The following is a 57,671-nucleotide window of genomic DNA, read 5'->3' on the forward strand; positions in this document are numbered from 1 at the left end:
AAACAGTCTTCATGCGTATTCGCAAAAAAAATATCCGCTCTTTGAAAGCCGCTGAAAAGCTCCCTTATGCCGTCAATGCTAACGAAACAAGAAAGTCCCTTTATGACCAAATTAATCATGGTGAAGATATCTTTGATTTGTATGAAATTCCTAAAGATTTATACACCTTTCACATCCTTAGACAGAACGATGATGACGAACAGCAGTTACTTGAAGCATAAAAGAAATAACGCAAGTTAATATCCTTGGATAAGATAGGGTACTTATTATTCATATAAGATAGGAGCTTCCTAAATTGGAACGCTCCTTTTTCAATTTTTACAGGAAGTTATAAAAGAATGTTGCAATACCCTATTATTTTTAGGATTATTTTTTTATAATGGATACACTTGACCCATTCACAAATATATTCAAACCGTTTTTGAAAGGAACTAATCATGAAAAAATCATTTACTTTTATCATGCAACTTTTAATGTTGCTTATCCTTTGCAAGCTTGGCTATTATTTATCTGATCACCTTCAATTGCCTATTCCAGGTAATGTAATCGGCATGATTCTTTTATTCATTTTGTTACAGACAAGAATTCTAAAAGTCGAGTGGATTGAACTTACTTCAGGATTTCTGGTGAAGCACCTTGCCTTTTTCTTTATCCCTATTTCTATTAGCTTAATGACCATGGGGTGGCTTTTTATAAAATTTGGTCTGCCGTTAGCACTCACATTGGGCGTCAGTTTAATTTTCGGATTTATCGTTTCAGCCTGGACGGTTCAGAAGTTATCCCATAGAGGAGAGGTTAAACAGCATGACAACGCTCATTACCATTTATAGCATATTAATAACAATCCTTGCCTATTTTATTGGAAGGAAAATATATGCTAAACATCCATCACCCTTTACGACTCCCGTATTTTTTAGTACGGTAACAATTATTCTTGTGCTTTTGATCAGCGGTTTAGATTTTAATGATTATTCAACAGGTAAAGACATCATTACCTATTTCCTAGGCCCAGCTACCGTTGCCTTGGCCGTACCACTTTATAAAAATAGGACCATAATTGTTAAATACGGAATTCCTGCTATTAGCGGCATGATTTTAGGGCTTACGGTAACATTAATTCTTGCCTTCGTCATCGCCAATGCCTTTTCTCTTCCACAGTTCATTCTTCAAGGATTAGCGGTTAAGTCAATTACAGTACCAATCGCTGTAGAAATCACCGAACTTTATGGAGGTAACCCTAATGTTTCAGCTGCCTTCGTTATTTTGACCGGAGTATTAGGTACGATGATTGCCCCTAGAATGATGGATAAACTTAACATTACTATGCCATTCGCTCGCGGCATTGCTTATGGTACTATTGCTCATGGTCTCGGTACTGCGCAAGCTGCACAGGAAAGTGAATTTACTGGTGCTGTCGCAGGAGCAGCCATGGCTATCGCCGGTATCCTTATTTCCTGCTTCTTTCCTCTAATAGATAATTTTTTATAAAATAAAAGAACCGCAACGTCAAGAGACGTTGCGGTTCTTTTGAAACTGCAAGGCTTATCTCATCATCAATCTCATGACCCATATTATTACAAATACGCATTAAATTGTCGGTTGATTTCTGTTTTCTACATGAATAAAAATTCAGACAAAAGAAGGGTCTTCCTACTAAATTTTTGCTCTGATGAAATCAACAGGTTTTATATGATTGTATTAGTGCGATACCCTAAAAGTCCTGCAACAGAGCAACTTGTGAAAACGTTGTGTATATAGAGAAAATAATGTTTATTTTTTTATCCCTGTTTTTTTTATGCTGAACTTAGTTATTAGGCAGTTTTTCATTTTTAAACGGATTGTATTCGAGAGTACCAGCATTGGCAAGGTTAACATTTATGTTAATTTGTTCGAAAGAATTTGCATGCAAATAATCCTTCGGTTCGTTAATATTGTTGTTCTTCCAAAATCGCAAGTCTTTTCGGTACAATTTTTGGCCAAGACCAAGTGGATCTCCATTGCGTTTTAAGCCAATTTCAAAGGTTTGTTCAATGTCTTTTTTTATATAATCTTGAACAAATTTTTCAAGGTTTTTCAAGCTATCGTTTGTTGATAATTCTAAAATACTCCCCTTGATGTCAACATCTAAGGTGAATTTAGCTTCATTATTCTTCACAATCGGTTTAATTTTTACATGAGGGTGAGTTAACGAAATATAAGTTGTACCATTCGCTTTTGTGAATTCGATTGGTGTTCTATTCGTTTTCTTTGTAATCCAGCGCGATCCCTTCAAGTCTTCAACTGAATACCAATTCATGGATTTTTTATAATAAATTACATAAGCCCCGTCAATTGTAAAGGTCTTCCGCTTTTTTTTATCTTCAGCCCAATCATTTCCACTCCATGAAATAGTTGGGAGTGTTGTTGTGATAGATACATCCCTGTAAGTGGAAATAAAAGTTCTCAATGTAATCGGTTCAATATAGGAAAGGTTTTCATAGATAGGTTTTGGAAAATGCAACTCAGAGTATAAAGGGGTTAAATTGAAAAACCCTTTTATAGAAAACAATTCATCCAAAGGTTTTTTTGTCGCAAAAATATTACTTGAATACCTGATTAAATTAAATCTGAAAGCGGCATCCACTATATCATTAATATTATGCTCTATTGCTTTATCTGTGAGCACAAATGTTGAAACTTGTCCAAGATATAATCGCTGTTGAGCTGTTTGATATAAGTGATTAATGGCTTCTGATATGGATTTCCCACTATGTTTGCCTATATAAACTTTTGTTGGTTCCGAACTTTTAGCTTCAGTTTTGGCAACAGCAGACAAATCAACAAGTTGCACATACACAACATACTTACCGTCTTCATAATCTACTCCTAAAGCAGTTACATAATGGATATCCTGAATGTCTTTATAATCCCAGCAACCTGTTAAAATGAACAAGACCGAAAAGATAAGGAAAAGCTTCGACAAACGTCGTGTCATTGTTACTCCCCCTTTTGCGTGCGATCAAGAGCACCTTCATTTTTTTTCTTTGAATACCACGGTCTTTTGAAAATAGCATCTGTAAGTTTTCGGAAATCAGGCGGTGAAAATTCATTCATATATGGAACTCCAAATGACTCAAGACAAGAGACCCAACAAGTAACAATTAAGAAACCAACAAGAAGACCATAGATGCCTAGGACAGAACCTAATATTAAGATAAATAAACGAAGCACAGAGACAGTCCCCGTTAAAGATTGATTAACTAATGTATAAGATGCGACTGATGTGACCGAAGCGATAACAAGCATCGTTGGGGACGTCAAACCGGCACGGATAGCTGCATCACCGACAATTAAACCACCTACAACCGCCACAGTTTGACCAACTGCTTGTGGCAGCCTTACTCCAGATTCTCGAAATAGCTCAAATAAACCGAGCATAAGGAACATTTCAATGGCAACAGAAACAGGTAGGCCCAACCTTGAGATGCTGACTGTTGCAAGTAAAGGAAAAGGCATCTGGTCAATGTTATATGCTGATAAAGCTACCCAAAACCCTGGAAGTAAAATAGAAAAAATCAAACCAAATACACGAAGAAACCGTTCAAATGAAACGAATAGAAAAGGAAGACTCGAATCTTCAGCTGCTTTAATCTGAAGCAATAAAGTGGTCGGGGCTATGATAACAGTAGGTGCACCGTTCATAAGTACTATAAACCTGCCTTGGGTTAATGATCCGACACAAAAATCGGGTCTGCTTGTATAATGAGTCAAAGGAAATAATTTGAATTTCCCTTTAGAGATGAGTTCCTCAAGCTGATGGCTACTAATTAACACATCAACATCTAGAGTATTCAGTCTTTCACGGACGAGCCTAACAAGTTCGGGATTGATGATGTCATCTATATACATCAGTGCTACTGTAGTTTGACTGCGCTTTCCAATAATAAACTCTTCGTAAGAGAGGGAACCTGTTCTCAGCCGTTTACGAATGAGAGCAACGTTTGTCGAAAGGTCTTCAACAAATCCATCACGTGGCCCACGAAGGGATACTTCAAATGAAGATTCCTCTGGCTTCCGGTTGGGAACATCAGGCAAAGGTAATGAAAATAGCTGTTGTGATTGTTGAAAGAAAATTAACACTTCGCCGCTAAAAATCCGTCTATTTATATCGTCGTTGTCAATTGGACTGCAAGAAATTTCTGTCAATGCTAATGAAGGATGAAATGCTGTTATCATATTTCGAATATTATCTTTCTTATCTAACATTGATTTGAGGTTTCGTAATACATTGCCATTCAACTCAAGAGTATCTACCATTCCAGGATAAAAAAATAAAGTGATTTTAGCTGTTTCATCATTTTCACCTAATATCACCTTAAATGATACATCCGGACTATTACTGAAAAGCTGCCGGAAGAACTCTTCGTTATAAAATGACTGTTCAATTTGTTTATTTTTGAATAGTTTCATCAGAAACCTCCTTCCGTTTAGGTTGTATAACTGCGGTAACTGTAAACAAAAGAATTAGGGTTACAAGGAAAAAGAACGTTCCTTGAAAATAATAGTTCTTTAAAAAATCATAAAAAATGATATTACTAAGAGGAATAATAGTGATGATAACCATCATAATGGCAAGACTCATGAGTATCCCCTTTTTAATGAGCGGTGATTTGACTCTTAATAAATCAGGAATTAAAAACATAGCTATAGAAATTCGAATAAATGCGCCTGAAAGCCATTGATATATGGAAAAGAAGTCAGTATGAGCAATATATTTTCCAATTGTCAACAGTCGCCATTGTTCATAAGCCGGATAGCGCATTTCATTAGACAGGACGGGTCCAAACTCAACAATGGCACCAGTAAGCGGCCCGAGAATTAATATAGTTACAATAACCATCATTCCAATAACTGTTTTCAGCTTAATGGAATCCCCATTAGATAGGTGATGCTGGAACAATATCATGATAATCAACTCCAAATATCCATTTGCTATGTAGTACATTGACTTAATGCCATGAAAATAGCCTTGTTCGAATAGAGGAAATAAAAAATCATAATTTTTTTCGGGAATATTACCAGTGGCTACAAAGATACCAAGGATAATGACAAAAGGTAATAAAATAGCTGAATTAATAGCAATTGATCTAAGATTCGAGTAAGAAAGTGCAGCACATATCAACGCAAAAGGAATAATAATGGCAAATGGTGGTGTTTGATTTAAAGAAGTTGTATTGATCCAGTCAACCATATCTTTAGCTGTCGTCAAGATGATCATAATCAAATAAATTACGAGGAAAAAGAAAATCAGCTTGGTAAATCGTTTACCAATCCGATTTTCCAGCCAGGGAAAGAGATGTTCTGTTTTTTTCTTTTTTAATATCCAATATAAAAGGAACCCCCAAGCTATTGATAAAAGTCCTGTAAGAGCGGCAAATAACCAAGCATCTCTTCCCGCTACCTCTAGTACGAGAGGAATAATCATAACGTGATTCAGCAATCCTACTGAAAGGACAAGAATATTTAGTGAGGATTTGGAATTAATCTTTGTCATGTTTTAAACTCCGAACTTAAAGTATTTGAACCCGCAAACTGCTGTTTACTGTTTATTATTGAGGTTTATCTTTTGCTGAATATAGGGTTTATATCCAAGGATTATTTTTCATACAAAAAAGAAGCCGATCCTCTAGTTAGAAATTCCCAAAAAGAGTCGGCTTCTTTATTATTTATTCTAGTTTCGTACTATTCTTCTATTATAGACTTTTCACAAATTTTTTTAGGTTTACTAATCTCCTCACAAAAAGTTAACGATGTTTAGAAAAAATAACCACAACGTACTAGCAGTTACGGTTCTTTTATGGTTTCTCTTTTTGCAAGTCTTCGTATAAACGTCTCAAAATATGGGTTTTATAAAGCTCCAGCTTTCTTCGCTCAATTGGATGGTATCTTATTTCTGCATCTTTTAATTGTTTAACGAACCATCCTTTGGAATATTTATAAGCCATTCTACCCCCTCCTCTGTTCGAAAAAGATATGCTTTGAAGAGGGAATTGATACTTATTTTTTTGCTGTCATTACATCAATTAATAATTCATACATTTCAGCCGCCGTTTTGAATGGGCGCTTTTGACGCATTTTCGCTTGATACTCATCTGATTTATTCACTAAATCAGCTAATGTGCTATTAAAGATTTGATCATTTAAATCTTCTTCTTGAATGACTTTACAAAAACCTTGTTTTTCAAAGCTTGAAGCATTTAAAATTTGATCCCCACGAGATGCATTGGCACTTAGTGGAATGAGCAACATTGGCTTTTGCAGACCAAGGAATTCAAAGATTGAATTTGAACCAGCCCTTGAAACAACTACATCAGCCGCTGCTAAAAGGTCAAATAATTCTTCGTGGACATATTCAAAAGGAGTATACCCTCTTTGTTTCAATTCCGCTTGGACATTCCCTTTTCCACAAATATGAATAATCTGGTAGTCATTTAATAATGCTTCAAGGTTTTCAGTAATCAATTTATTGATTTTTACAGCTCCAAGGCTGCCACCCATCACGAGTAACACTGGCTTGTTGTTCGTAAAACCACAAAATGCTTTTCCACTCGAAGCGTTTCCAGAAAAAATCCCATCCCGTAATACTGCTCCAAGATACATGGCCTTCTCTTTTGGCAAGTCCTTTTCTGTCTCCTGGAACGTGGTGAAAATTTTCGATGCAAGCGGCATTGCAATTTTATTAGCTAGGCCAGGTGTATAGTCCGATTCATGTATGGCAATCGGGATTTTCAGCATCCTTCCCGCCAATACGACTGGTACGGATACGAACCCGCCTTTTGAAAATATGAAATCAGGCTTTGTCTTTTTTAAAATTTTTCGTGCATCAAAAATCCCTTTAATGACTCGGAAAGGATCTTTTAGGTTCTCCGCTGATAGATATCGTCTGAATTTACCAACTGAAATCGTTTCATAACGGATTTCAGGAAATTCCTTTTCGATAATATTTTTTTCTATACCTTTTTTTGAACCAATATAAGTAATATCCCAATCATGCTCTAAAAATTCCGGGATAATGGCTGCATTAACAGACACGTGGCCGGCTGAGCCGCCTCCGGTAAACACTATTTTCTTAGTCAATATTTCCACCTTCCAAACTTAAAAAATCACTTTGCATCCATATTACCATATATCCCTAACATTAATAACTTGAAAAAGTATTCAGTGAACCGTAATGTAACGTAATAAATGTAATTATCGAATAATTTTCCTTTTTCATTATGAATATATTATAATCTTAGTATTCTACAATACTACAAGATACATTGGAGGAGTAATACATTGCAAGAAGTTTCTCAATCTCTCCATCAATTTGATGGAATAGAGGCATGGACCAAACTAGGAATTTCAATAGGTATTTTTCTAATCGTCCTTTTGCTTCGGAAAGTATTTACCACCTATATATTCAAGTTCTTTCTACGAGTTGCAAAAAAACGCAAAGTTGAATTTGCAGCCAACTTAATGCTTGCCTTAGAACAGCCGATGAGATGGCTTATCGTTTTGCTCGGTGTGATTCTATCGTTGTATTATTTTCCGATTGACATACCTTCGGATGAATTAAAATCGAAGATATACCGTTCATTTTTTGCTTTCTTATTCTTTTGGACGATGATCAATATCAGTTCGATCTTAACCATCCTTTTTCCGAAATTGGTCAGTAAATTCGGTCTTGAGGTAGATCTAATTGTCATGCCATTCTTTACAAAAATCATTAAAATAATCATCATGGCTTTGGGCTTCTCTATCATTGCGGAAGAGTGGGGATTTAACGTCAATGGATTTGTTGCCGGACTTGGCTTAGGAGGATTAGCCTTTGCACTTGCCGCTAAGGATACCGTTAGCAATTTCTTTGGAGGAATTGTCATCGTTACAGAAAAACCCTTTACCATTGGTGATTGGATCAAAACACCAAGCGTGGAAGGAACCATTGAAGATATCACATTTCGAAGTACCAAAGTACGGACTTTTGCCCAAGCTTTAGTTACGGTCCCGAATGCTACCCTTTCGAATGAACCTATCATCAACTGGTCAAAAATGGGTAAAAGACAGATTGCTTTTCATCTAGGTATAAATTTCACAACACCAAAAGATAAGTTGGAAAACGTCATTAAGAGAATAGAAAATATGCTCATTGAACACCCAGAAATACATCCAGAAACGATTCTTGTGAAATTTGACGAGTTTAGTCATTCCGGTTTTAATCTCTACCTTTATTTCTTCTCAAATGCAACAGACTTTGGGGGATATCTATCAATCAAAGAAGATGTTAACTTTAATATAATGGAGATACTTGAAAAAGAAGACGTTCAAATCGCCATCCCTTCACAAGCATTCATCCTTCAAAAAGACTCAACCGCGGACATGAATGAATTTGAATCCATGCGCGACTGACAAAAAGACTTGCCGTTTTTACGGTAAGTCTTTTTTAGTATCAAATAAAAACTTAAACCATCACAAGCTTATGTGATATAATTCTTTCATTGTGTGGAAAATTTCAAATATTGATATTGAGGTACATCGATGAATCAGACTTATACAAAATCACAAAAGATCCGCCTATTATTTTATATATTAATCCCCATTCTGATCACTCAAATTGGCCTTTATGCCATGACATTTTTTGATGTGATGATGTCTGGACAGTACAGTACGGAGGACGTTGCTGGCGTTTCAATCGGCAGTTCACTTTGGACACCTGTTTATACGGGGTTGAGCGGGATTTTGATTGCCTTAACGCCGGTGGTCTCACAGCTCGTCGGTTCCAAGCAGTCGAAATCCGTTTCCTATTCAGTAATGCAGGCAGTTTATTTAGCCGTCACTTTAGCTTTAGTCATTTTAATCATTGGAGCGTTTGCATTAAACCCCATATTAAATGCCATGAATCTTGAAGATACTGTCCACCGGGTAGCCCATGACTATTTGATCGCTCTTTCAATCGGGATTATTCCCCTATTCGTTTATAATGCGTTGAGAGCCTTCATTGATGCGCTTGGCCAAACTAGAATTTCTATGATAATAACCTTATGTGCACTGCCAATTAACGTCATATTTAATTACCTGTTAATATACGGAAAGTTTGGATTCCCCGAACTTGGCGGCGTTGGTTCAGGGTATGCAACAGCAATTACCTATTGGTTAATTGCCCTGGTTGCCATCCTTGTTGTGGTGAAAATCAGCCCATTTTCGACCTATAAAGTTTTCCGTGAGTTTTTCCGGATTTCTTGGAAAGAGTGGCGTGCACTATTAATAATTGGGGTGCCTATCGGGCTGGCTATCTTTTTTGAAACAAGTATTTTCTCAGCCGTTACCCTTTTGATGAGTAAATATGATACCGTGACAATTGCTTCGCACCAGATTGCAATGAATTTTGCATCATTGCTTTATATGATGCCGCTAAGTATATCAATGGCATTGACAATTGTAATTGGATTTGAAATTGGGGCAGCTCGATACAAAGATGCCAAAGAATACAGCTGGATTGGGATTTCCATGGCATTAACGATGTCGCTTGTTTTGTCGGCCATTCTATTTCTTTTCCGTGAACCCGTCGCGTCGGCTTACACAAAAGACTATAATGTAATGATGCTGACATCACATTTTTTAATATATGCAATCTTCTTTCAGATTTCTGATGCACTCCAGGCACCAATACAAGGAATACTACGAGGATATAAAGATGTAAATGTTACCTTTGCTATGTCTCTAGTATCCTATTGGATTCTAGGGCTACCCATCGGTTTTATATTTGCAAAATATACAGATATGGGAGCCTTCGGATATTGGATTGGCTTAATTTCTGGTTTGGCTCTTGGAGCTATAGGTTTGGCAGCACGTTTAAGGTATATACAGCAAGTAAAATATAAAAAAATGGTTTAAAAAAAGGTGAGGCCGAATTAACGGACTCACCTTTTTCCATTTTAATAACCAAATTAAACAAACTAAGCTTTGTGAATTTTCCCCAAAACATCTTTTCCACCTGTGACCGGAATGATGCTTCCGGTAATAAAATCGGATTGTTCATCACATAAGAACGTGATGACTCGAGCTAAATCTTCTCCCGTCCCCGGTCTGCCAATTGGAACAGTTACATCCTTTTGTCCTTTAGCAACTATTATCTCTTCTTCCTTCCATTCACCAATAATATCGCCGGGACAGACCATATTCACGGTGATTCCATTTGTTGCTTCTTCAACCGCTAAAGTTCTAGTTAAGGAAGTCAATCCGCTTTTGGCTGCGGCAAAAGCGGAACGATAAATCCAACCTGGTGCCGTCTCACAGCGGTCAAACCCTAAAGTAATGATCCTACCCCAACTTCTTCTGCGCATATGAGGAATAATTTCCTTAGCAAAATAGAAAAAACCATTTAAATTACCGTTCATAATGTAATTCCACTCATCACTGCTATATTCGGTCATAGGCCTACGTTCATGCATATATGGCCCAGCATTATGAATGAACATGTCAACATGTCCAAAGGCTTCTATGACCAATTCTGTTACCTGTTTGCAATCTTTCTCACTTGAAGCATCACCTTCAAGAGCGAGTGCCTTAATATGGTACCTTTCCTGCAATTCAGTCACCAATGCTAAAGCTGCTTTTTTACTTTTTCGATACGTAATGATAATAGACACTCCATTATTTGCGAGTGAATAGGCGATTCTCTTGCCGATTCCCGTTGCTCCTCCAGTTATAAAAGCTACTTTATCATCCACAGGCTTTCCCTCTTTATCTAATGGATTTTACTTAATTATACATAAGTTTGATTCATTTTCTATAATTTAGCAAATATACAAATGAACATCTAGGCTTCAGCCTGCATAAAATAACAGAAATAACCCTGTCAGTTGATTGCAGGAGAGAGGAATTCAACATGTTTCCTTGGAATTCACTTTTTTCTTTAAAAAATAACTCAAACCAAAAGGATTTCATGAAAAGTATGCAGCAAAGTGATGTACAATCGTTCATTGAAAAGGTATTTTCGCAGATGATCCCTGAAAATATGCAAGGAATGATGCAACAAAACGATACTAGCTCACAAAAAGAAAATACCAGAATTGAACACCCTTTACATGCCGAGGTATTTGAAACCCATTTATTTGTCTTTGTAAGAATTCCCATAGAAGATGAAGCATGGCTAAAAAAAATGAAACTTTACCATACATCTAATCAATCCATCGTTGAGGGAATCCCAGAAGAGTCGGACCGGCATGTAATTACATTGCCAGCTCTTGTAAAGAAGAAAGGAGCATCCGCACAATTTAAAGAATCAACATTGGAAATCCGTCTGCAGAAAAGTTTCAATGCCCAGTATTCAGAAATTGATGTATCCGATATTTAATTTGGCGTTACTGGAGCCTCACTAATGAATAAGTGCGGTTCCTGCTTTTGTGTTGATGCGAGTATTTGTAAAAACGATGCTATTTATAACAGTATCGACTAAAATTATACGCGGATTTGATGAAATTCATTCTATTTAGAATCAATTCTCTTATCTATCCTATATATTTCAATGACTTAATAAAAAAAAGAGTGCACCCATATGATTCCCAGGGTACACTCTTCTATTAATCTATCATTCTTATTATTTTCCGATGAACTGTTGAGTCCAGTAGTTACCAGATTCTACGTAGCCTACTCCGATATGAGTAAAGCTTGAGTTCATGATGTTTTCACGATGTCCTTGGCTGTTCATCCAAGCTTCAACTACTTCTTCAGGTGTTTTTTGACCTTGTGCGATATTTTCCCCAGCTGATGTGTAGCTGATTCCGAATTTTTTCATCATATCAAATGGAGAGCCGTAAGTTGGGCTATTGTGATCAAAGTAATTTTTGTCTTTCATATCTTGAGATTTCAAACGAGCAACCTTGCTCAATTCTGTATCTATTTTAAGAGCTGCCAAACCTTGTTTTGCACGCTCTGCGTTAGTTAATTTAACCACTTGTTGTTCAAAAGCGCTTAATTCAGAGCTTGTCTCTGTTTTTTCATCAGTATTTTTTTCAGGTTGTGAATTCGTAGTTCCAGCTGGTTTTTGAACTGGTTGTTGAGCTTGTTCTTGAGCTGGTTGTTGAACTGGTTTTTGAACTGGTTTTTGAACTGGTTGTTGAGCTGGTTGTTGAACTGGTTGTTGAACTTGTAAGGATTGTGAAGCAGGTAATGTTATGTTGTATTTAGTTAAATATTGGTTAAGGACTTTTTGCATATCTTCTTGATTAATAGATTTATATGTTACTTGTTTAACAGTATCACAGTTTGCTGCTTCTGCTTGGTTTGCTCCCACTCCAGTGAAAATTATAGCTGCCGCTGCTGCTGCTGACATAAACATTTTCTTTTTCATTCGTAATTCCTCCTGTAAAGTTCATTGGTGTTTTGTTTCTGAAATCATCATAACATGCGTTTTTTGTAATATAGGAACCATCTATTTCCATATGTTTTACAGGTAACGAATGTGAAAAAATTATAATCCAAGTTTCAGCGAAAGCAATCAAGAAAGCTATCTATATCTATGTTTTGCTATCTAGTACATATACTCATATTTTTCCAGACAATCCTTGTCAATGGTAGTTACATAGAACCATTTCCATGGAATACTAATAACTTTTAGTTGACATCTCGTTGTCAAACGCTCAAGTATGACTTTCTTTACTTTTATGTTACAAATTTATCGATTTAAAGTTGATTTTCGTCATTTTTATGTGTACTTTTTTCTTAAGTAATAGAATTCAAAATTCATATACTCTAAAACTAGTTTAAAATCCTTAATTTTTACAAAAATAAAAAACAATCCGGGTTAACCCCGAATTGTTTTAGTTTTATCAGTAAAATTATTATTTCTTTTCTTCATCATTCATCTCGTCCATTTCCTTTTTGCCTCCGTTTTCTTCAGGCTGACTTGGTTTGCCTATGACGAATTCCTCTTTAGGCATGTTGTGCATATTCCTTGCCGTTACATGAGCATAAACATAATAGGTTCCTTCTTTATCAAAGGTTTTTTCCAATTCATAGATACCTTTTCCTTTATGTTTTACAGCCGTTTTGTCATGGTCATCACTATTTGCAAGCCATATTTCAAAACTGACATCATCCGCATCCGTCACTTCTTCATCCCCATAAGTCACTTTTGCCTGAAACTTTACCGGCTCATTTATTGCTCCTTGAACAGGATCGACAGTTAACTCGACATTTAGCATTTTCGGAATTTCCTCTTCCTTGCCACATCCTGCCAACAAGATTAAAGCTGTACATACTAACATTATCTTTTTTATCATTGAACGTTTCCCCTTTTTTATGAAGTCCAATCTTCTTTTATGGTCGGAAGCACAATGCTGACTTTTGTACCTGTATGTTCCCTGCTTTCTATTTCAATTTTACCATTTTGTAGCTCCACCAATTTTTTCACGATGGAAAGACCCAGCCCCGATCCGCCATCAAAGCGGCTTCGTGCTTTGTTTACTCTATAAAAGCGATTCATGACATATGGTAAATCAGCTGCAGGAATCCCGTTGCCCGTGTCAGTGACTATGAGCTCGCAATCTCCTTTATGCTGTCTTAAAGTAATTTTGATGAATCCATCTGGATTCGTATACTTAACGGCGTTATCAAAGACATTATGAAGGATTTGCTCTATCCTTCCTTCATCTCCTAGTATAATTGGATCCGGATCTAGTTCGAGCTGTAAACCAAGCTGCTTTTCTTTTAATATCGGTTCATATTTGGCAAGTACATCTTCAATGAATTGCGCATAGGCAATCGGAGTTTTATTTAAAGTGAATTGATCACTGTCCAATTTAGATAGGTCCATCAAATCACCTACAAGCCGCTGTAGCCTAAATGCTTCCCTTGAAATAAGTTGAAGATATTTTTGCTCTTCTTCCTCATTTTTCACAACACCATCCAATATAGCCTGCGTGTAACCTTTCACGTAACTCAGCGGCGTCCGGAGTTCATGGGCAACATTTTCGAGAAACTCTTTTTTTCTTTCTTCCTCTAAATGAATGGATTTGGCCATTTCATTAAAGGCATGTGCTAGATTCCCTATTTCATCATGGCTCTTTACCTGAATCTGTATGTCATAATCTCCCTCTGAGACACGATGGGCAGCTGTCTCGATTTCCTTAATCGGACTGACTAGCTTTTTCAACCATTTTGTTGTCAATAAAATGGAAACAATTAAGAATAAAAGAACGGCTGCCATCCATTTTGCAGCAAATTCCTTAAGTAAATCTGTAATCGAGTCTACAGGAATATATGTATAGATGATACCTTCGAGGCGGTCTTCATCAATCAAGGGAATGATAGCCGCTACGATGTTCTTTTCAAATCTTTTCTCATATCCCTCTTTTTCAACAACCTTTCCATCTAAGAGCATTTGCCGTTCTTCTGCAGAAATAAGGGTGTCATAATTGATTTCAAAGGGAAGGCAGGCACTTAATTCCCTTGGATTATTGACGACAAAGACCTCGCTGTCACTTTTACTGTTAAACCATTCAACTTGTTGTTTGAATTCATCACTGATCTCACCTCCGAAATAGTCCGCTCCAAGCAAGGAAGCTTCATTAACTAGATCGGTTTTCAACTTTTCCACATACAAATTTTTATAATAATATTGAGAAAGAGAATAAGCGAACAACACTGAAAGAATGATTGCTGTAATGATAGTTAGCCATAGTTTAAAAGAGAGTGATGACCACTTATTACTCATTTTTTTCCTCAATCTTATAACCAATTCCCCAGACAGTTTGAATATAATCGGCCGCCCTCAATTTCATCCTAAGCGTTTTGATATGGGTATCGACCGTCCGTAAAGATCCTCCATATTCTCCGCTCCAAACATTTTCAAGTAGTTGTTCACGACTGAGTGCCTGATTTTTATGACGCATAAGAAATAGAAGCAATTCAAACTCTTTCAAGGTCAAATTGATTGGCTTCCCATCTAGCAGAACCGTTCTTGATTGGAGGTTTAAATTGATTTTACCGAATCGGACGGAATTTTGATTTTCTTCATTCAATGACATTTTCCCTGTTCTTCTTAATACCGCTTCCACCCTTGCTACGAGTTCACCCGGATTAAATGGCTTTACAATGTAATCGTCCCCACCGAGCTTCAACCCTTTTACCTTATCCCATTCTTCACCTTTCGCACTAACAAAAATTACAGGAACATCCGAACTTGAACGGATTTTTTCACAGACGCAAAAACCGTCCATTTCTGGCATCATGATATCCAAAAGGATTAAATCGACTTCATATGTTTCAACCAGACTTATAGCCTCTTTACCATTTGCAGCTTGAAGGCATCGATACCCTGAGTTAAGCAAATACATTTCAACTAAATTACGCATATCTTCTTCATCATCAACGACTAAAATGGTGTAAACGTGCATGTTATCTACTCCCTCAACATCAATTGAAATGGACCCTGACCGACTTTGATGGTTTTTTTAACCTCGACTGTTTCAGCATCCATTACATACACTTCATCACTATCATATCCCGCCACAATCACGTCTTGTTTAAAGTTCGCCATTTCAAAAGGATTGACGCCGACCACTTTGCTTTTCACTTCTTCATACTGATCATTCAATTTATATAAGGAGCTAGTGCCATGACTGAGGATAAAAATCCCTTCAGCATTCTCAATGAACTTAATCGGCATAGTTGGGGCCTTCAACTTTTCCTTCAACTCTCCCGTTTTTGCAGAATAAATATAGAGATTTTCTTCTACTTGGTCTCCATCACCATGGCCGCCTATCCAAACTTCATCCTTTTCTTCCCTTAATAAGGTGCCTGTAGAAGAACTATGTATCGGAAATTCCATATCCACCTTTTTCGTCTCCAGATTGATTACCGAACATTTGGTATCGCCAAAGTTAATGACATACAAGCGATTCGCTTTCTCTCCTTGAAGAACGGTCAAGGGGCTTTTCCCAACCTTGACTATATCCTGCTCCTCACCTTTATCATTTAAAAAATAGATGGAATGATTCGACTGATTGACTGCCACGATGCTTTTTCCATCATGAAGCAACAGCATATTGACAATCCCTTTCCCTATTTCCCAGCTGTCTATCTGTTTTCCTGCTGATAATGAAAACACCTGGATTTTCTCCATCTCTTTTCCATAAAGGAGTATAGTATCTTTATCTGCTAGGAGCAATGCTCCGGTAAATGGCTCTGAAATATCCCAATTGGCAAAGGGTTGATAGTTTTCATCTATAAATGTAAGGGACGTATCCTTGATATTGACAGTCGCCAAAAAAGATTTATCTTTGTTAATTTTTGTATATGTATCACTTCTGTTACACCCACAAAGTAGTATGACGGCAAACAGAAGCGCAACACCCCACTTCATATTTTAGGCTCCTTATTCATTAATATCTATTTTTTTAAAATTTTAACAATGAGTTGTGAAAAAAGTATGAAGCAGAAAAGAATATTAACTAACATTCACTTGTGATATTTACTTCGAGGATGAGAGCCTTTCCAGTTCCGTGACATAGGCCATAACGATTGCGTTCTTTTTCTCATCAGAAAGCGAAGATTCCATAACTCTCTTAATACTGAGGTAAAACTTTTCAAGTATTGGTTTTCGGGCACGAGGATGGGTGTTTTCATCTAAAAGTTCACGTCGGATAAGCTCTGATAACACTTTTCCCCCTTCTCCATTCGTTATTTTCCGATTATTCCAGATACTTATATAAGCTTCCAATAATGCTTCATTCATGACAATTTCTTTCATAAAATTATCCCTTCCATCCATTACTAATTTATACATATTAAGAATCAATTTCGTAAAGACTACCTTTATAATACGATTACACTTTTAAATATTCAAAAAAAGGAGTGAGTATAATGTCTCAAGTATACCGCTGTCCGAATTGCCGGACAAATAAATCTCGCTTCAATCTCATTCAGCAAATACCAACACCTGTTAAAAAGGATCCGCAATCCGGTGAGATTGTTGAACAATACTCGAACGATTCTCTTCAGCCCTTCCATCTTGCCTATAATGGTCCTGAGATTCGTGTGCAATGTGCAGCATGCGGATTAATTGAAGATGAGAAAACATTTGCAGCCTTTGGTGGGTTGCAGCAATAAAAATGGTCAGACCCGTTTAATGGGGTCTGACTTTTTTTCAATCTCTTCCAAGAGCCATATTTTGGCCCAGTCAATGGCAATTGGAATAGCTTTATCGTCCTTATAGCCTTCATCAAGTAAGGCATTCGCAATCTCAATTGCTTTTTCTCGGACATCTTTATCAAGATTTTTCATTGAATCAGGGTAATCGTTTTTATAATCCTTGGCACAAATACCGCCTCCTTGAAAAGAAAGTTACCTTTTCTGTTCCCGTCTTTAATCGGATGACAAACGTTTAATGGGCTGTTTTTGCTTCCAAAGCTTTTAACTGACTGATCATCATTTCTTTATCCAATTTCTCACCGATAATAACGATATTTAGTGGCATTTTTATCATTTCATTCATATACATTGGCATCCCGTAAGAGTATTGAAATAAATGAGGGTATTGTGAATGTGTGAAGGAAATGTATCCTTTCATTCGATAGACCGTTTCCGGAAGGGCCCTAAGCCAATCTTCAAAATCGGTTTGTGCCACTGCCCCTTCAAATGTATGAACAACGGCTGTTAAATGCAAATGGCTGTGAACATCTAATTTTTGATGGACTCTATGCTGTTTCCTATGCATCTGTTGCAGAGATATCAAGGAAACAGATGCATACTCTGTCAATAAGCATACAGCTTCAGGATTCAGCCCTTGAATGGAATAAATAAGTTGAGCTGCCTCCATTTCGCTTACTAGATCTGCTTTATTTAATAAAATGATATCCGCATGATGAATTTGCTCAGCAAGCAACTGGCGAAGCTGTGGAGAAAGCTCATCTCGGTCGCGCCACCTTAACAAGTCAACAACTGTAATAATCCCTTTATATTCCAGGTTTTTCGCAAATAGTGGAGACATAATGCCATCCAGCACTTCAACTGGATGCGCAGCACCTGTTGTTTCAATATAAACGGCGTCTAAATCATTTTCCGTCAACAATTCATGCAGCTGAACCTCGAGCTTATCCTGAATTGTACAACAGATACAACCGTCAAACAGCTCCTTCAGAGGTACGTCATCACCAATCAAACCGCTGTCCACCGATACACTGCCGAGCTCATTTAATAGCACGGCCACTTTTCTACCCACTTCACTTTCCTGCTTTAATATATTTCGAAGAAGCGTCGTTTTCCCGCTGCCGAGAAAACCACCTAATATGTAAACTTCAGTTGTTTTCATTCGTATCTGCTCCTATAATCCAGCTAAATTTAATTCCGTTAAATTTTATCATACTTGCCCTTCTAAAGCATCCGCGAAGGCCATATAAAAAAACCAGCCCGAAAGCTGGTTTTTCTCGATTGATTTATGCTTGAACTTCGTCTTTTTCGTAAATTGGAACCCAACCTGCTGCTGTTACGAAGATACGGATAGATACAGTTTTTCTATCTTCTGCTAACGTGAAATAATGACGGGTAGATTCTGGTACGCTGATTAAATCACCAGGATTCAGTCGTACGTCAAACCATTTTTGCTCACTACCTTCAATAGCAAAGATACTGGTCCCACCGGCTATAAAACGTACTTCATCATCTTCATGATGATGTTCCTGTTTAAAGTTTTCAAGCATTTGATCCAAATTTGGGTTTGCATCGGATAGTGTGATGATATCATGTGCTTTATATCCGCGTCTTTCAGAAATCTCTGCAATTTCTGATTTGAACGTAACAAGGATTTCATTTTTATCGTCATCCGTTAGATCATATTTTTCTACCAGATGGGACGGTAATTTCGATATATCCCATTGTTCGTATATTACGCCTTGTGTTTCTAAAAATTTTTTTACCTGCTCACTGTTTTCAATAACCTCATTTGTTTCATGGAATCTAATTGTAGCCATTACCTATTCCTCCTCTATGAGTTTTTATCTTATAGAACCTGTAAATACCTGTTGCTGATTAAGCAACAGTTGGTATTGAAACAAAAATTCACATGCTTCTAGAATTCTTTTTGCTTCGAGTCCACTTTTCCCCCAAACCGTGATTCCGTGATTTCGTATAAGCACGGCTCCTGAGTCTTCTTCGACATGAGGCGTGAACTTTTCAGTTAACAGAGGAATGTCAGCGTGATTGTAGATTATTGGAATCCTCAACTCTGCATCTTCATTCCATCGCCCTGTCGCTTTAATAATTTCATGATTCCGGAAAGTCACTTCCCCTTCATCTCCATATAATTCAGAAATCACATTATTTTCTACTGTATGAACATGGAGTACACAGTTCGCATTAGTTTTCTCGTAAATCACTGTATGAAGCAGAGTTTCCGCAGATGGCCTCAGCTCTGTTTTCTCAACTGGAATTCCTTTTAAATCCACTAGTAAAAAGTCCGCATTCGTTTGCTTCCGTTTATCCTTACCGCTTGCCGTAATATAAAAGGAACTGCTTTTAGACTCGCGAATGGATAAATTCCCACTCGTCCCCATAAACCAATCCCGTTCGGCAAGTTCAGCCTTAATTTCCGCTAATTCTTGCCACTCTTTAGTATGGTTCTTCACGCTTTTACACCTCCATCTGCTGTTTTAAAATGTGCATCACATCATAAAACGTTTCGAACCCTTGATGGGGAATCTCTTCTGTTCTACATCTCTCAAGCAGTATGTCACGAGCGATAACAAAATCAGCCTGTTTTGCCGCTTCAAAATCAGTAACCGAATCTCCAATAACAATTTTATAATGATCTGCTCCTGTAATTTCCCTCATTATAGATGGCTTACAGCAACCACAATCATTGTTACATTGTTTATCACAAGTATGCGGCCACTCAATTAAGATCTTTTCCTGATTGAAATAAGCTCTGTTGCAATAAACACAATCTGAAGGCAAGATATCATTTAAAAGCGGTTCAATAAAAAAGTCCATACCGCCACTTACAATATACAAAGGTATGTTTGCTTGTTTTGTAAAATCCACAAATTCGTTGAACCCTGGGCGAATGCCGGCTGTATCCTTCACAAATTGAATAATGTCGTCCTTTAGGCTACTGTCAAGCAGGGAAAACATTTTCCCAACTCCTGTAGATATACTGATTTTTTGCTGAAGAACACCGTCTTTTAGCTCTTCCCATCCCGAAGGTGCAAATTTTTTCATGATAGCGATGATATTATCTGAGTTAGTAATTGTTCCGTCAAAATCACAAAAAATAATCGGTTTCATTATTCCTTACAAGCCTCCCCATAACTCAAGTGCTTTGCTTAGTGCTTCATCTTCATCAGCCGCATCAGATAACGCCTTGCCTGTAAGAACAGCCTCTACAGCAGAACGGAAAGCCTTTGCCCCGCCCTTTGCTCCGTCGGGATGTCCGTGGATTCCACCGCCTGCATTAATTACGCTGTCCGTCCCAAAATCCTTTATTAGATTAGGAACCATTCCCGGATGAATACCTGCTGAAGGCACCGGGAAGGCTTTTTTCCATGACGGCTCATCTTTCGTCAAAGCTTCAGCAATCGCTAATGTTTCCTCTTTCTCAAGTGCCACATTTCCATATGGAGAAGGGAATAGAGATAAATCCGCACCTGATAGTCTTACTAATTTTCCAAGCAATAGCGCGTAGCTGACACCATAAAATGACGATGAAGCTACTGCTCCGCTATATGCGGGGTGAGCCATGATCGGAAGATTAATACGATCGTGTTCACGCAAAGCTTGAAGTACATCCAATCCATATGTATGAACGTTAAATAATAAGGCATCGGCACCTGCTTCTGCTGCACGCTCTGCCTTTTCTAATAATTCAAATGTTTTACCTGATAGATTGACAGCATATAAAGTTCGATGGCCCGTTGTTTCATAGACTTCTTTCAAAATTTGTCTGCCCGTTCTTATTCTATCAATGAATGGGGTCTGCTCCTGATCGAAGAGAATCTCATCATCTTTTACCAGGTCGACTCCTCCTATTGCTTGTTGTTTCAGCTGCTCATTATGGAATGAAAGATCCCGTCCTAATACCCCTTTAAAAATACTCATCACCAGAGGCCGGTCCAATACGTTAATCTTTTCTCTTATACCTGTAATCCCAAATTGAGGTCCTGGAAAAGCTTTGTGTATATCGCCAACAAAATCCAAGTCAATCAGTTTGATTTCCCCATCCAATGACAATTTACCGAATACTGTCGTGAGAATAGCCGGTAAATCATTAGAAAAATTTCCCGACGGATAGGCAATTTTTATCATCGAACGGTACACCTTACGATTGAAATAACGGTTTGCTCTATCTTCTTCAGATAGAGGGGTGACGGAAACAACACGTCCTTTATGTTTCTCCAACTGCTTCTGGACCAAATGAGGCAGGTCCGTCCATGTTCCTACTGTCAAACCTAAGGCAATACTCTCGGCTTTTTTCTCATGTTCGCCATTGAAATCATGAATTAAATAAGTAGCGATTATCTCGCTCATCTGATCACTCCTAATAAACGTTAGTAAAGTCTTGAAGTCAGTATTCTAATATCTGGCTCATACGGTTTCTATCCATTTTCCTGTTACCTCGATATATGGAGAATGGAATCTTCGATTGTTAATCCATGTTAAAACAATAAAAGCCCCTTCATAAAGAAGAGGCTTTAAAAAAGCCATCTTCTTATCTCCCAGCTTATAGCTGCAAGAATTAGCACCGTGCCTTGTGGATTCCAAAAAAATCCGGCGAAGAATTCCGCCCCATTTTGCAATGGAATTACGGTCGGTTGCTGGGCTTCATAGGGCTAGTCCCTCCACCTGCTCAAAATAAGAAAACGCTGATATATTTAAACTTCAAGTATCAAAAGATTAAGAATTTATTTTGTATTCTGACAGGTAATCCATACTTTGTCAATAAGTTTTCACCAATTTAACGGTAGCTAACTTGTGATATTCCACTATTATCCAAATAAATTCAATGCGCGAATCCGTTCAACCGCTTCTTGCAGCCGTTCTTCAGAAGTAAGTAACCCCACCCTAACATATCCCTCTCCAAATTCACCGAATCCATTTCCAGCAGCAACAGCTACGTGAGCATGCGTTAATAAATAATCAGCAAAACTCTCGGACGTGAAACCTTCAGGAATCTTGAGCCATGCAAAGAAAGATGCTTTAGGAGCTTGGACATCCCAGCCGATGGAACGTAATCCATCAATAAAAACATTTCTGCGCCCTTCATATTTGTTCACTAATTCTTCTACGCAACTCTGTGAATCTAGTAACGCACTTGCGGCTGCTTCTTGAATTGCTGGGAAAAGACTTACATAAAGATGATCTTGCAACAGTTCGAGAGCTTCGATGACACTTTTATTTCCAACAGCGAAGCCCACTCTCCACCCTGCCATATTATATGTTTTAGATAAAGTATATATTTCGATACCTACATCTTTTGCCCCCTCTGCTTGAAGGAAACTAATCGGTTTTTTTCCATCAAATCCAATCGCTCCATAAGCAAAATCGTGAACCACACAAATTGAATGTTCATTCGCAAACGAGACGGTTTCCTCAAAAAATTCCTCAGTTGCTGATGCTCCAGTTGGATTATTCGGATAGTTCAAGAACATCATTTTGGCTCTTTCAAGGGTTTCTTTATGTATTTCTCCATAATGCGGAAGATAATCATTTTCTTCTGTCAAAGGCATGAACTCTGTTTTTGCTTGGGCTAAAACGACACCAGATAGATAATCAGGATAGCCTGGATCAGGTACCAGAATCGTATCCCCGGGATTTAATAAACACTGTGGAAGTTCGACAAGTCCTGCCTTTCCACCAAATAGAATAGCCACTTCACTATTAGGATCTAACTTGACACCATATTCACGTTCATAAAAGTCAGTCGCGGCTTCTTTTAAGTATTGATGTCCTCGGAAAGGAGAATATTTATGATTTATTGTATTTTCTGCAGCAGTCTGCAAACTTTTCACAATATGCTCTGGCGTCGGCTGGTCAGGATTTCCCTGCCCTAAATTAATGACATCATGACCTTGCTCTGTAATTGCCTTAACTTTTGCAACTAAAGAAGCAAAAAACTGCTTTGGTAGTTCCTGAAGCTGTCTGGATTTTTCGAATTGCATCATTTAAACACCTTCTCTGAAATTTCTTGAAATTCTAGTCACAAATGATATATGTTTATCATAGTCTTGTAAAGTGCTTTTTTACATATAGTGGTTTAAAAAAATGAAATGGAAAATCTCCTTCCACCAAATGGATATTGCCTTTGGATAACCATATATTAATTTTCATTTCGCAGAACAAAAGGATAGAAAAAGCCGGCTAATCTCAACCAGATATAGTTATTTTACCTGAACTTTGAACAGTTGGATACGACTTAACTAGATTGAATGAGATTGCGGATGAAGAAGCAGAAAAAACGATTACATTCATTTGTTATAACATACGTTTACAAGGATGGCAGTGAGTCCATACCGTTCAAAAGGTGCGGAAGTTCTATTCGTATCCGCCGAGTGGCCCAAACCGAGGCTCGATCATTAGGGACCGATAAAGGGTCAGCCGTGCCATGGAGAACCAAGCCTACGTTTTAGCATTAAATCGTTCAGGGTCCAATTTTAATAAAATATTTGCCGAACAATCCCTGATTATAGATCCATGGGGGAATATCGTAAGTGAAGCCGGCGAAGAAAGAACGCCTAACAGGTACCCTGGACCTCTCAAAAGTAACGGAAGTATGTAACAAAACTGAATTCGAAGAACTTCGTGCGGATTATTATTAAATTACCCATTGACAAACTATTTAAAAAGTTGATATTATTTTCCCGAAGATTAAAATTTCAGAAAACATTTACATTTAACTCTTATCAAGAGCAGGCTGAGGGATAAAGGCCCTATGAAGCCCAGCAACCGACTGTAATACCATTGTGAAATGGGGCGGAGTTTCCGCCGGATTATAAATCCACAGGGCACGGTGCTAATTCCACCAGAAAGCAATATTTCTGGAAGATAAGAGGTCCGAAGCTAAAACTTCTGCCTCTTTCTATATGAAAGAGGCTTTTTCATTTTTATTTTAAATATTTGGAGGGGAAAATAATGACTTTAAACCATTCGAACTTTGAATTACTGTCAAATGAAACTGCAATAACCCTTGCAAAAAAACTAGGGTTGGTCAAAACAGATGCCACTTTAAACTGTAGAGAGATTGGCGATGGAAACTTAAATTATGTTTTTCATATTACAGACACAGCCACAAAAAAAGGAATTATAATCAAACAAGCGATTCCTTATGCAAAGGTACTTGGTGAAAGTTGGCCGCTGACCTTAAAAAGGGCTGCAATTGAAGCAAATGCACTTATCCATTTCAAGAGCTATTGTCCAGAATTTGTACCGCAAGTCTATTATTCTGATGAACAGCTTGCTATCACAATCATGGAAGACCTCTCACACTTAAAAATTGCGAGAACAGGCTTAATCGATGGCGATCAATTTCCATTACTATCTCAACATATTGGTGAGTATGTTGCGAAAACGGCATTTTACACATCTGATTTGCATTTAGAACCGTCTGCGAAAAAAGAAGTGGCCCGAAACTTCACGAATCCTGAACTCTGCAAAATTACTGAAGTTTTTGTTTTCACGGATCCTTTTTTTGAAGAACTACCGGGTGAGTATGAAGTAGAATTGACGGATGCTGCCAAAAGCATTTGGAATGATCAAGAAGTAATACTTGAAGTCGCTAAGCTGAAACAAAGCTTTGAAACCGAACAGGAAGCCTTACTTCATGGAGATTTACATACGGGAAGTATATTTGCAAGTGATACCGAAACGAAGATTATTGATCCTGAATTCGCTTTTTATGGACCAGTTGGGTTTGATCTTGGCCAATACACAGCAAACCTTCTATTCCAGGCAGTTACACGTAATCCCGCTGGAAAAGAGGAAATTTTCACACACCTCCAAGAATTTTGGGATACTTTTGAAGAGACATATACTAGTCTTTGGAATACCCAAAACAAAAGTCCGTTTCGTCAAGTAAATGGTTATCTATCATATGTGCTCACTAAATTCAGAAAAGATGCATATGGTTTTGCTGGCTGTGAGCTGATTCGGAGAACAATAGGCTTATCTCATGTTGCAGATTTAAATGTTATTGAAGATAAAGAAACAAGAATCGCTGCCAAAACGGCTACATTGAAAATTGGTGCTTTTTTAATTAAAAAAAGGGAAGAATTAGATGTTCCAGCTGTGATTGAAGCATTGAAGCAACATACACTGCCTACTTATTCAACCCTTTAAAAGGAGAACTACATATGACGACGACAACAGCCTTACCTTATTCCGTTCAATGGGATGATACTCATATAACTTTATTAAATCAACAGGCCTTACCTACAATTACAGAATTCATTAAACTTTATTCCGTTGAGGATGTATTTAACAGCATTTTGACATTAAAGGTCCGCGGTGCCCCAGCAATTGGTCTAACTGCAGCATTCGGTGTCGCACTTGGAGCGAATCAGGATGGTTCAACTGATTTAGGGGAATTCAAACAAAATGTAACTAAACATATTAAAAAACTAGCTTCTTCACGCCCTACTGCAGTCAACCTTTTTTGGGCGTTAAAAAGGATGGAAAACATTTTGCAAGCAGCCAAGAGTATTCCAACTGCCAAAGAGGCACTTATACTGGAAGCAAAAGCAATCTTTACAGAAGATGAAGAAATGTGCCGAAAAATCGGGGAACATGGTTTATCCTTATTTGCTGAAGGAGATTCCATATTAACGCATTGCAACGCTGGGGGAATTGCCACTGCTCGCTATGGTACAGCCTTGGCTCCCTTCCATCTAGCGAAAGAAAGATCCTTTCCGATAAAGGTATATGCATGTGAAACAAGACCTGTCCTGCAAGGGGCACGTTTGACTGCTTGGGAACTAATGCAATCTGGAGTGGACGTCACTTTAATCTCTGACAATATGGCTGCTCATACCATTCATCATAAACAAATCAATGGCATTATAGTTGGTGCTGATAGGATTGCGGCAAACGGAGATACTGCTAATAAAATCGGGACCTTGGGATTGGCAATATTAGCTAATCATTACGGTATCCCATTCTATGTGGCCGCTCCTTCAAGCACTTTCGACCTTTCCCTTGAATCTGGCACATCCATCCCGATTGAGGAGCGGAATGGGGACGAGATTACCTTCATTCAGGGAGTAAAGATAGCCCCAGATAATGTAAAGACATTCAATCCAGCCTTTGACGTCACACCGAATCATCTAATCACGAGCATCATAACAGAAAACGGTATTATTTCACCAGACTATGTGAAAAACATTCCGCTTTTTGTCAATTGAGCCAGGTTTCATCTTTTAGATGAAACTAATCATAACGAGGCGGAATCGCATATGTGATTTCGCCTCGTTCATTTTACTATGATATTTATATTTATTCTTGCGAGGTTCTTTATAAAAGATTCTATATTATTAAATCAAGCTTAATTTTTCAAAAAATTGATTAAATATTAACAAATAGTGATCAGCACTTCTTACCTTGAAAAAAATTCTTGAAGTGCCTCCTTATTTTTAGTGTAGTCCATTTTCAAAACCGCTCCAGATTGGGGATATATTTCATCTTTATAGCTTCCTTCAACTGGAATCCTTAAGGTTTCTACAGAATCTGGGGATTGGAAGACAACTTGAGAGCCCATTTCCATAATCGTTTTCATCCCAATATCCGTATCTAGGTAGGACATCCCTTTTTCAATAATACTAGGTAGGGCGACCATCCCTTCAAAGGATGAGATTTGATTAATAAATCCCGTTTTTAATTGAACTAATACTTCCTGTTGACGCGCAACCCGTCCAAAATCACTTTCATCATCATGTCGGAAACGGACATATTTCAATATTTCCTCACCATGTAATACATTTTTACCGGTGCTGGCTTCAATGCTCATATCATCAATAATTTCCTGATTCACATCTACCATCACACCATCTGGGGCAAGTAGGTCAACCATCTTTACGAATCCCTTAAAATCAATTACTGCAACATGATCGACTTTAACATCAAAATTTTCTTGTATTGTTTTCTTAAGTAGTTCACTGCCACCATAATAATAAGCAGCATTTATTTTGTTATATCCGTATTTATAACCCGGTATTTTCACATAACTATCACGCATAATAGAAGCCAGTTTTAGCTTCTGCTGCTGAGGAAAGTAGCGTGCTAGTATCACAGCATCTGCCCGAGAATCCTCCTCTCCACGAGAATCGACACCAATCAATAGAAATGTTTTCATATTTTCTTGGCTCTCTTCTTTGGAAAGGTTTTTTTCCGTATTTTTATTCTTATTTAGTTGGGGAACAGGCGAATATGAACAACCAGCCAGCATTAAGATAATTAAACATATGAACAGTACCTTCTCTTTCATATCCTCACCTCATCGGTAAAAGTAACCATATTTTCCCCTTATATTGAAGTATTATGCAATTAACGATAAACAGCCTGTCAACGGTAATCGCTGACAGGCTGTTTATACTCAAATTATTTGATTTCCTTCTTTAAAACTTCCACTGCTTTTTTCACTTGTGTATCATTTTCAAGGATTTTCTCCCGGATGACCTGCATTAATTTCACGGTTGTATCGTCTTTGATAATACCTGTTTCTTTAACCTTTTGTTCTTTTTGGAATTCTTTAACGGCATTTGTTGTTTCTTCATCAAAGAATCCATCTATCTTACCTGGATTATAGCCTGCTGCTTTCAGCATTTCTTCAGCTGCCTTTACTTCACTGGAAGAATCAGATGCTTTCAATTCCTTATCCGGCGAAATATATGGAAGGCTGGCATAATCAGGAAGATTCACTTTAATATCCGGCTTGATTCCTTTTTTATGAATCCAATTACCTTCAGGAGTCAGCCATTTTGCAGCCGTGTATTTAAAGTTAGATCCATCATCGAAGTCTTCGGCTGTTTGCACAGTTCCTTTCCCAAATGATTTAACACCTATTAAAGGAATATCCGCCGATTCACTGACAGCCGCTGCGACAATTTCAGATGCACTTGCACTGCCATCATCAATCAATACGACTACTGGAATCTTTATCTCTCCATTATTCTTCGATTTAAAGACTTCTTTTTTCCCGCTGCGATCCTCAACTTGAAGAACTACTTCCCCATTTGGAATAAACAAGCTTGCCATATCTATAGCTTGGTCGAGTAATCCACCAGGGTTACCACGCAAGTCTAAGATAAGGCCTTTCATATCTTTCTTGGACATATCATTAAGCGCTGTTTCCAGCTCTTGAACAGTATGCTCAGAAAAACTAGTTACCTGGATTTTGGCAACTCCATCATCAAGCATTTCGGAATAAACTGTTTCAATTGGAATGGTATCACGCTTAATCGTAAGATCAATCGGTTCCGATTCACCAGCTCTTGAGATAGATAGTTCCACTTTCGTTCCTTTTTCACCTCTGATTTTCAGGACAGCTTCAGAAGAGCTTAATCCTTCAACGCTTTTACCGTCAACACTTAAAATAATGTCATTAGGTTTTATCCCTGCTTTTTCTGCTGGAGACCCTTTTATCGGTGAGACGACCATAATTTTTCCATCCTGCTCCTGTATCTCAGCACCGATTCCTTCAAAAGATGAAGAGATGCTCTCATGGAAACTCGATGCTTCCTTTTTATCCATATAAGCAGAGTATGGGTCATCCAATGATTTGATCATTCCATTAATTGCCCCGTCAACCAGCTTGTCTTGATCAATCTCTTCATAGTAGTTATCTTTTATCGTATCGTATGTAGAATACAGCTTTTCAAATTCCGAATGTTTATTCGATGCTAATGGATCTACTTTTTCATCTCCAAAGGTCAAGGCTATTGTAGTAATCCCTGCGGTTAGAAATATGAGTAAGAAAATCCCCATAATGAACGTAAACTTCTTTATTTTTATGAATTTCCCTGCCTCTTTAGGCTGTTTTTGATTTTCTTCTTCCACTGAAGCCTCACCACTTTCATTCTTCATGACGATATAAACTTTTTCTCTATTTTATCAGCTTTCAAGCTAATCGGAAAATATTAGTTATCAAAAAATCTTTTTTCACCATTTCGCGTAGGTAAAATCAGAAATAAAATTCTTAACCAAACCCATAATATTTCCCTGCCAATAATCTGTTAAATTACAAAAATGCGGATACCATGGAATAAATGAGTCTGTATCATAACTATCATCGTACAGCTTCATTTATTCCTGGTACCCGCAAATAAATTTACATCTTGATATCAGTCCTGTATAGCTGCTTCTAATGCTACCTCAATCATTTCGTTAAATGTTGACTGGCGCTCCGCCGACGTCGTTTCCTCACCAGTTAATATGTGATCGGAAATGGTTAAAACAGAAAGAGCTTGACGTCCAAATTTAGCAGCAAGCGTGTATAGAGCTGCTGATTCCATTTCTATAGCTAGAATCTGATATTTCGCCCATTTTTCTAATTCACTATTATCGTTATAAAAGTGATCGGCCGTAAACACGTTACCCACCTTTAATTGCAAACCTTTGGCAATACCTGCCTCATAAGCTTTTCTTAGCAAATCGAAATTCGCTGTTGGAGCAAAATCGACTCCTCCGAATGTCAGGCGGTTCATTTGTGAATCCGTAGAAGCGCTCATTGCCAGGATTACATCTCTAACTTTTACATCTTTCTGAATGGCACCAGCAGTCCCAACACGAATAAGCTTCTGCACATTATAGCTATTCATTAATTCATTTATGTAGATGGAAATGGATGGAACACCCATCCCTGTACCTTGGACAGAAATGCGTTTCCCTTTATATGTCCCTGTATATCCAAACATGTTACGTACTTCATTGTATAGTTTAGCATCTTCTAAAAATGTTTCTGCTATGTATTTTGCTCGTAACGGATCCCCAGGAAGTAAAACCGTTTCCGCAATTTCATGTTCTTTAGCACCAATATGTACGCTCATACAACTATGTCCTCCTTAACTTTTGATTGAAAAGATATTCAAAAACTACTATACCATATCAACCTCAAGATAGGAAAACAGAACCTTAATTTCAAGAGCCTGTAAGGGATTGAAATCTGGAATCTATTAAGAGGTCTAGAATAAGGCTCTTACATATAAAAATACAAACAAAACGGCGGTGGTCCGCCGTCTTTTAAAATATTTTTAGAATTAAGGGAAAGGAAGCTGCTAACCGTCTAATGACAGGTTACTCATCGACTTCTTCATCAATTATGCATTTTTCAAGAAGATATTCGAATGTGATGTCAGCAAGATCTTCAACTTCAGCTTCTGTTGGAAGATAGCCCCGTCTTATCAATTCTTGAAAGAAGAATTCCGCTATCTCTTCTGTATCAATAAAAACCTCAATTTCTCGCAAATCATCGCCCCCTTAATTAAAGGTGTATGAATGTATAGAGACAAATATTCCAGTAAGGCATTTCATTATAGAAAAACATATGAAAGTGTTTACTTTTCCATGAAAATTGCCTCCACTTATTATTATCTACTCCTGCCATTATTGAACAGAAGCTTTTGTATAGTAATTAGTTAAATGGCTTATTAGAAGGGTGGAATACCTTTCACTTTGTTTGCTTTTTTTTATGATCTGGGTAAATTTCCTCTGCCGCTTTTTCAATTTTAGCAAGGGCGATTTTCATGATATGGTGATATTCATCATCGCCAAAATGTTCATAGAGCTTACAGTAATCATTATATAAATCTAACAGTCCATCGATCATTTCCTTTTTTTCATTTTTTGTCATTGTCATTTCTCGCTCACCTTTACCAGGGTTGTTTTGTTTAGCAATGATAGCAAGCTCATTATTCTTTTTAGAAAGGAGCAGCCCTAATTTTCGAATAATTGCATCTGCACGTTTGGCATCGGCTATTAAGGTCAATTCTTCTTCATGCGCTTCAAGCCATTCCCCGTCGGAGATTCGTGATAACTCATAGATCACATCCTCCCAGGCATTTTCCTTATAGCGCCATATTTCTGTTCGATAGCCGATAATCTTGAAATAATCCTGTTCATATCCATCTACCTGGACTAAGTCACCTAATAAATATTTATACTCAATATCGATCTGTTCTCTTTGATAAAGGATTTCTCCTTCGTATTCATTTATGGATTGCAATGTTTTTTCAATATAAAGACCTTCACTATAATTCACTTCATACACATAAGCACCATCGAGAAATTTTACATCGGTTATTTTCCCGACTGTCCCATACATTATTATTACGACTGTATCGCCTATTTTAAATTTCGGCTGTTTTTTCTTGCCCATAAGAGACATCCCCCAATATGGTCCTTATCGTTTGATTAGTAAATTATATGCACAAACAAACATGGAGGTTAATAGAAAGAGGGGGGCATTTTGCTCATTTAGATACAAAAGTACTCTCATTTAATAAAGGGTCATTTCAATGCTAAAGTTATGTGGTGTTACTATTCATTCTCTACATAAAAAAACCGTCTCATCGAATGAGACGGTTCGTTGTAGGAATAGTCAGGATTACGTCTGTTCCTTGGCCATATGTACTTTCAATTTGAAATTTCCCTTTTAGTTCCTCCATAATTTGGATGCATGTCGCAACTCCCAGACCATTCCCTTCCAATTTTGTTGTATAAAAGGGCATACCGATATTTTTTATATTCTCGGGGCTAATTCCTATTCCATCATCACGAATGATTAATTTTATATATTGAGGAACGATTGTAAGATTTAATTCAATCTTCCCCTTAGAATCGAATGCTTCACAAGAATTATTCAAGACATTCAAGAGAACTTGCCTCAATCGGTTTCGATCAGTATAAATATATATAGATTGTGTCACTGAATTAATGAATGTTACATGAGAACTAGGATTTGAAGAAGAATAGACATCTATAATTTCATCGAGGAAATCTTTTAGATCAAGTTTCTCCCATTCAAGCTGATGAGGCTTTGCTAAATCAAGAAGTTGAGTTACAAATACATTAACCCGATTGACTTCCTCAAGCATGACATCACTATACTTTACTATTAAAGTTTTATCATAATCCTGGCTCTTCAATAGTTGGAAGAACCCCTTTATTGTAGTCAATGGGTTCCTAATTTCATGGGCAACCCCTGCAGCTAGCTGACCTACATATTTCAACTTTTCCGTACGAACGATTTCCTTTTCACGATCCTCTATCGTTTCCATCATTCTCTGAAAAGCAAGGTTCAGTTTTACCATTTCTTCAAAGCTTCTTTTATTAGAAACGACGAATTCTTTTCCTTCAATAAATTCCTCTGTTGCTTCAACAAGATCTTGAACAGGTCGCACAAGAGTCTTTGTAAATAAATAGACCACTATAATGATTGATACAAATAAAATCGTGTAAATGGTTAGATAACGTGACAAAAGATCATTCAAAGGCTGAAACACTTGTTTCTTATCAGCTCCCACAACTACAAACCATTTATTTTCCGTTTGTGCTAGCGTATGAACAGCCTGAATAGAATATATTTTCTCTCCATTCTCTGCACTGTACAAGTTATCCGTTTCAGAAGCTTCTATCAGTTTTGCTTTTGTTAATCCCATTTCCTCTAAGGTAGAATTCTGTTGGATGCCATGGGGATCTTTTTTGGAAACCATGATACCTTCTTGATTAATCATGAAAATGTTCACAGGATACTTATCACTAATATCAACAGCTTTTCTCTCGATCATCTCCCAAAGGTTTTCTAAGCGGAAGGCCGAGGAGACAACACCAACCATTTGCCCTGTACGACCATATACCGGTGCACTTAAAGTTATTATGGGTTCAGAATAAGCTCGTGTTTTATACACGTCAGAAAGAAATTCATTACCTTCTAGTGCTTCTTCAAACCATATTCTCTCAGCTAAGTTAGCTCCGATCATTTTATTAGATGTATCTGCAATAACTTTACCTTCCAAATCCAAATACAAAGCTCCGTAATATTCCCCTTTTGCTCCAATGAACTTTTTTAGTTCATCAGACTTCTCTTCTTTTGATGAGCCAGGATTTATGATTACCGAATTTGCACTTAATAACTTCACATCACTATTCCGTTCGTTCAAATAACTATATGTTTCATTGACGAAATTAAGTGAACCTGCATTCAAGGCATTTTTTGCTTCTTTTTCAAGCAAAGAGCGTTGTGATCCATAGGAAATTATCCCCAATATCAGAACAGGTAGACTTGCTATAAGTAAAGAATAAAGCAAAATTCGGGTTTGAAGGCTTTTAAGCATCCTTCGGTTCCCCCTATTCCTGATCTCCCTACTGGAGTCCTTCTTCTATTTGGACATATTGTTCCCACGCACGATCAAATACAGTCATACTTTCGAGATAGTCGCCATTCAATTCTAAATAACTACTTAATTCATTATAATCATCCGATTGCTTTGGGAAACTGTGATCGTTATAAGCGTGATTAGCAAATTTAGTGATGGCATCAATTTCTTTAGGTTGTCGGAATTTCATTAAATATAAATAAAACGGTCTCATGTGACGAGCCCTCCTAAAAAGTAACTAAGATTTCAGCTTTAATATATCGGAAACTTTCCCTTCCGTCTACATTTTTAAAAACCAACATGGGTTTTTCTTCCTAACAATTATAGGACAACTAACGATATTTCACCAGAAACAGAACGCAATTTATGACGAACTGTGATTGAAGAAAGAGTACAATGTCAATTTTCTTCGAAATTAATTTATATTAACCTTTCACAATAGTGTCCAAGTCTTGCCTGTCAGGTCAGCTCTTATCCAATAAAAATAAAAGCCGATGTTTCCTTAGCGCAGGAAACATCGGCTTTCTAGTCGAAATTCTCTTTTTTCGGGCACGAACCTAACAGTACAGACGAGTTTTAATCTTTCTGAAATAGTTGAATAATTAATACCAAACTAATCAATTCTTTTTACTGAGTACAAGCTAACATTTAATGGAGCTTAAATAGGTTTGTTTACAATTATTCAACAATCATATAACTCAATGACTTACTCTTTTCTGTCTACACTAAGGGAATCATATCCTTTAAATAGAGAAATATATGTTTTTATAGTAACTGTACAATCTCTTCCTACCTAAAAATCAAAGTAATTCCGCTTCAATAATCTCTTCATCTTCAATAACTCATCATACTTGGTCTGTTTCCCTAGCTGTTTCATATCAATAACTCCAACCCCAGACCATACATAGTATTGTACCGAAGACAGTAATTAGAGCTAGGAATATAGCGCAATATAGAGTCATAAAAATTGATTTGCTATCATCAGTTTCACGAGCATGCATAAACACAACTAGTTGAACAGCTGCTTGTATAAATGCTGTCAATATAAAAATCGTCATGCCTGTTGCTTTTGACATATTGAAGAAGTAAACCAAAAGAGCTACAAACGTCAAAATCAATGAAAATACAAAACCCCATACTTGTTTAGCCGGGAATAATTCCTTCATGTTTATGTCATTCCTTTCATGTAGATAAAGGTGAAGATGAAGATCCAAACGATATCTAAGAAATGCCAGTAAAGAGAGAAAATGAAGGATTTATTGGCTGTTTCAGGTGTCAACCCGCGTTTTTTCACTTGAAGGATAATAAAGAACCCCCAGAAAAGTCCTAATGTAACATGTGCTCCATGTGTCCCTAATGTTGTAAAGAGCATCGAAGTAAATGCACTAGTTTGCAGTGTAGCTCCTTCGTGATAATAGGTAATGAACTCAGTAATTTCAAATCCTAAGAATCCTAATCCAAGAAGGAGAGTGATTACGAAGAATGTCAACATGGCTTTCTTGTTGCCAAGTCGCATGGCATGAATTCCAAGCCCGATGACAAAACTGCTTGTTAAGAGCAAGAATGTTTCAGCAAGTACTGGAGTGATTTCAAAAATTTCTGCTCCAGTAGGACCGTTACCCGTACGATCAACTAATGTAAAATATGATGCAAAGAGTGTTGCAAAAAGCATAATTTCGGCACCAAGAAAAATCCAGAAGCCTAAAATATTTAGACGATTTTGTTCCGTACTATATTCAAGAGGTTGCGAGTGATCTATTTCCATTTATTAACACCCCCAAATTTTGCTTCTGTCTCTTTAATTTCTTCTACAGAAATGTAATGCCCATGATCTATTTCGAATGAACGATGAGCCATGCAAACAAAGATACCGATTAACCCAATAATCGCAAGAAACCATATGCTGAATACTAACGCAAATCCAAAGACAAAGAAGATACAGGACATGATAAACGGTACGCCGCTGTTATTGGGCATATGAATTTTTTCATAGTCACCCTTGAATAATTCATGACCTTTATATTTAGCATCCCAAAACGTTTCCCTTGAGTTCACTTGTGGAATAATAGCAAAGTTATATTCTGGTACTGGATTATGAGTAGCCCATTCAAGGGAACGTGCATCCCACGGATCATCACTAACATCTCTTGGAGCATGGCGAATGCTATAGTAAATCGTATATACGATTAATACAAAGCTGATTGCCATTAGAGTCGCCCCGATAAACGAAATCATATTCAATGGTCCAAATCCAGTCGATTCAGAGTATGTGTATATACGACGTGCTTGACCATCTAAACCAGTGATATACATAGGGAAGAATGCTAAGCAAAAACCAATGGTTAGAAACCAGAACGCCCATTTCCCAATCCTTTCATTCAACATGAAACCAAACATTTTCGGCCAGTAGTAAGTTCCGGCACCAAGCACAGCAAATACTACACCCGGAATGATGACATTGTGGAAGTGAGCTACTAAAAACATTGTATTATGGTATTGATAATCCGCCGCTGACATCGCAAGCATAACCCCGGTAACTCCACCGATTGTGAAAAGAGGTATGAAACCTATTGAATAAAGCATAGGTACGGTAAATCTGATTCTACCTTTCCACATCGTGAACAACCAGTTAAAGATCTTGATTCCAGTCGGAATAGCAATTACCATCGTTGTAATCGAGAAAATACTATTAACATATGCTGCTTGCCCCATTGTAAAGAAATGGTGCGTCCAAACGAAGAATGAATATATAGAGATAAATACCATTGAAGCAACCATTGATCGATAGCCATATAGGTTACGTCGTGAAAAGGTTGGGATAATCTCACTAAAAAGACCAAATGCAGGCAAGATTAAGATATATACTTCAGGATGTCCCCAAACCCAGAACAGGTTAGCCCAAAGCATATCCATACCGCCCTCAGTCATTGTGAAAAACTTGGTTGCGAATAGTCGATCCATTGTTCCCATGATCAGCGCCACTGTTAATACAGGGAATGCGAAAATGATAATAATGCTTGTGACTAAAGCAGACCATGTAAACATTGGCATTTTCATTAATGTCATACCGGGTGCTCTCATTTTAAGAATAGTCGTCAAAAAGTTAATCCCCGTCATTAATGTACCTATTCCGGCTATCTGAATACCAATCATATAATAATTCGTTCCAACATGCGGGCTAAATTCATTACCTGCAAGCGGGAAATAAGATGTCCACCCTGCATCAGGCGAACCACCAATTACAAAAGAGATGTTGAATAGCATCGCACCCATAAAAAATAACCAGAAACTTATGGCATTTAGACGTGGAAACGCTACATCTCGTGCTCCAATTTGTAATGGCACTACGAAATTCATTAAGGCCATAATGTACGGCATCGCCATAAAGAGAATCATCACAACCCCGTGTGTTGAAAAAATTTCATTATAGTGCTGTGAATCTAATAATTTGTTATCCGGTACGGCAAGTTGCGCACGCATCATCACAGCATCTACCCCACCACGAAATAGCATCAACAAAGCAGATATTAGATACATAATACCTATTCTTTTATGATCGACTGTTGTTAGCCAGCCACTCCATAAAAAAAACCATTTTTTAAAGTGGGTTAAACCAACAATGATCAAGAGAACAGTAACACCAATGGCCACCATTGATGAGTAAATGACGGGACTAGGATTAGGTATAAGAAATCTAGAGAAAAAACCCATACTTTTGTGTTTCCTTTCTGAAAATATTTTTCTTGAGATAGACTAAGAAATTATTCATGATTGTGTGCTGATTTCTCTTGATCATGCTCCATATGTTCACCTTTTGAATTCGCGTTAGAGTCACTTGAGCCATGATGATGTCCAGCATTTTCACCTTCTGGAGCTGATGAGAAGTCTAAATGAGTTCCAGTAAACGTTAACTGTCCCTCATGACCCGGCTTTAATAATTCCTTGAATCTTACTTCAGTAATAGGTTTCGCAGTTTCTTTAACTTCCTTTACCCATTCATCAAACTTATCTTGAGACATCGCTTCGACGTGGAACGTATTTTCAGCGAATCCTTTCCCACTAAAGTTTGCATTTCGTCCCATCATTTCCCCTGATTCGTCCGCCGCTAAGTGTAATGTGGTCACCATGTTAGACATGGCATATTTTTGACCGCCAAGTTGTGGAATCCAGAAACTCGTGATAGGCCCGAATGAATAAAGTTTAAATTCAAGTGGTCGATTTGTTGGAATATACAAGTAGTTTACTGTCTCGATATCGTTTTCTGGATAACTAAAATGCCACTTCCAGTCAGATGACGAAGCGTAAATAATTAATGGATCTTGACCTTTGTACCCTTCCGGAGTGGCTTCCACTTTATTGTTGGAAATTACAGAAACAACGGAGAAGAAAATGACGATTAAAATTGGCACCCCAACAATAATCGTTTCAACAACATGATTCCCTTCAATGTAGGGTGGTTCATATTCTTTAGGTAGTTTAGAGTCACGGTATTTCGTTAACACAAAGACTAAAATAGCACAAACAACAATAACAATAACCGCCATGATCGCAATTGATAGCCAAATCACATTGGCTTGCGTTTGGGCTTGAGGTCCTTTAGGATCTAAGACCGCTAATGATTCACAGCCAGAAAGCACATTGACTATGGTAGAGAGAATGGCTAATAGAACCCATTTTGTTTTCATATATGTATCCTTTCTTTTAAGATTTCATTTCTAAGTTATCCCAAAAAATGTTTATTAAGAGTGGTAATTTCTCACAATCGCATTTATAGGAGGGATGAATATGAATGAATTCATTTGGGGAATGTTCAGAGAAACAGGTAATCTAAATACCTATTTGCTATGAAAAGGAATTTGAATATGTGAGGAGATACTGCATGGATTTTTTTATTCCTAGTGGTCAAAGTAAGGGTAGTGAAGATGAAAATTTAAAATGATGCCGCTACTAATGCCTTCACCGTTCGAGATGTGCACCCTATAGACCACACCGCCGGGCGCACAGAAAAACCTCACCAATAAAAGTAGATGAGGCAACTTCTAATCATTTTGTTATTTCCCAAAATCAAAGTAATTTCAATAATCTCTTCATCTTCAATAACTCATCATACTTGGTCTGTTTTGCAAGCTGTTTCGAATCAATTAAAAATAGCTGATCTTCAATTCCTTTTACTATTTCATCACTCTGAAAAAGAGCTTTACAATTCTCACAATGGGAAGAAGGAGTTTCAGTAATTTCAACGGCTCGCGTTCCATCTGGTAATTCCCAATAGACCGTACCCGTTACCGATGTAAGTTTTCCTATCTCACACCATGGACAAGTTTCCATGCTATTCCTCCCCCTTTGGAGTGCTCTTTTTTTGCTGTGCCTGGAATTTCTTTTCTTTTAACTGATCTCGCTTTTCACGTTGATTTTTTAATGAAGCATGCTCTGGGTTGGTAACGTAATTTTCACGGCGATTCATTCGTTTCAGCCCTTCAGGTACTAAATTAAATTGCTGGTCATTCATCAAACCAGCTATTCCTATATCTGACCGTTTTTCTTCCATATCAGGATATATCCCTTTGAAATAATCATCTGCAAGTCCTGGTGTGTAATGCTCAGGTTCGGGATATGTGGTAATTACTCCTTCAAAATTACGAAGCACTGTTTTTGTCGGTGATTGTGAAAGGATATAGTTCGGTTGTAATGTAATTTTCCCTCCACCCCCTGGTGCATCTACAACGAAAGTCGGGACAGCATACCCAGACGTATGACCGCGTAAGCCTTCAATAATTTCAATCCCCTTAGATATCGGGGCTCGGAAATGACCGATTCCTTCGGATAGGTCGCACTGATAAATGTAGTAAGGACGGACACGAATCTTAACGAGGTCATGCATCAGCTTTTTCATGATCGCCACACTATCATTTATACCGGCTAGAATAACAGCCTGGTTGCCTACCGGTACACCTGCATCTGCTAGCATCTCACACGCTTTCTTTGATTCTTCGGTAATTTCTATAGATGTATTGAAGTGCGTATTTAACCAAATTGGATGATACTTTTTTAATATTGCACACAAATTTTCTGTGATTCGTTGAGGGAATACAACTGGAGCTCTCGTACCTATCCTGATTATTTCAACGTGGGGGATTTCCCTTAAGTTTTTTAAAATATATTCCAGGATGGTGTCATTAATCAATAATCCGTCACCGCCGGAGATAAGAACATCTCGGACTGCTGGTGTATCACGAATATAGCCGATTGCAGCGTCTAATTGTTTTTTTGGTACTCCCATACCTATTTGTCCTGAAAAGCGTCTTCTTGTACAATAGCGGCAGTACATGGAGCACTGATTCGTGACCAAAAAAAGGACGCGATCAGGATATCTGTGAGTCAATCCCGGTACTGGTGAATCTTCATCTTCATGAAGCGGGTCCTCCATGTCATATTTGGTTTTATGCATTTCTTCTGAGATTGGGACAGATTGCATTCTGATTGGACACCTTGGGTCATCCTTATTCATCAACGAAGCATAATAGGGGGTAATATTTAATGGGATGGTTTTCGTAGAGATCCTGACACCTTCCTCTTCATCAGGAGTCAAGTCTATAACTTTTTTCAAATCCTCCACAGTTCGGATAGTATTCGTAAGCTGCCACAGCCAGTTGTTCCATTGTTCATCGGTTACATCTTTCCATAGCTCTATATCTTTCCAATTACGCTCGGGCTTATATAAGTCAAATAACATGGTAATACCTCCTGAGTCTTGATAGTAGTATTTAATGCAAGATGGATGCCAAAATTAACCAAAAACTACATATACCCATAAAAAAATCCGGATTACATGGTCCATCCGAATTTTAAACATTCAAGTATGTTTTTTCATTTTATATTGCAGGGTTTGCCGTGGAATCTTCAATAGTTTCGAGGCCTGAAAGACATTGCCTCCTGTTTGAAGAAGAGCCTCGGTGATCAACTTCGTCTCCATTTCCATCATTGCCTGACGCAGTGGAAGTATTTTTTCTTTTGAAGTGGGACGTTTTTTTAAAAACTGCGGCAAATCTTCAAGTGTTAATATATCTTTTTCTGTATGATTCATCATGAATTCTATCGTATGCTTAAGCTCTCTAACATTCCCTGGCCAATGATAATTCTGTAAGAAAACCTTTGTATTCTCATCAATTCCCTCTATGGAAAGTCCTAATTTCTTGTTATAGAATAAAATAAAATGATTAGTAAGGAGTAATATATCTTCAGGGCGCTCTCTCAACGGAGGCAGCTCATAGCTTAATACATGTAATCGGTAAAATAAATCTGCTCGTAACTTGTTTTCCGTAACGGCTTTTTTCGGATCTATATTCATCGCTGCCATAATTCTTACATCCACCTGGACATTCTTTGCGGCACCTATCCTCCTAATAAACCCGTCTTCAAGCACCCGCAGCAACTTTGCCTGCAGGTCAATCGGCATCGATTGTAATTCATCCAAAAACAAGGTGCCACCATTGGCCAATTCAAATAAACCCTGGCGATCCACTGCACCTGTATAACTGCCTTTAGCGGTACCGAATAATAGAGATTCTAATAAATTTTCTGGTAAAGCCGCACAATTTTGTGCGATGAACGGTTCTTTTCGGCGGTTAGAATCCTTATGGATACTTTGAACAAAAAGTTCTTTTCCTACACCGCTTTCTCCATAAACTAATACAGAGGAAGAGGAACGGGCAGCCTTTTTCCCTAGTGAAATTATGTTTCTGAATTCAGTATCACTGGTTAAAATATCGTTAAACGTATATAAATCACCATTCACTTCCGCTTTTTTTTCAGGACCTTTCATTGTCTTGAGCGAGCTTTCCAGGTCAGCTAACCGTTCAGATAACTGCTTCAAACTCGAATAATCCTTCGCTATTTCTATGGCACCAACTATAAACCCATCTACATAAATGGGGAGCGTTGTATTTAACGTTTCAATGATCCTACCATGTGCATTTACATACGATTGACTGTAATTATAAATGGGCTTTTCAGACTTAATAACTCTCAGTAATGTAGAAGATTTGTGATTTAACGAAGGGAAGGCTTCAAGTAATGGTTTCCCGAGTACTTCCCCTACTTTCATTCCATCATGATTGGCTGCCACTCCATTATAAAAGATGGTTTGTCCCTTTGGATCAATCACATGAATACCCTCATCAATGGTTTCCAGTATCGCTTCTAATACTTCACTTGTATTAAAAAATTCACTAGGCAAGGTCCACCTCCTCTAATACATCCTTACTTAATATATATGAGGAAATGCCAAAAACTTGTCATAAACCTGCCTAAAAATGAGCATTCATGTATAATTTTTCACCCACAGATTCATGTCCTCAAGTTTATCGAAGATGTAACAGTTATTGGCTAATCGCCCGCGGTATGAGTAATTATGTTGGTGCAGGGCCGCATTCATACCGAATGACAGTGATCGGGCAATGGAATAGATACAATAAATTTCATTTGAGACAAGGTGGTCTTCAAGTTTAGCAATCAAATGCTTCATTAAGCCGTACTGCCGGTGTTCGGGCAGTGTCGCACAATCAGTGATTTCAGCGTTATGGTAGAAGGAATCGATTTCTGCTGAGGCAGCACTAACGATTTTATCATCATGGGCGTAAATATAAAAAACTGTTCCGCTTTTCATGCACTTTTTCACATATTCCGGATCATTCATCGGAGTGGGGTATATTTCAAACACCTTGCCATACAATTGTGCCAGCTGAATAGCATCGGATTCATCTGCTTTACGACATTGGTAGGCTGCAGGCGGAGCATCTAAAGCGGCTTTTAACGGGAGAGTCTGTACACCGGCAAGGATTTGATCCTCCTTTTCCCAGTTTTCACTGTTTCTACGTTCATTCTTGTTATATTTAACAAGGAAGAAGCAATCGCTTCCTAAAAAGTACTTATCTATACTTCCTTCATATAAAAAGCCTTGAACTAGTAATTCTTGAACGTTCTCCTTTCGTGTCTTAAAAATGATTTTCTCTGCTGATATGTTCTCAGCCACCTTCAAAGATTCTTCTACGCAATCTTGAAAGTGACCGAGATAATCGTCCACCCGGACCCGCTTATTAAACCGGTCGATTGTAATATGTAATGTGCAACGCGGTTTTTGAATTCTTTTTTCAATAATTCCTGTCTCCATCTAACTTGCTCCTTTCCTATCAATCTAATTATTGTAACAAAAGGCCTGACCCTATGAGAATCAGACCCGAGAGAAACTTATTATTGCTCTTCCACTCCACACCATTCGATTATAGTTAAAGCGATGATTTTTGCAACGTCCATCATTTTATCCACTTCTATATATTCATTAGAATCATGAGCCAACTTCGTTTCCCCCGGTCCGAAGACAACTACAGGAGTCGATCCCACTGATGAAAGATACCCTCCATCCGTCGCCCAGGGGGAGGCTTCAACAAGCGGCTGTTCACCCATCACTTTTTCATAGTATGCACCTAGTGTTTTCATCAATGGATGCTCAAGTTCGAGACTGCCAGGCAACCATCTAGCCCCAAACCATTCTAATTCAATGGGCTTCTCTTTGAACCATGCATCAGTCTCGTTTAAAGCCTCAATACACTGCATCAGCGAGCGTTGTGCCGCTTCCATTGTTTCCGTGGGGGCAATCCCAAACCGGCCTTCTAGTACGGCTGTATCCGGCACAGAAGAAGGCCAATTCCCACTTTGAATACTCCCAATATTAATCGGAATTGGAATTTTTACATTTTTATAGAGAGAATGACGAAGTGACTCGTTTCGTTCTTGTTCAAGCTTCTTAATTTCTAGCATTATACTAATTGCTTTATCTATTGCACTTACCCCTTCATATCTTGTACCTCCATGTGCCGACTTACCTTTGACTATAAGCCGAAACCACATCGATCCTTGTTGAAGTGGAAATAGTTTCATATTAGTTGGCTCAGGAATGATTGCCCCATCAGCCCGGTATCCTCGCAAGACTGCCGCAAGTGTACCTGCACCTCCGCTTTCTTCTTCAATCACACTTTGGAAAATAACATCCCCTTTCAATTGTATACCAGATTCAATAATTGCCTCGAGTGCTAATAATAAAGAAACATTGCCACCTTTCATATCGGTCGTTCCACGCCCAAACACTTTTCCGTCTTTTGCCATGCCGCTATATGGGTCATCGTGCCATGCAGCATGATCTCCCTCAGGAACCACATCAATATGACCATTTAAAATGAGAGATTTGCCGTTGCCGATTCCTCTTTTAATCGCAACAAGGTTGGGGTTTCCTTTAAAATCTTTACGATCACAATAAAAATGGGGATGATTTCTTAATTTTTCATCCCCAATCTCCCATAAATCTATTTCGAGACCAAGCTGTCTGCACTTTTCAACTACAATAGCTTGCGCACTCCCCTCTTGGCCTCGCTTGCTCGGTTCCTGTACCAGTTTTTGTAACAGCCTAATTCCATTCGTTCGATTTTCATTCAACCAAGTGCTGATTTTCGCTTCATACATATCACTGTTCTCCTCTCTCATTCTTTTAAAATATGGATATTTTTAGAGACTGTAAACGAGGCTTCGGTTTGATTCCTGATTTCCTCGATACTAGAATTTTCAAATAAATCAGTTAATAAGAGACCTTCGGGTTTCACAGAAAATACGCCAAGTTCCGTGATAATCATATGTACGCATTCTTTAGCCGTTAATGGTAACGTACATTCTTTTACTAATTTAGACATGCCTATTTTATCAGTATGCTCCATTAATACGATGACCTTTTTGGCCTTTGCCGCAAGTTCCATCGCCCCACCCATCCCTGGTACTCTCTTTCCTGGCACATTCCAATTAGCCAAGTCGCCTAATTCGCTTACTTGTAGTGCTCCAAGAATCGTGATATCCACCCTGCCCCGGCGAATCATTCCAAATGCCATCGTACTGTCGCAGTATGATGCTCCTTCTCTAATGGTAATGGGAAGACCTCCAGCATTACAGAGATGCGGATCTTCCTTCCCCTTTTTTGGGGAACTCCCGATTCCAACAAGCCCATTTTCAGCATGAAACATAACTCGATGATCATTCAAAAGATGATTCGGCACAAGGGATGGTATGCCAATTCCCAAATTGACCAGCATGCCATTGCTTATTTCTGCTGCGGCTCGTTTCGCTAATCGATTTCTGACTTTGGTTCCCAAACCCATTTCCAATCGACTCCTTTTGATGGAATGATATAATCCACAAATGCACCCGGTACAATAATGTCTTCCGGATTCAAAGCGCCAAGTGGGACGATTTGCATTGCTTCGACTATGGTGATTTGTCCGGCAGTCGCTACGAGCGGATTCGTATTCCGAGCACTTTTATCAAATATTAGATTTCCATAAGGATCTGCCTTTTCTGCATAAACAATTGCGATATCTGCAGTCAACGCAGGTTCAACTAGATAATTTTTCTCACCCAGCCTTATGGTTTGTTTTCCTTCACGGACTATATCGGCGTCCAGGCCAATATCGGTCAATATCCCACCAAGACCCATCCCACCTGCCCGGATACGTTCGACAAGCGTCCCTTGCGGTGAGAACTCTACTTCCAGCTCTCCATTGTTCATAAATTGGCCCGCATTTGGGTTAGAACCAATATGAGAAACGATGATTTTTTTCGCACGCCGCTGTGTGACCAGTTTCCCTACCCCTATATCTGGAAAACCAGTATCATTTCCGATTAAGGTTAAATTTTTAATACCTGACTCCAAAATTAAATTGATCAATCCCGGCGGGGTACCGATGCCACCGAACCCTCCGAAAAGAATAGACTGATTATCTTTAAAGAGATGTAGAACATCCTCAAAACGGCAAATTTTCTGGAATGAATTTTCTAACATACTAACTCACTTCCTTGTTAGGATGACAGATGACCCGGTAGGATCTGCTCATTAAATTGTCGAAGTGTTATATCGAGCCTCATTAACAATTCTGCACACTCGTCCTCCGAAATCGTTAAAGGAGGAGATATGATAATTGCAGCCCCGGTTACACCATCTAGACCCGCTGCTGCAGGGTACAATAGGATTCCATTTTTCATTCCCAATTTAATGATTTCATTAGTCACGTCGACACCCTTTGGAAGCGGAGACTTTGTCGATTTATCCTGGACAAATTCCATACCAATCAATAAACCCCTTCCACGGATGTCTCCGATAAAGGAATACTTCTCTCCTAACTTCTTCAGTCCTCTAATTAAGTTTTTCCCTCTGTCGGCTGATTTTTCAACGAGATTGTTTTTTTCTACATATTCTAACACCGCTAACGATACCGCACATGATAATGGATTGGCGCTAAGTGTATGCCCTCCGATAATCGACTGAGAGCCACTTATAATTGGCTCCATCACTTTTCTCGTCATTACAGCGGCAGCTATAGGAGTATACCCCCCACTCATTCCCTTTCCGAATGTTACGATATCAGGTTCTACATCCCAATATTCGGAAGCAAGCATCTTACCGGTCCGACCGAATCCAGTCATAACTTCATCGGCAATGAATAAAATGTCATGTTCTTCACAAATTTTCTTGAGTTTTTGAAAATAACCATCCGGTGGAACAATAGCTCCCCCGGCTGCGCCAATGACAGGCTCAGCAATAAAAGCGGCAATATTATCACCACCAATGCGTCTAATTGTTGCTTCCAATTCCTTAGCACAGGCCATTCCGCACGTATGGGGATCAAGTTGAAGTGGGCAGCGGTAGCAATATGAAGGAGAAACGGAAGGATATGATTCAAGCATAGCAGTAAACCTTTCACGGCGAATCGGATGGCCCGACATCGAAAGAGCCCCCATCGTGATGCCGTGGTAGCTCATCCATCTGGATATAATTTTATGTTTCTTAGGTTTCCCTTTTTCCTGCCAATGCTGAATGGCAATTTTCAAGGCAGTTTCGGTCGCTTCGGATCCGCTATTTACAAAAAAGCTATAATTCAGTTCCCCTTTTGTTAGTTCAGCAATTTTTTTAGCGAGTTTCTCCGCTGGTTCACTCGTAAACTGTGAACGATACACAAATGAAACCTGATTAGCCTGTTTTTTCATCGCATCAATAATTTCCTGAACACCATGACCGATGTTAGCAGTAACAGCACCGGATGAAGCATCCAGGTAGTTCTTTCCTTCTTTATCGTATAAAAATACTCCCTCACCATGACTAATAGTCGGGTAGGCTCCTCCTAGGACCGGCTTGATCAATGAAGACTGCTCCATATGCCCACACTCTCCTTCTCTGGAAACAAACTAGCATTATAGTAAAGTGTATGTCCTGATTCAGGGAATCTTGCTAAGGAAATTGACCTAAGCTTGTAAACATCAAAAATTTCTTTTAGATTTTTGGGATGGGTCATTATAAGGAGTGACTTAAAAGGGTACAAAAAAAAGTGTATCCACAAGAGATACACTTTTTTCTTACAATGCGCTATTTAGCTTTTCTTGACGAATTGACTCTAAAAAATTTTCATCCTTTAAAACAGCCAGCACATTTTTATAAAAAGCAGTTTTATCAATAACTGAGGTATGTACATATTCATACTCTTTTAAAGATGGATGACGTAAAACTTGTTTCATGCATGAATGACAAACTTTTTTAGTACCTAACTTATAGTAGTTCAAGTTACTTGCATCCCCATTTGAAGTGTCTTCGTTACAAACGAAACAAGTATGGCTTACACGGCCTTTTTTATTATATTCGGCCAAAGCCCCTTCTAAACGAATGGATGCGGGAATTGTTAATAACACATAATCACCTTTTCTATTTTAAATCTCTTAGTATTATATCAGAAAAACATAGAATTTGAACAATTAGCCTCATATTCCCTAATAATGCTTGTAAAATAATAAAATATTCAGCGCTGACAAGAGGTATTACTCCTAAAATCAACCAGAAAACATAGCTTCAGGCAAGTAGAAATAAATTCATATTATAGGGAATTACCAGACCAAACCCAAAATAACTTAAAACACCGTCCACTTTTGAACGGCGTCTTATCTATAGTTTTTTTATGAAAGGACATTAACAGTTACTTTTCCGTTTTTCACATTCATCACTGCTTTTGCACCTACCGGGACCGTTACAAATGGATGAACATGTCCAAAGTTAGCATTCGCGATGACAGGTATACCATTTATTTCTTTCTTTGTTGCAATAATTTCCTGCAAAGCATAATCAGTCATCCCGGATTCCTTTTGGAAACGGCCTATGACAATTCCTTTTATTCCGCTTGCATCTGGCAATTGAAGCAATGACTGTAAATCTCGGTCAAAACTGAATGGATGGCTTTCTTCATCATCTTCTATAAACAGGATACTATCCTTTAAAGAAGGCATATACTCTGTACCCTGTAAAAGATTGATTGTACAAAGGTTGCCTCCAATGATTGTCCCTGTCGCTTCCCCTTCCTGAATGACCATATATCCTGAATTTGTATGGAAAGTGCGATCATCCTGTTCTAAATGCCATGAATCATCACTCCACGTTTCACTTGGTTCAAGATAAAAGTCTTCAACTTGGAGAACTGCTTTTTTAAAGTATTCCATTGTATATTCCAGCCCAGCCTTCATGCCGAACGTCGAGAAATGAGGACCAGGGTATGTAGTTAAGCCTGTTTTTTTATAAATTGCCAATAAGATAGCCGTTACATCACTATATCCCATCAACACTTTTGGATTTTCTTTAATCAAATCGTAGTCAATATATCGTAGTAATTGGTTGGCATTATATCCGCCAATAGCCGTAAAGATTCCCTTTACATTTGGGTCCCGAAACGCATCATGTAAATCCTCAATTCGATCTTCAATTGAATTCGAGAAAAAGTCGTCATGGACCAAAGCCGTATTACCATATGTCACTTTAAATCCAAGCTCCATTAATCTTTCTTCTGCCAGCCTGCGTTGTTCCCCTTTGACAATCGCCAGACTTCTCGAAGGTGCAATAACCCGGATTTCATCGCCAGCTTTTAAACGAGAAGGTTTCATATCTTTTTTCCCCCTAAAATAATTACATCTTTCGTTATTTTAGCAGATATGCTGAATAAAGAAAAACCAGGACACTTAAGAACGTGCATTCGTATGATTTCATAGTTTATTCCATAAAAAAAAATAACTAGGATTCCTGGTTATTTTCTTTCACCAGCTAAAAACCGGTTCTTCGATATTTTTCAGTTGGTTTTTTTCGATAATTTCACGGGCAATCCAGCCCCCCAGACACTTGTCTGAGAAAGTAAGGAATTAAATAGGATTTATTCCTTTAAATTAATAACATAAAGAAAAGACCAGCATTTACTGGTCTTTTAGTTTTTTCTTTTGTTAGCAACAGAATGAGGCACCGATGATAATCAACAGAATAAACAATACTACGATTAATGCGAAACCTGAACCAAAACCGCAACCACCGCAGCCACCACCATAACCATATCCTCCGCCATATCCACCATATCCGTACATTAAGTTTCACTCCTTCTTGATTTCTGTTTTCTCTTTACACCTTACCATATGTCATTAAGCCCGCCTTGGTCTGTGCATTAGCCTATTTTTCTAGATTTAAGAAAAAACTTTCCAATTATTGCTTTCATCTTTATTATTCATATTTAGGTGAACAGCCAAGGGCAACCGCAAAAAATGTCAAAAAATCGCCTAGTACTTATTGTGTAAGTTTCGAATTGGGATATAATAAGGAAAAAACCATTCTTAGCCTCTTTAAGTCTTTAAGCTATCTCTTTCCTATTTAGATAAATAAAATGTTTATTCGGGGGAACTACATTGAAAAAGAACGCAAAATCCTTCATCCCTTTCGCTGCAATTGCCACGATTCTTCTAATCAGCTATATCCTTCAAAAGGTTCCTAAAACCTATGGATCAGATGATTCATTAAATGTTTATCAAAAATTCCAAGCCGGCCAGCCGATTCAATACCTAGTTGTTGGTGACAGTATTGGAAGAGGCTCTGGAGCCGAAAATCCTAATTTAACATGGTTCAAACAGCTAGAAAACAAGATGAATGACGTCAATGATATTCCTTTTCATGGGGATTATGTGGTCCAAAGCGGCTCTACTGCTTTTGAAGGCCTTTTTAAGCTCTCCCAAAGAAAGAAACATGATCATAAAGATTTAATTTTCATCGTATTCGGCGAGAATGACCGCAAATATATGAAGGTAGACGATTTCATTATGACGTATGAGGCGTTAATCAGGAAGGTGAAGCGTCTCCATCCTAATGCGGAATTGTTCACAATAACGGAAAGCAGCTTGAAATATGAGGAATTTGCATCAGCTATCGAACTATTATCTAAACATTATAGGGCTACTAATGTAGATATGCGGCCAATTTTTCAGACTTCAGGCTATACTGAAAAACAGCTGACTAAAGACTTAATACATCCAAATGGACTAGGCTATCAATTTTATGCTAATGCAATTTATGAACAATTTCTTGATAATACAAAACAGGAGAAGCCAATAGCAAGCCTTTCCTCCAAGCTTCACGCCGGTTCTGAATTAGATTTATCAGAAGTTGACAACTATGAAAAGATGATTGGTTTTCGTCCAAGAGGAGACTACTTTACAAGTAATGAAAAAGGGAGCCTGATTGAATACAATTTCAAAGGGAGTATTCTTGGTGTGAAACTACTTAGAAGCCCCGATGGCGGGGAAGTGGCTGTATTTATCGATGGAAATGAAATCACGTCTTTAAATACCTGGTGGCCCTTTGCCCGAGAAAGATATTTGTTTATCACCAATGGACTTTCTCCCGGTTCACACACGGTCCGTTTTGAAGTAACAGGAAGAACAATGGCAAGCGATCTTACCACATTACCATATGTCCGTATATCATCGATCATCACTGATGATATACACCATTACTAGAGCAGATAAAAAACCCCTATCATCCAGTGATAGGGGTTTCTGTTAATCAAACAGCTTCTTGTATTCCCCGTATCCTTCTTTTTCAAGATTTTGGACCGGAATGAACTTTAACGAGGCAGAATTGATGCAATAACGTAACCCAGATGGTCCGGGTCCATCATTGAAAACATGACCAAGATGAGAATCGGCTGTTTTTGAGCGCACTTCAATCCTTCTCATACCGTAGCTAGTATCTAGATTTTCTACCACTTCTTCTTCCACTAGCGGTTTTGTGAAGCTTGGCCATCCACAGCCAGAATCAAACTTTTCCTTTGAAGTAAAAAGTGGGTTGCCAGAAACGACGTCCACATATAGTCCTGCTTCCTTCAAGTTCCAATATTCATTATGAAAAGCTGGTTCTGTCCCATTATTTTGAGTAACATCATATTGAATTGGTGAAAGTTTCTGCTTTAATTCTTCTTTACTGTTCATCTTTTTCCCCCCAATGATGTTGTAAAAATGATTTACGTCCTGACCCAATCGAATACCTTTCGTAATGCTCAGGTTGCTTTTTATAATAATGCTGGTGATACGTCTCAGCCTGATAAAACGTTTGGGCAGGAATAATCGGAGTAACAATTGCTTTGGAAAATTTGCCGCTCTCCTGCAGTTTTACTTTAGAAGCTTCAGCAATTTTACGTTGATTTTCGTCATGATAAAAAATCGCCGTTTGATAGGAACTGCCACGGTCATAAAATTGTCCTCCTGGATCAGTTGGGTCAATTTGCTGCCAAAACAATTCGATTAATTTTTCATAAGGATATACACTCGGATCAAAAGTAATCTGAACAGCCTCATAATGTCCCGTGGTTTCTGAACAAACCTCTTTGTAAGTAGGATTTTCCTTTGTACCCCCTGTATAGCCTGAGATAACGGATTCGATACCAGGCTGCTCATCGAATGGCTTTACCATACACCAGAAACAGCCGCCTGCGAATGTTGCTTTCTCTAATTGCTTAGTCAAATGAAATATCCTCCTTTTATGCAAACGTTCCATTGAATGCATTTTAACGCTTTTATTTTGCCCTGTAAAATATTTTGCCGTTCAAAATTATTAATATATGCTGTCTCACCACTTCAAGTTAGGTTTGACACATGCCCAAGCATACTTCCATATGATGGGTTCATAATGAATAAAATGAGAGGTGAAGGAATTTGAGCGATAAACAATCATTTTTACAAAAAGCCGTAGCTTATGATTTACTATCCTCTTACTATAAATACAGCAATCCACATCTGCATGATTATTATTATCATAAGCACTTAAAAAGTCTCGAGAAAGCAACACAACCCATGAGATATGAACAAAGAAATGCAGTAGCACCCTCATATGTAAGAATTTTACACGCTGCCCCAAAGGCTTCAGCTATCGATGTATATGTAAATGAAATGCGCATTCTCAAGAACTTTGTATATAAAGGTAACAGTGGTTATTTATCATTACCCCCTGGAATGTATCAAATTGATATATACCCTACTGGGCAAACCACTTCAACCATATTGAGCCGGAAGGTCGCGCTCGAAAGTGGAAAATCATTTACAGTCGCTGCAACTGGGGCAAATGACTCGTTGAAAATGTTAACTTTAGAAGATAATCCATATGTTCCTCAAAATGAAGCCAAGGTACGATTTATCCATCTATCATATGATACACCTTCAGTCGATATTGCCGTAAAAGATGGAGATGTCGTGTTTGCAAACCTTCCGTTTCGTAAAGTAAGCGAATATTTAAATCTATACCCTATGAAAGTTGATTTTGAAGTGAGAACCGCTGGTACAAAAGATGTTGCACTTTCATTACCTAACACAGATTTTCAAGCAGATACCTCATCAACTATTTATATAATCGGATTGAATCAAGATCAACCTGCATTAGAAACACTTACATTAACTCCATAAACATAAATGGGTAAAAAACCAGGATACCTTGATCCTGGTTTTTTACCCATTTATTCTTTATTCACTGCAGCGAAGACGGGATGGTCAATAAAAATGAAATATCATCATTTTTCAAATCAAATTCTTTTGCCTTTACCCTAATATCGCTTTTAAGTTCCATATCCTGCAGTGATACATAAATACTTTCGTCGTTAGGGCGAATACTGACCCACTCCGGCATATTATACCGATCGTTTATTAAACTCATGACATATGAAACCGGAAGATTCATCTGTCCAACAGCAACAGATTTTTGCTTTAAGATCAAATCACCATTCTTTTGAGCAATTGGTTCAAACGTTAATTTCATTTCAACTTCACGATTAAAAAATGGCATTGTTCCATACAGCTCGACTTCATCCGTTAAAAAAACTTCATAATGAATAGATCCTGTCAATCCTTCTTTATCAAGATACTGGTTGATTAATCGAGTCAGGTCTTCCCGATTCGTATGAATCTGAAATTGTATATCCTCTTCGTAACTTACTTTTGGTATCAGCTCTTTATCTTTAGCCGGAAGATTAACTAAAATCAGGACGAACAGGATGACCAGGATGTTTAGGGCTAATAAAGAAATAAACAAAGCCTTCCATTTGACTTTTGTCATTCTTGGTCATCATCTCCTTTGGCACTAGCTTCTAACGTGTCCTTTCCAATAGTGGTAATTTCCATGTTATTATAGATTCTTGTTGCAATTAGCTCATACCCGCGATCATTCGGATGAAAATAATCCTCAGCATACAGCAAGTCTTCTTCAGAGTTTTTAAAAATATCATCTATCTCGATAAAATAAGCTGAATCATATTCCTTGATAATCTCTTTCCCGCTTTCATTCCAATCATTCATGATCATATCAAGTTCATAAAAATCGGCAAACCATTTTGAAAATGGATTATATACACCCACAAGGTAAATCTGGGCGTGATCATTTTCAGAGCGCACCTTATCAAGTATCTGTCTTAATCTTTTTTCATATCCTATTTTTGCTGAATCAAACTGATTCAGTTCCAAGTTGGAAAAATTCTGTTTAAATACCTTCATGATATCATTTCCACCGATTGTGACAACTATGGAGTCGGCTTGTTCAATGTCTTCTTGAATTTCTGCCTTATCCAATCTTTTTAAAAGTTGATCGGTCCGATTTCCCCGAATGCCATGATTAATCATCTCTACAGAAATAATGGATGGTTCTTTTTCCAGCTTATTTTGTAAATAAGGCAGATAGCCGCCATTATCTTTGCTATCCCCGACACCTTGGGTCAAGGAATCACCGATGGAAACAATTTGAACAGGATCCGGAAAAAAGCTGGCTGGAATGGTTTCCTTTTCACTCAGTTCAATGACGCTCTTTTGCTGAACTGATGACTGATTTGAAACAGTTTCACTTTGACTGCAACCTGAAATCCAAACTAGGCATATGAAAAGACAGGTGATTTTGTACCACATGATCCTCACCTTCCTACCCATATATTATATCATGTAGAAAACGAAAGATTGCAAACAATATACCCTCTTTCTATCCTACTCCTTGCTAAAGCAATAGTTACTATATACTATGAAAAAAAGCAGGGATTAAAAGCTAGTCCTATAAATTTTAGCATGTACTTAGCATGTAAAATCATTCTTCACTTCTGCTGTTTCGTTCATAAACGATTTACAACTATTTGACTATAGGATAATGGACTTTTCCCTTTAATTTTATTTTAAAACTATAAAAACAGAAAGAACAGGTAATTTAACCTGTTCAATAATTCTGTAAAATTTTAATATGCTTGATGATTTCATCAAATGGAATATCCTGCAAACCTGTGTATTCTTGAATAATCTTCCCATCCTGATCCACTAGAAAAAAGCTAGTCCCGTGGATAACCTGGTCCTCTTTTTCAGGCTTCTTAACAAGTGTTTTAAAGTTGTCTAATGCAAATTGCTCGATCTCTTCTTGACCATAACCAGTTAGGAAGTGCCAATTAGTATAGTCCACATTAAATTGGTCACCAAACTTTTTTAATACATCGGGTTTGTCAATCTCTGGATCCACTGAAAAGGAAACAAACTCTACATCTGAGATGCCTTCGTCCTTCAACATTTTTTGAAGTTTAGACATATTTGAAGTCATTGGCAGACATACATCCTCACAACTTGTAAAGATAAAGTCCGTGACCCAAACCTTTCCTTTAAGGTCACTTTTTGAAAAGGGTTCCCCTTCCTGATCTATGTAACTGAAATTTTCAAGGTCCCAGTTTTTCGCATCAGGTACTCCGCTTGAACCGCATGCTGTTAACAGCAATAATACCGTTGTGCCTATAGCTGCCTTAAGCAAATGCAGCATTCTCATCCCTACCCCGTCCTTTATGTATAAAATATTCTGTTACTTCATTTATTCTACCAGACCAAGTGGTGTGAGAAAAGTAACTCTTTCTACAAACTAAAGACAATTTATTGAACAATGAAATAGCTCAAATCATACACATAACTTCGGTAACTGCTTTTCTATTAGAAATCAGTCCCAATAATACATAATAGCCATGGCGCCTTCACCTGTATGGGTACTGACTACAGCAGTAGTTGCCTCTATCTTTATATCGTGAAAACCTGATAATTCTGATATGGATTTGCGAACTTTATCCGCAATTTCAAAACCGTTTGCATGAACAAACCCAATGCTTTTAATTGTTTTTCCGTGTGTATCTTCCTTGAATTTCTTGACAATATATTTCACAACCTGTGACTGGCTTCTAGCCTTGGACACAGGATTCAGTACACCATCGTCAAGAAGAGCAATCGGCTTGATGTGCAATAGGGAACCGATAAACGCAGAAACTTTACCAATTCTTCCACCCTTCACAAGGTTATCAAGAGTTTCAATAACAATGATTAAACTTGACTGCTTTTTAATGTTTTCTAGGCGTTCAATTATCTCTTCAGAAGATTTACCTTCTTTCGCCATTTTTGCTGCCTCAATAACCTGAAATGACATGGCCTTTGAAATGAATTTAGAGTCTAAAACGGTAACTTTTGAATCAGACATACTAGCCGCGCTCTCCGCTGAGCGGACTGTGCCACTCATACCACCAGTCATATGAATAGAAATTATCTCACTACCGTCTTTCCCAAGTTCATCATATACCTCCACAAAGGTTCCTACTGCTGGTTGAGAGCTTTTTGGAAGTTCTTTAGACAGATTCATTCTTATCAAGAATTCTTCCTGTTCTATTTCAACCTTATCCAAAAAAGTCTCTCCATCAATATAGATTGATAGAGGAACCATTGTTATATCATAATATTCTAGTTCTTCTGGTGTCATATCTACTGTTGAGTCTGTTACTATCTTTACTTTATTCATCATTACACATCCCTAAATTAACATATCTATTGTATTATACCTACTCAAAGAACGCATTCAAACTAAACTATTCATTTTCTATGTTAAAGAATACATTTAATTCTAAATGATTACACAAAAAAAAGACTATCCCATAACCAACTAACCACACGCCGCTTATTCGATATTACATGGAATTAGAGGCATCTCTTTTATAGGAGAAGTTAGCTATGGAACAGTCCACATTACGCATTATTAAGTAAATTCTCATAAAAAATCTTGTGATAAACAGGCCGTTTAAGTACTGATGCTAAATAATGCTTAAATGAGTAATTTTCTTTATGATCTTTATTATCAAAAACTCGTTTTACAAACACTTCCAAACGCACGGTCAACATAAAAAAATTCGGATCACTAGGCAATAAAACAGGAATTTCTGAAATTGTGACCTTATGTCCAAAACAATCTTTGAATTCCAAGCATTTGAACATCAAATTATCAATCCTCATTTTTAACCGATTGCTTATATTATACACAATAAACCCAAAAGTATAAATATTCATATGTATAAAAACTGACAAGCCCCAGCATTTTTTAAATTACAAAATGACCCACAAGGGCATAATGCCTTCATGGGTCATTTTTTTATAAATCTTCCTCGTTATTAAAGGTTTCTTCAAGTAAACTTTCTCGCTTCACCTTACGTTTATACACTATTTTAGATAGTGAAATACTGATTTCATATAATAACAATAGAGGAACCATAACCAAAAAGTCTGACATAAAATCAGGTGGCGTAATACAAACCGCTATAACCACAAGTACAAAATAAGCATACTTCCTTAATTTTTGAAGCACGTATGGGTTAATTACACCAATTGAGGTCAAAAACATGGTAACTACAGGGAGCTCAAATAAAACAGCAAAAGGAAGCGTCATATTCAAGACGAATGAAAAATACTTATCCGCTGTAAAATTGGTTATGAACATATCATCGCCCAATTCAATCAAAAATTGAAGAACGGTTGGGAAGATGACAAAATAACCAAAAGCAAGTCCTCCGATAAAAAGTATGAAGAGAGCAGGTATATATGCAAGCGTGGCTCTTACTTCATTTGGCATCAAAGCCGGTTTAACAAATAACCAGATTTGCAGAGCAATTATCGGAATCGTTGCGGCAATGGCTACAACTCCTGAAAGCATAAAGTAAATCCAGATAATATCACTCGGTCCTAATACCATTAAGTCGAAATCAAGATCCTTCACAAACCAATTATAGATATCTTTAACATAAATAAAACTAACGATAAAAAAGATGAAAAAAGCAACAGCCGTAATGATAAGCCGTTTTCTCAATTCATCGAGATGATCGATGATATTTAATTCTTTATCTTCCAAAGTTGATCACGCCTTCATCTGAAAATCCGTATCTTTGTTTCAGCATAAAGGCGCAAGACGGTACCATCTTACGCCCAGCATTTAATTATTCATGATTTTTTTGTTGTGTTTTCTTTTCTTCTTCATAATCACCTTTTGTTAATTCACTCGTAGATTTTTTAAATTCACGCAGTGTTTGTCCAAAAGCACGACCTATCTCGGGAAGTTTCTTCGGACCGAAAATAATTAATGCTAATATTAAGATGAGAATTAGACCAGGTACTCCAATGTTCGACATTGATACATCCCCTTTGGTGTTGTAATTCGACCTATTCTGATTATAATACCATTTCCAACCAATTGAAAGTATACTGGCATTTCTTCATAAAATGGTAACAATTATCGACAGATTATTTATAACAAATGTGCAGGTAGAATAAAATGTAAAAACATATTTATTATTCTATCCTAATTTACCATTTTGTCTATAATTAAATTAATAAGTGAAATAAATTACTGTCTTTATTGACTTCAACAAAGGAGAATCCTTTTTTATTCATTCTTTGAATCAGTCCATTATAATCATTTTTGTCTTTTAACTCCACACCAACAAGGGCCGGCCCGCTTTCTTTATTGTTTTTCTTCGTATATTCAAAACGGCTAATATCATCATTCGGTCCTAACACCTCATCAAGGAATTCCCTTAGCGCTCCCGCCCGTTGTGG

63 protein-coding genes, 1 pseudogene and 2 riboswitches (2 of these 66 only partly in view) are annotated in these 57,671 nt (G+C 37.7%); of the genes and pseudogenes, 12 read left to right on the forward strand and 52 right to left on the reverse strand.

Annotation, left to right across the window (positions count from 1 at the left end):
- From AKG34_RS13640 to AKG34_RS13650, 3 genes are all read left to right on the forward strand, one after another.
- On the forward strand, positions 1-221 hold the end of the coding sequence (locus AKG34_RS13640) for a GNAT family N-acetyltransferase (protein WP_053346571.1). 334 nt of this gene lie to the left of the window's left edge; only the last 221 of its 555 coding nucleotides appear in the window; its start codon lies off the left edge, out of view; the stop codon is at positions 219-221.
- Positions 222-437: 216 nt separating this feature from the next.
- Positions 438-830 (forward strand): CidA/LrgA family protein, encoded by a 393-nt coding sequence (locus tag AKG34_RS13645; protein ID WP_053346572.1) that lies wholly within the window; start codon positions 438-440, stop codon positions 828-830.
- Complete coding sequence (locus AKG34_RS13650) at positions 805-1,488, forward strand: LrgB family protein (protein ID WP_053346573.1); 684 nt, start codon at positions 805-807, stop codon at positions 1,486-1,488. The genes AKG34_RS13645 and AKG34_RS13650 overlap by 26 nt, the downstream gene beginning before the upstream one ends.
- A gap of 316 nt (positions 1,489-1,804) precedes the next feature.
- Here AKG34_RS13650 and AKG34_RS13655 read toward each other — a convergent pair whose 3' ends face one another.
- The 5 genes from AKG34_RS13655 to AKG34_RS13670 form a co-directional block, all read right to left on the reverse strand.
- On the reverse strand, positions 1,805-2,974 hold the full coding sequence (locus tag AKG34_RS13655; protein ID WP_053346574.1) for a Ger(x)C family spore germination protein: 1,170 nt from the start codon (positions 2,972-2,974) through the stop codon (positions 1,805-1,807).
- A gap of 2 nt (positions 2,975-2,976) precedes the next feature.
- A complete protein-coding gene (locus AKG34_RS13660) occupies positions 2,977-4,449 on the reverse strand; it encodes a spore germination protein (protein WP_053346575.1) in 1,473 nt (490 codons plus the stop codon).
- Complete coding sequence (locus AKG34_RS13665; RefSeq protein ID WP_053346576.1) at positions 4,430-5,533, reverse strand: GerAB/ArcD/ProY family transporter; 1,104 nt, start codon at positions 5,531-5,533, stop codon at positions 4,430-4,432. Before AKG34_RS13665 ends, AKG34_RS13660 begins: the two co-directional genes overlap by 20 nt.
- Positions 5,534-5,834: 301 nt before the next feature.
- On the reverse strand, positions 5,835-5,984 hold the full coding sequence (locus AKG34_RS27020; protein WP_083450787.1) for a DUF2639 domain-containing protein: 150 nt from the start codon (positions 5,982-5,984) through the stop codon (positions 5,835-5,837).
- Positions 5,985-6,036: 52 nt separating this feature from the next.
- Positions 6,037-7,125, reverse strand: coding sequence for an undecaprenyldiphospho-muramoylpentapeptide beta-N-acetylglucosaminyltransferase (locus AKG34_RS13670; RefSeq protein ID WP_407946258.1), 1,089 nt, complete (start codon positions 7,123-7,125; stop codon positions 6,037-6,039).
- A 192-nt stretch (positions 7,126-7,317) separates the two neighbouring features.
- Here AKG34_RS13670 and AKG34_RS13675 point away from each other — a divergent pair, with 192 nt between their 5' ends.
- Together AKG34_RS13675 and AKG34_RS13680 are read left to right on the forward strand one after the other, a co-directional pair.
- Positions 7,318-8,427 carry a mechanosensitive ion channel family protein gene (locus AKG34_RS13675; protein WP_223305485.1) on the forward strand — a complete coding sequence of 370 codons (1,110 nt, stop codon included), beginning with the start codon at positions 7,318-7,320 and terminating at the stop codon, positions 8,425-8,427.
- Positions 8,428-8,556: 129 nt separating this feature from the next.
- Positions 8,557-9,912, forward strand: coding sequence for an MATE family efflux transporter (locus tag AKG34_RS13680; protein WP_053346578.1), 1,356 nt, complete (start codon positions 8,557-8,559; stop codon positions 9,910-9,912).
- Between the two features lie 62 nt (positions 9,913-9,974).
- Here the strand turns inward: AKG34_RS13680 and AKG34_RS13685 are convergent, their stop codons facing one another.
- Complete coding sequence (locus AKG34_RS13685) at positions 9,975-10,748, reverse strand: SDR family oxidoreductase (protein WP_053346579.1); 774 nt, start codon at positions 10,746-10,748, stop codon at positions 9,975-9,977.
- Between the two features lie 158 nt (positions 10,749-10,906).
- On the opposite strand from AKG34_RS13685, the gene AKG34_RS13690 reads away from it, so the two are divergent.
- Entirely contained in the window at positions 10,907-11,374 is a 468-nt protein-coding gene (locus AKG34_RS13690) for a hypothetical protein (protein WP_053346580.1), read from the forward strand.
- 243 nt (positions 11,375-11,617) lie between these two features.
- Here the strand turns inward: AKG34_RS13690 and AKG34_RS13695 are convergent, their stop codons facing one another.
- The 6 genes from AKG34_RS13695 to AKG34_RS13720 form a co-directional block, all read right to left on the reverse strand.
- Complete coding sequence (locus AKG34_RS13695; RefSeq protein WP_053346581.1) at positions 11,618-12,370, reverse strand: CAP domain-containing protein; 753 nt, start codon at positions 12,368-12,370, stop codon at positions 11,618-11,620.
- 490 nt (positions 12,371-12,860) lie between these two features.
- Complete coding sequence (locus tag AKG34_RS13700) at positions 12,861-13,301, reverse strand: FixH family protein (protein WP_053346582.1); 441 nt, start codon at positions 13,299-13,301, stop codon at positions 12,861-12,863.
- Positions 13,302-13,318: 17 nt separating this feature from the next.
- Positions 13,319-14,734, reverse strand: coding sequence for a sensor histidine kinase (locus AKG34_RS13705; protein ID WP_053346583.1), 1,416 nt, complete (start codon positions 14,732-14,734; stop codon positions 13,319-13,321).
- Positions 14,727-15,416: a response regulator transcription factor gene (locus AKG34_RS13710; RefSeq protein ID WP_053346584.1), complete on the reverse strand. Its 690-nt coding sequence runs from the start codon at positions 15,414-15,416 to the stop codon at positions 14,727-14,729. Before AKG34_RS13710 ends, AKG34_RS13705 begins: the two co-directional genes overlap by 8 nt.
- A 5-nt stretch (positions 15,417-15,421) precedes the next feature.
- Positions 15,422-16,384, reverse strand: coding sequence for a YncE family protein (locus tag AKG34_RS13715; protein WP_053346585.1), 963 nt, complete (start codon positions 16,382-16,384; stop codon positions 15,422-15,424).
- A 108-nt stretch (positions 16,385-16,492) separates the two neighbouring features.
- Positions 16,493-16,771, reverse strand: a complete 279-nt coding sequence (locus AKG34_RS13720) for a protein YoyC (protein WP_236694948.1) — start codon at positions 16,769-16,771, stop codon at positions 16,493-16,495.
- A gap of 113 nt (positions 16,772-16,884) precedes the next feature.
- Between AKG34_RS13720 and AKG34_RS13725 the strand changes: the two genes are divergently transcribed.
- Positions 16,885-17,130 carry a hypothetical protein gene (locus AKG34_RS13725; RefSeq protein ID WP_053346586.1) on the forward strand — a complete coding sequence of 82 codons (246 nt, stop codon included), beginning with the start codon at positions 16,885-16,887 and terminating at the stop codon, positions 17,128-17,130.
- 6 nt (positions 17,131-17,136) lie between these two features.
- Here AKG34_RS13725 and AKG34_RS28325 read toward each other — a convergent pair whose 3' ends face one another.
- The 7 genes from AKG34_RS28325 to AKG34_RS13755 form a co-directional block, all read right to left on the reverse strand.
- Entirely contained in the window at positions 17,137-17,304 is a 168-nt protein-coding gene (locus AKG34_RS28325; protein WP_169787517.1) for a DUF2188 domain-containing protein, read from the reverse strand.
- 100 nt (positions 17,305-17,404) lie between these two features.
- On the reverse strand, positions 17,405-18,331 hold the full coding sequence (locus AKG34_RS13730; protein ID WP_053346587.1) for a CobW family GTP-binding protein: 927 nt from the start codon (positions 18,329-18,331) through the stop codon (positions 17,405-17,407).
- Positions 18,332-18,455: 124 nt separating this feature from the next.
- The gene (locus AKG34_RS13735) at positions 18,456-18,989 is read right to left on the reverse strand and encodes a cupin domain-containing protein (protein ID WP_053346588.1); all 534 of its coding nucleotides are present in this window, start codon (positions 18,987-18,989) and stop codon (positions 18,456-18,458) included.
- 24 nt (positions 18,990-19,013) lie between these two features.
- Entirely contained in the window at positions 19,014-19,643 is a 630-nt protein-coding gene (locus AKG34_RS13740) for a methylthioribulose 1-phosphate dehydratase (protein WP_053346589.1), read from the reverse strand.
- A gap of 4 nt (positions 19,644-19,647) precedes the next feature.
- A complete protein-coding gene (locus AKG34_RS13745) occupies positions 19,648-20,301 on the reverse strand; it encodes a 2-hydroxy-3-keto-5-methylthiopentenyl-1-phosphate phosphatase (protein WP_053346590.1) in 654 nt (217 codons plus the stop codon).
- A gap of 6 nt (positions 20,302-20,307) precedes the next feature.
- Complete coding sequence (mtnW, locus tag AKG34_RS13750; protein WP_053346591.1) at positions 20,308-21,540, reverse strand: 2,3-diketo-5-methylthiopentyl-1-phosphate enolase; 1,233 nt, start codon at positions 21,538-21,540, stop codon at positions 20,308-20,310.
- Positions 21,541-21,718: 178 nt separating this feature from the next.
- Positions 21,719-21,871, reverse strand: a riboswitch (SAM riboswitch).
- A gap of 127 nt (positions 21,872-21,998) precedes the next feature.
- Entirely contained in the window at positions 21,999-23,174 is a 1,176-nt protein-coding gene (locus AKG34_RS13755; protein WP_053346592.1) for a pyridoxal phosphate-dependent aminotransferase, read from the reverse strand.
- A gap of 440 nt (positions 23,175-23,614) precedes the next feature.
- On the opposite strand from AKG34_RS13755, the pseudogene AKG34_RS29475 reads away from it, so the two are divergent.
- From AKG34_RS29475 to mtnA, 3 genes and pseudogenes are all read left to right on the forward strand, one after another.
- Positions 23,615-23,680 (forward strand): annotated as a pseudogene (locus tag AKG34_RS29475) (hypothetical protein); the annotation flags it as partial.
- Positions 23,681-23,906: 226 nt separating this feature from the next.
- Positions 23,907-24,061, forward strand: a riboswitch (SAM riboswitch).
- Between the two features lie 80 nt (positions 24,062-24,141).
- Positions 24,142-25,344 (forward strand): S-methyl-5-thioribose kinase, encoded by a 1,203-nt coding sequence (gene mtnK / locus AKG34_RS13760; protein ID WP_053346593.1) that lies wholly within the window; start codon positions 24,142-24,144, stop codon positions 25,342-25,344.
- A gap of 14 nt (positions 25,345-25,358) precedes the next feature.
- Positions 25,359-26,405 carry an S-methyl-5-thioribose-1-phosphate isomerase gene (gene mtnA, locus AKG34_RS13765; RefSeq protein ID WP_053346594.1) on the forward strand — a complete coding sequence of 349 codons (1,047 nt, stop codon included), beginning with the start codon at positions 25,359-25,361 and terminating at the stop codon, positions 26,403-26,405.
- A gap of 191 nt (positions 26,406-26,596) precedes the next feature.
- Here mtnA and AKG34_RS13770 read toward each other — a convergent pair whose 3' ends face one another.
- The 23 genes from AKG34_RS13770 to AKG34_RS27035 form a co-directional block, all read right to left on the reverse strand.
- A complete protein-coding gene (locus AKG34_RS13770; RefSeq protein WP_053346595.1) occupies positions 26,597-27,484 on the reverse strand; it encodes an LCP family protein in 888 nt (295 codons plus the stop codon).
- A 113-nt stretch (positions 27,485-27,597) separates the two neighbouring features.
- Positions 27,598-29,082 (reverse strand): lmo1851 family serine protease, encoded by a 1,485-nt coding sequence (locus tag AKG34_RS13775; protein ID WP_053346596.1) that lies wholly within the window; start codon positions 29,080-29,082, stop codon positions 27,598-27,600.
- Positions 29,083-29,339: 257 nt separating this feature from the next.
- Positions 29,340-30,044, reverse strand: a complete 705-nt coding sequence (deoD, locus tag AKG34_RS13780) for a purine-nucleoside phosphorylase (protein WP_053346597.1) — start codon at positions 30,042-30,044, stop codon at positions 29,340-29,342.
- A gap of 247 nt (positions 30,045-30,291) precedes the next feature.
- Positions 30,292-30,462: a YozD family protein gene (locus AKG34_RS27030; RefSeq protein WP_064505166.1), complete on the reverse strand. Its 171-nt coding sequence runs from the start codon at positions 30,460-30,462 to the stop codon at positions 30,292-30,294.
- A gap of 202 nt (positions 30,463-30,664) precedes the next feature.
- Positions 30,665-31,372: a germination protein YodN gene (locus AKG34_RS13785; RefSeq protein ID WP_053346598.1), complete on the reverse strand. Its 708-nt coding sequence runs from the start codon at positions 31,370-31,372 to the stop codon at positions 30,665-30,667.
- Positions 31,373-31,562: 190 nt separating this feature from the next.
- Entirely contained in the window at positions 31,563-33,329 is a 1,767-nt protein-coding gene (locus tag AKG34_RS13790) for a sensor histidine kinase (RefSeq protein WP_053346599.1), read from the reverse strand.
- Between the two features lie 28 nt (positions 33,330-33,357).
- The gene (locus tag AKG34_RS13795; protein ID WP_053346600.1) at positions 33,358-33,585 is read right to left on the reverse strand and encodes a YozE family protein; all 228 of its coding nucleotides are present in this window, start codon (positions 33,583-33,585) and stop codon (positions 33,358-33,360) included.
- Between the two features lie 579 nt (positions 33,586-34,164).
- Positions 34,165-34,248, reverse strand: coding sequence for a hypothetical protein (locus tag AKG34_RS29700; protein WP_152952364.1), 84 nt, complete (start codon positions 34,246-34,248; stop codon positions 34,165-34,167).
- Position 34,249: 1 nt separating this feature from the next.
- Positions 34,250-34,537: a cytochrome aa3 quinol oxidase subunit IV gene (gene qoxD, locus AKG34_RS13800; protein ID WP_053346601.1), complete on the reverse strand. Its 288-nt coding sequence runs from the start codon at positions 34,535-34,537 to the stop codon at positions 34,250-34,252.
- Positions 34,538-34,539: 2 nt separating this feature from the next.
- Complete coding sequence (gene qoxC, locus AKG34_RS13805; RefSeq protein ID WP_053346602.1) at positions 34,540-35,136, reverse strand: cytochrome aa3 quinol oxidase subunit III; 597 nt, start codon at positions 35,134-35,136, stop codon at positions 34,540-34,542.
- The gene (gene qoxB, locus AKG34_RS13810; protein WP_053346603.1) at positions 35,127-37,082 is read right to left on the reverse strand and encodes a cytochrome aa3 quinol oxidase subunit I; all 1,956 of its coding nucleotides are present in this window, start codon (positions 37,080-37,082) and stop codon (positions 35,127-35,129) included. The genes qoxC and qoxB overlap by 10 nt, the downstream gene beginning before the upstream one ends.
- Before the next feature lie 50 nt (positions 37,083-37,132).
- Positions 37,133-38,056: a cytochrome aa3 quinol oxidase subunit II gene (gene qoxA, locus AKG34_RS13815; RefSeq protein ID WP_053346604.1), complete on the reverse strand. Its 924-nt coding sequence runs from the start codon at positions 38,054-38,056 to the stop codon at positions 37,133-37,135.
- A gap of 379 nt (positions 38,057-38,435) precedes the next feature.
- Positions 38,436-38,699, reverse strand: coding sequence for a YokU family protein (locus AKG34_RS13820; protein ID WP_152952288.1), 264 nt, complete (start codon positions 38,697-38,699; stop codon positions 38,436-38,438).
- 1 nt (position 38,700) lies between these two features.
- A complete protein-coding gene (gene kamA / locus AKG34_RS13825) occupies positions 38,701-40,104 on the reverse strand; it encodes a lysine 2,3-aminomutase (RefSeq protein WP_053346605.1) in 1,404 nt (467 codons plus the stop codon).
- 120 nt (positions 40,105-40,224) lie between these two features.
- Positions 40,225-41,607 (reverse strand): sigma-54 interaction domain-containing protein, encoded by a 1,383-nt coding sequence (locus AKG34_RS13830; RefSeq protein WP_053346606.1) that lies wholly within the window; start codon positions 41,605-41,607, stop codon positions 40,225-40,227.
- A gap of 84 nt (positions 41,608-41,691) precedes the next feature.
- Positions 41,692-42,540, reverse strand: a complete 849-nt coding sequence (ablB, locus tag AKG34_RS13835; protein ID WP_053346607.1) for a putative beta-lysine N-acetyltransferase — start codon at positions 42,538-42,540, stop codon at positions 41,692-41,694.
- Positions 42,541-42,620: 80 nt separating this feature from the next.
- The gene (locus AKG34_RS13840; protein ID WP_053346608.1) at positions 42,621-43,886 is read right to left on the reverse strand and encodes a peptidase; all 1,266 of its coding nucleotides are present in this window, start codon (positions 43,884-43,886) and stop codon (positions 42,621-42,623) included.
- A gap of 17 nt (positions 43,887-43,903) precedes the next feature.
- Positions 43,904-44,569 (reverse strand): 3-oxoacid CoA-transferase subunit B, encoded by a 666-nt coding sequence (locus tag AKG34_RS13845; protein WP_053346609.1) that lies wholly within the window; start codon positions 44,567-44,569, stop codon positions 43,904-43,906.
- Positions 44,536-45,249 carry a CoA transferase subunit A gene (locus tag AKG34_RS13850; RefSeq protein ID WP_053346610.1) on the reverse strand — a complete coding sequence of 238 codons (714 nt, stop codon included), beginning with the start codon at positions 45,247-45,249 and terminating at the stop codon, positions 44,536-44,538. The genes AKG34_RS13845 and AKG34_RS13850 overlap by 34 nt, the downstream gene beginning before the upstream one ends.
- Before the next feature lie 17 nt (positions 45,250-45,266).
- A complete protein-coding gene (locus AKG34_RS13855) occupies positions 45,267-46,619 on the reverse strand; it encodes an aspartate aminotransferase family protein (RefSeq protein ID WP_053346611.1) in 1,353 nt (450 codons plus the stop codon).
- Between the two features lie 198 nt (positions 46,620-46,817).
- A complete protein-coding gene (locus AKG34_RS13860; protein WP_053346612.1) occupies positions 46,818-47,147 on the reverse strand; it encodes a hypothetical protein in 330 nt (109 codons plus the stop codon).
- 261 nt (positions 47,148-47,408) lie between these two features.
- A complete protein-coding gene (locus AKG34_RS13865; RefSeq protein WP_053346613.1) occupies positions 47,409-48,383 on the reverse strand; it encodes a S66 family peptidase in 975 nt (324 codons plus the stop codon).
- Between the two features lie 330 nt (positions 48,384-48,713).
- Positions 48,714-48,851 carry a YjcZ family sporulation protein gene (locus AKG34_RS27035; protein WP_083450789.1) on the reverse strand — a complete coding sequence of 46 codons (138 nt, stop codon included), beginning with the start codon at positions 48,849-48,851 and terminating at the stop codon, positions 48,714-48,716.
- A gap of 315 nt (positions 48,852-49,166) precedes the next feature.
- Here AKG34_RS27035 and AKG34_RS13870 point away from each other — a divergent pair, with 315 nt between their 5' ends.
- Positions 49,167-50,270 carry an SGNH/GDSL hydrolase family protein gene (locus AKG34_RS13870; protein ID WP_053346614.1) on the forward strand — a complete coding sequence of 368 codons (1,104 nt, stop codon included), beginning with the start codon at positions 49,167-49,169 and terminating at the stop codon, positions 50,268-50,270.
- A 42-nt stretch (positions 50,271-50,312) separates the two neighbouring features.
- On the opposite strand, the gene msrB is transcribed toward AKG34_RS13870, so the two are convergent.
- Both msrB and msrA read right to left on the reverse strand, forming a co-directional pair.
- Positions 50,313-50,741, reverse strand: coding sequence for a peptide-methionine (R)-S-oxide reductase MsrB (msrB, locus tag AKG34_RS13875; RefSeq protein WP_053346615.1), 429 nt, complete (start codon positions 50,739-50,741; stop codon positions 50,313-50,315).
- Complete coding sequence (msrA, locus tag AKG34_RS13880) at positions 50,731-51,222, reverse strand: peptide-methionine (S)-S-oxide reductase MsrA (RefSeq protein WP_407946287.1); 492 nt, start codon at positions 51,220-51,222, stop codon at positions 50,731-50,733. The genes msrB and msrA overlap by 11 nt, the downstream gene beginning before the upstream one ends.
- 242 nt (positions 51,223-51,464) lie before the next feature.
- Here msrA and AKG34_RS13885 point away from each other — a divergent pair, with 242 nt between their 5' ends.
- Complete coding sequence (locus AKG34_RS13885; protein ID WP_053346617.1) at positions 51,465-52,208, forward strand: DUF4397 domain-containing protein; 744 nt, start codon at positions 51,465-51,467, stop codon at positions 52,206-52,208.
- 61 nt (positions 52,209-52,269) lie between these two features.
- On the opposite strand, the gene AKG34_RS13890 is transcribed toward AKG34_RS13885, so the two are convergent.
- The 8 genes from AKG34_RS13890 to ilvA all read right to left on the reverse strand — a co-directional run.
- On the reverse strand, positions 52,270-52,854 hold the full coding sequence (locus AKG34_RS13890) for a YpmS family protein (RefSeq protein ID WP_053346618.1): 585 nt from the start codon (positions 52,852-52,854) through the stop codon (positions 52,270-52,272).
- Positions 52,851-53,693, reverse strand: a complete 843-nt coding sequence (locus AKG34_RS13895; RefSeq protein ID WP_053346619.1) for an SGNH/GDSL hydrolase family protein — start codon at positions 53,691-53,693, stop codon at positions 52,851-52,853. Before AKG34_RS13895 ends, AKG34_RS13890 begins: the two co-directional genes overlap by 4 nt.
- A 298-nt stretch (positions 53,694-53,991) precedes the next feature.
- A complete protein-coding gene (locus AKG34_RS13900) occupies positions 53,992-54,582 on the reverse strand; it encodes an SCO family protein (RefSeq protein ID WP_053346620.1) in 591 nt (196 codons plus the stop codon).
- Positions 54,583-54,747: 165 nt separating this feature from the next.
- Complete coding sequence (locus tag AKG34_RS13905; RefSeq protein WP_053346621.1) at positions 54,748-55,590, reverse strand: DegV family protein; 843 nt, start codon at positions 55,588-55,590, stop codon at positions 54,748-54,750.
- Positions 55,591-55,814: 224 nt separating this feature from the next.
- Positions 55,815-56,132, reverse strand: coding sequence for a DUF2535 family protein (locus tag AKG34_RS13910; protein WP_321175405.1), 318 nt, complete (start codon positions 56,130-56,132; stop codon positions 55,815-55,817).
- 82 nt (positions 56,133-56,214) lie between these two features.
- Entirely contained in the window at positions 56,215-56,967 is a 753-nt protein-coding gene (gene tatC, locus AKG34_RS13915; RefSeq protein WP_053346623.1) for a twin-arginine translocase subunit TatC, read from the reverse strand.
- A gap of 85 nt (positions 56,968-57,052) precedes the next feature.
- Positions 57,053-57,244: a twin-arginine translocase TatA/TatE family subunit gene (locus AKG34_RS13920; protein WP_053346624.1), complete on the reverse strand. Its 192-nt coding sequence runs from the start codon at positions 57,242-57,244 to the stop codon at positions 57,053-57,055.
- Between the two features lie 193 nt (positions 57,245-57,437).
- On the reverse strand, positions 57,438-57,671 hold the 3' portion of the coding sequence (ilvA, locus tag AKG34_RS13925; RefSeq protein ID WP_053346625.1) for a threonine ammonia-lyase IlvA. It continues 1,035 nt past the right edge of the window; only the last 234 of its 1,269 coding nucleotides appear in the window; the start codon falls outside the window, past its right edge; its stop codon occupies positions 57,438-57,440.

Source organism: Peribacillus butanolivorans, from assembly GCF_001273755.1.
Classification (GTDB): Bacteria; Bacillota; Bacilli; order Bacillales; family DSM-1321; genus Peribacillus; species Peribacillus butanolivorans.

Coding starts and splice junctions, on each gene's coding strand:
- AKG34_RS13645 (WP_053346572.1), top strand. CDS start 438: ATGAAAAAATCATTTACTTTTATCATGCAACTTTTAATGTTGCTTATC.
- AKG34_RS13650 (WP_053346573.1), top strand. CDS start 805: ATGACAACGCTCATTACCATTTATAGCATATTAATAACAATCCTTGCC.
- AKG34_RS13655 (WP_053346574.1), bottom strand. CDS start 2,974: ATGACACGACGTTTGTCGAAGCTTTTCCTTATCTTTTCGGTCTTGTTC.
- AKG34_RS13660 (WP_053346575.1), bottom strand. CDS start 4,449: ATGAAACTATTCAAAAATAAACAAATTGAACAGTCATTTTATAACGAA.
- AKG34_RS13665 (WP_053346576.1), bottom strand. CDS start 5,533: ATGACAAAGATTAATTCCAAATCCTCACTAAATATTCTTGTCCTTTCA.
- AKG34_RS27020 (WP_083450787.1), bottom strand. CDS start 5,984: ATGGCTTATAAATATTCCAAAGGATGGTTCGTTAAACAATTAAAAGAT.
- AKG34_RS13680 (WP_053346578.1), top strand. CDS start 8,557: ATGAATCAGACTTATACAAAATCACAAAAGATCCGCCTATTATTTTAT.
- AKG34_RS13690 (WP_053346580.1), top strand. CDS start 10,907: ATGTTTCCTTGGAATTCACTTTTTTCTTTAAAAAATAACTCAAACCAA.
- AKG34_RS13695 (WP_053346581.1), bottom strand. CDS start 12,370: ATGAAAAAGAAAATGTTTATGTCAGCAGCAGCAGCGGCAGCTATAATT.
- AKG34_RS13700 (WP_053346582.1), bottom strand. CDS start 13,301: ATGATAAAAAAGATAATGTTAGTATGTACAGCTTTAATCTTGTTGGCA.
- AKG34_RS13705 (WP_053346583.1), bottom strand. CDS start 14,734: ATGAGTAATAAGTGGTCATCACTCTCTTTTAAACTATGGCTAACTATC.
- AKG34_RS13710 (WP_053346584.1), bottom strand. CDS start 15,416: ATGCACGTTTACACCATTTTAGTCGTTGATGATGAAGAAGATATGCGT.
- AKG34_RS13715 (WP_053346585.1), bottom strand. CDS start 16,384: ATGAAGTGGGGTGTTGCGCTTCTGTTTGCCGTCATACTACTTTGTGGG.
- AKG34_RS13720 (WP_236694948.1), bottom strand. CDS start 16,771: ATGAAAGAAATTGTCATGAATGAAGCATTATTGGAAGCTTATATAAGT.
- AKG34_RS13725 (WP_053346586.1), top strand. CDS start 16,885: ATGTCTCAAGTATACCGCTGTCCGAATTGCCGGACAAATAAATCTCGC.
- AKG34_RS28325 (WP_169787517.1), bottom strand. CDS start 17,304: ATGAAAAATCTTGATAAAGATGTCCGAGAAAAAGCAATTGAGATTGCG.
- AKG34_RS13730 (WP_053346587.1), bottom strand. CDS start 18,331: ATGAAAACAACTGAAGTTTACATATTAGGTGGTTTTCTCGGCAGCGGG.
- AKG34_RS13735 (WP_053346588.1), bottom strand. CDS start 18,989: ATGGCTACAATTAGATTCCATGAAACAAATGAGGTTATTGAAAACAGT.
- AKG34_RS13745 (WP_053346590.1), bottom strand. CDS start 20,301: ATGAAACCGATTATTTTTTGTGATTTTGACGGAACAATTACTAACTCA.
- mtnW (WP_053346591.1), bottom strand. CDS start 21,540: ATGAGCGAGATAATCGCTACTTATTTAATTCATGATTTCAATGGCGAA.
- AKG34_RS13755 (WP_053346592.1), bottom strand. CDS start 23,174: ATGATGCAATTCGAAAAATCCAGACAGCTTCAGGAACTACCAAAGCAG.
- mtnK (WP_053346593.1), top strand. CDS start 24,142: ATGACTTTAAACCATTCGAACTTTGAATTACTGTCAAATGAAACTGCA.
- mtnA (WP_053346594.1), top strand. CDS start 25,359: ATGACGACGACAACAGCCTTACCTTATTCCGTTCAATGGGATGATACT.
- AKG34_RS13770 (WP_053346595.1), bottom strand. CDS start 27,484: ATGAAAGAGAAGGTACTGTTCATATGTTTAATTATCTTAATGCTGGCT.
- AKG34_RS13775 (WP_053346596.1), bottom strand. CDS start 29,082: ATGAAGAATGAAAGTGGTGAGGCTTCAGTGGAAGAAGAAAATCAAAAA.
- deoD (WP_053346597.1), bottom strand. CDS start 30,044: ATGAGCGTACATATTGGTGCTAAAGAACATGAAATTGCGGAAACGGTT.
- AKG34_RS13785 (WP_053346598.1), bottom strand. CDS start 31,372: ATGGGCAAGAAAAAACAGCCGAAATTTAAAATAGGCGATACAGTCGTA.
- AKG34_RS13790 (WP_053346599.1), bottom strand. CDS start 33,329: ATGCTTAAAAGCCTTCAAACCCGAATTTTGCTTTATTCTTTACTTATA.
- AKG34_RS13795 (WP_053346600.1), bottom strand. CDS start 33,585: ATGAGACCGTTTTATTTATATTTAATGAAATTCCGACAACCTAAAGAA.
- AKG34_RS29700 (WP_152952364.1), bottom strand. CDS start 34,248: ATGAAACAGCTAGGGAAACAGACCAAGTATGATGAGTTATTGAAGATG.
- qoxD (WP_053346601.1), bottom strand. CDS start 34,537: ATGAAGGAATTATTCCCGGCTAAACAAGTATGGGGTTTTGTATTTTCA.
- qoxC (WP_053346602.1), bottom strand. CDS start 35,136: ATGGAAATAGATCACTCGCAACCTCTTGAATATAGTACGGAACAAAAT.
- qoxB (WP_053346603.1), bottom strand. CDS start 37,082: ATGGGTTTTTTCTCTAGATTTCTTATACCTAATCCTAGTCCCGTCATT.
- qoxA (WP_053346604.1), bottom strand. CDS start 38,056: ATGAAAACAAAATGGGTTCTATTAGCCATTCTCTCTACCATAGTCAAT.
- AKG34_RS13820 (WP_152952288.1), bottom strand. CDS start 38,699: ATGGAAACTTGTCCATGGTGTGAGATAGGAAAACTTACATCGGTAACG.
- kamA (WP_053346605.1), bottom strand. CDS start 40,104: ATGTTATTTGACTTATATAAGCCCGAGCGTAATTGGAAAGATATAGAG.
- ablB (WP_053346607.1), bottom strand. CDS start 42,540: ATGGAGACAGGAATTATTGAAAAAAGAATTCAAAAACCGCGTTGCACA.
- AKG34_RS13840 (WP_053346608.1), bottom strand. CDS start 43,886: ATGTATGAAGCGAAAATCAGCACTTGGTTGAATGAAAATCGAACGAAT.
- AKG34_RS13845 (WP_053346609.1), bottom strand. CDS start 44,569: ATGGGTTTGGGAACCAAAGTCAGAAATCGATTAGCGAAACGAGCCGCA.
- AKG34_RS13850 (WP_053346610.1), bottom strand. CDS start 45,249: ATGTTAGAAAATTCATTCCAGAAAATTTGCCGTTTTGAGGATGTTCTA.
- AKG34_RS13855 (WP_053346611.1), bottom strand. CDS start 46,619: ATGGAGCAGTCTTCATTGATCAAGCCGGTCCTAGGAGGAGCCTACCCG.
- AKG34_RS13865 (WP_053346613.1), bottom strand. CDS start 48,383: ATGAAACCTTCTCGTTTAAAAGCTGGCGATGAAATCCGGGTTATTGCA.
- AKG34_RS27035 (WP_083450789.1), bottom strand. CDS start 48,851: ATGTACGGATATGGTGGATATGGCGGAGGATATGGTTATGGTGGTGGC.
- msrB (WP_053346615.1), bottom strand. CDS start 50,741: ATGAACAGTAAAGAAGAATTAAAGCAGAAACTTTCACCAATTCAATAT.
- msrA (WP_407946287.1), bottom strand. CDS start 51,222: ATGGTAAAGCCATTCGATGAGCAGCCTGGTATCGAATCCGTTATCTCA.
- AKG34_RS13890 (WP_053346618.1), bottom strand. CDS start 52,854: ATGACAAAAGTCAAATGGAAGGCTTTGTTTATTTCTTTATTAGCCCTA.
- AKG34_RS13895 (WP_053346619.1), bottom strand. CDS start 53,693: ATGTGGTACAAAATCACCTGTCTTTTCATATGCCTAGTTTGGATTTCA.
- AKG34_RS13900 (WP_053346620.1), bottom strand. CDS start 54,582: ATGAGAATGCTGCATTTGCTTAAGGCAGCTATAGGCACAACGGTATTA.
- AKG34_RS13905 (WP_053346621.1), bottom strand. CDS start 55,590: ATGAATAAAGTAAAGATAGTAACAGACTCAACAGTAGATATGACACCA.
- AKG34_RS13910 (WP_321175405.1), bottom strand. CDS start 56,132: ATGAATATTTATACTTTTGGGTTTATTGTGTATAATATAAGCAATCGG.
- AKG34_RS13920 (WP_053346624.1), bottom strand. CDS start 57,244: ATGTCGAACATTGGAGTACCTGGTCTAATTCTCATCTTAATATTAGCA.